Raw genomic sequence first — 56,952 nt, 5'->3', positions numbered from 1 at the left:
TCGGCATCCAGGCCGCGTTCCAGGAATCGCACCTGGTCGAGAACCTGAGCGTCGGTGAGAACGTGATGCTGGGCCACGAGGTGCACGGTCGCGTCGGCATCTCCTGGCGTGCGACGCATGAACGCGCCGCCACGATGCTGGCCGAGCTCGGACTGGCCGAGCTGGACCCGCGAGCCCTGCTGGCGGACCTCACTCCCGCCAGCCGCCAGCTCGTCTCCATCGCCCGCGCCATGGTCGACCGACCACGGGTGCTCGTGCTGGACGAGCCCACGTCGAGCCTCGATGCCGTCGACGTCGCGCAGCTCTTCGAGGTGATCCGCCGCCTCCGCGACCAGGGTGTGGCCATCCTCTTCGTCTCGCACTTCCTCGAGCAGGTGCTGGCACTCAGCGACCGGATGACGATCCTTCGAGGCGGTGTGAAGAAGGGCGACTACCTGCCGCACGAGATCGGCCGCGCCGAACTGGTCGCGCGGATGATCGGCAAGGACATCGCGCACCTGCAACGCATCGGGTCAGAGCGCCGCGCCCATCGTGTGGATCCGGTCGGCCCGCCGCTGTACCGCGCCACCGGTGTAGGACGCCGCGGGATGTTGCGGCCGGTCGACTTCGAGCTGCACGCGGGAGAGGTGGTCGGCATCGCGGGGCTTCGCGGCTCCGGGCGAACCGAGCTCGCGCGCCTGCTGGCCGGCGCCGACCGAGCTGACGGCGGCGTGGTCACGCTCGGTGGTCGGACCGTCGTGATCGACCGCCCTGCGGACGCACTGCGGAACCGGGTGGCGTTGTCTGCCGAGGATCGAGGGGCGGAGGGCCTCATCAACGACCTCAGCGTGCGGGAGAACATCGTCCTCGCGTTGCAGGCTCTGCGTGGGTGGGCGCACCCGCTCTCCAAGGCCGAGCGCGAGGACCTCGTCGAGCGGCACATCGAGCACTTCGACATCACGCCGGTCGATCCGGCGACACCCGCCGGCGAGCTCTCGGGCGGCAACCAGCAGAAGGTGCTCCTCGCTCGCTGGCTGGCGATCCGGCCCCGCGTGCTGATCCTCGACGAGCCGACGCGCGGCGTCGACATCGGCGCCAAGGTCGACATCCAGGCGCACATCGCGCAGCTCGCGCTCGAGGGTGTCGCCGTCGTGTTCATCTCGAGCGCGTTCGACGAGCTCGTGCGGGTGAGCGACCGGATCGTCGTCCTCAAGGACCGGGAGAAGATCGGCGAGCTCAGCAACGGGCCGGGCGTCACGGTCGACACCCTCGTCGAGCTCATCGCCGCACCGGACGACGAGAGCGACGAGGGCGACGACTTCCCGCCGGTGTGGCAGGGCGGGCCCCTCCTGCCGCCTGCAGCGCCGTCACGCCGCTGAGGCTCGCAGTCGATCCCTTCCCGACGGGCGGATGTTCTCGAGCACTCTTGCACTCGCGAAACTGTTACCGGTAACATTCCCAGCACGCGGAAGCACCCGAGCCCACGCAGCACGACCGGCCTCATGGCCACGACCGGACGAAGACGTCCGGTCATCTCAAGGAGGAGATCCATGTCCACGAAGAGGCGCATCGCCACCATCGCCGCCGCAGGGGCCATTGCCCTCGGTCTCGCGGCCTGCAGTTCCGGCACCGGTTCGACGGACGGCGGTGACGACCTGGCAACGGTCGGCTTCGTCGCGGTCGGCCCCGAGGGCGCCTGGCGTCAGGCCAACGAGACGAACATCCAGGACACCTTCACGAGAGACGCCGGGTTCGATCTCAAGTACGCCCCGGCGACCAACAACGACCAGAAGTCGCAGATCGACGCGTTCACGTCGTTCGTGGACGAGGGTGTCGACGTGATCCTTCTCTCGGCCACCGAGGGCTCCGGCTGGGAGGACTCGCTCGAGCGGGCGAAGGAAGCCGAGATCCCCGTCGTCCTCATCGACCGTGGCATCGAGCCGGACGACACCTCGCTCTACGCGACCCGGATCGCGCCCGACAACATCGCCGTCAGCGAGTCCGTCGCCGAGTGGGCCAAGGGCGCGCTTCCCGAGGGTGGCAAGTACTTCACCCTCGAGGGCCCGGCGGGCGTCTCGGTCGTGAACGAACGCAACGAAGGTTGGGACGAGGTGATCGGCGCAGACAGCGCATTCACGAAGATCGGCGCGCAGACGGCCAACTGGTCGACCGAAGAGGCCAAGAGCGTCTTCGAGACGGTGCTGAAGTCGAACGGCAACGACGTCCAGATGGTCTTCGCCCAGAACGACGAGATGGGACTCGGCGCCGTGCAGGCGGTCGAGGAGGCGGGCCTCACGCCCGGCAAGGACGTGAAGATCGCCACCATCGACGGCACGAAGAGCGCCCTCGAGGCGTTGTCCGAGTCCAAGCTCAGCTTCGTCGCCGAGTACAACCCGCTGTTCGGCGACACGGCCCTCGAGGCAGTGCAGAAGCTGCTCGACGGCGACACCGTCGAGTCGTCGATCGTCGTCGAGTCGGCCACGTTCGACTCGCCCGAGGCAGCCGCCACGGCACTGCCCGACCGGAAGTTCTGACCAGCCCGCACGGCCACACCCGGCGGCGAGGCGGACGAGTCCGCCTCGCCGCCCCCGCCACCCACCCGCTGCCACGGCAGCGGGCGGGTGGGCATCGGCAGACAAGGAGTTACACGCATGCAGGCACCCGGCCCCATCGTCGAGATGCAAGCCATCACCATCGCTTTTCCCGGGGTCAAAGCCCTCGACGGGGTCGACCTCCGTCTCTACCCCGGCGAGGTCCACACGCTCATGGGCGAGAACGGCGCCGGTAAATCGACGCTCATCAAGGCGCTCACGGGCGTCTACGCCATCGACTCCGGACGCGTCGTCGTCGACGGCGTCGAACGTCGCCTCTCGGGCACCGCGGACGCGCAGGCTGCGGGAATCTCGACGGTCTACCAAGAGGTCAACCTGTGCAGCAACCTCACCATCGGTGAGAACGTCATGCTCGGCCACGAGAAGCGCGGCCGGTTCGGCATCGACTGGAAGGGGACGCACGCCGCCGCCTCCGAGGTCCTGGCGCGTGTGGGACTCGGTCACCTGGACGCGCGCACCCCCCTCTCGTCGCTCAGCCTCGCCCTCCAGCAGCTCGTCGCGATCAGCCGCGCCACGGTCGTCGAGGCGAAGGTGCTGATCCTCGACGAGCCGACCTCGAGCCTCGACGCGGACGAGGTCGAAGGTCTCTTCCGGGTCATGCGACGCCTTCGTGACGAAGGCGTCGCCATCCTCTTCGTCTCTCACTTCCTCGACCAGGTCTTCGCGATCAGCGACCGACTCACCGTGCTGCGCAACGGCAAGTTCGTGGCTGAGCACCTCACACGAGACATCGATCGTGCCGGCCTCATCTCGGAGATGATCGGCAAGGACCTGCAGAGCCTCCGCTCCCTCGACCGGGACCGGGCGAGCCGACAGGTCGCCGAGGGCGAGCCCGTCTACCGGGCCACCGGGATCGGCCGCAAGGGCTCGCTCGACGCGACGGACGTCGACCTGCGTCGCGGCGAGGTCGTGGGCCTCGCCGGCCTCCTCGGCTCCGGCCGCACGGAACTCGCCCGTCTCCTCTACGGAGTCGATCGCCCCGACTCGGGATCCGTGACCATGGACGGCGTCCCCGTGGCGATCTCGTCCCCTGCGAAGGCCCTGAAGCACCGCATCGCGTTCTCGAGCGAGAACCGTCGAGACGAGGGGATCATCCGCGACCTGAGCGTCCGCGAGAACCTCGTGCTCGCCGTGCAGGCGAAACGGGGCTGGGCCCGCCCGCTCTCGGCCAAGGAGAAGGACCGCATGGTGACGAAATATCTCACCGAGCTCAACGTGCGACCCGCAGATCCCGATCGACCCATCAGCAACCTCTCCGGCGGCAACCAGCAGAAGGTCCTGCTCGGCCGGTGGCTGGCGACCGAGCCGGAGCTGCTGATCCTCGACGAGCCCACACGCGGCATCGACGTCGGTGCCAAGGCCGAGATCCAGGAACAGGTCGCCGCCCTCGCCGACACGGGAGTCGCCGTCGTGTTCATCTCCTCGGAGCTCGAGGAGGTCGTCCGGCTCAGCGATCGGATCGTCGTGCTGAAGGACCACCGCAAGATCGCCGAGCTCGCGGCGGGACCGGACGTCACCGCCGAGTCCATCGTCGCCGCCATCGCCGAGGAGGGCGTCTCCGAGATCCCCCTCGAGACCATCCCCCGCACCACGCCCGAGGAGGCAACCCGATGAGTGACCCGACGACCACCATGACCAGGCGCCTGGGCGCCCACGGGCTCGGTGACCTGTTGCACCGGCCCTGGGTCTGGGGCACGGTCGCGATCGTGCTGCTGCTGGCGATCAACGTGGCGAAGGACCCCGGTTACCTCGCACTGTCCGTCAACCCGGACACGGGCAACCTCGTGGGCAACCTCGTCGACATCCTCCGGGCCGCTGCCCCCGTGCTCATGATCGCGGTGGGCATGTGCCTCGTGGTCGCCACCGGCGGCATCGACCTGAGCGTCGGCTCGATCATGGTCGTCGCCGGTGCCGTCTCGATGGAGTTCCTGAAGGCGGCCGGCTCCGACTCCCTCGGCGTCGCGCTCGCCGCGATGGGCCTGGCGCTCCTCATCGCCGGGGTCCTCGGCGCGGTCAACGGCATGCTCGTGTCGGTCGTCGGGCTGCAGCCGTTCATCAGCACACTCGTGATCATGCTCGCCGGCCGTGGCCTGGCCAAGGTCATCACGGGAGGCCAGAACACGGCCGCGGCCAACGAGCCCTTCCGCTGGGTCGCCAACGGTTACCTCGTCGGACTACCCGTCGTGTTCCTGCTGGCCGTGCTGATCACGCTCGGCGTCGCCGCCCTCGTGCGGCGCAGCGCCCTGGGGCTCATGATCGAAGCGATCGGAATGGACCCGAAGGCCGCGCGCCTCGCGGGGCTGGACCGCCGAGCCCTTCTGTTCACCGCCTACATCGGGAGCGGCCTGCTCGCCGGCGTGGCCGGGATCTTCGCCACGTCCAGCGTCATGACGGTCGACGTCTCGCGCACCGGTTACCAACTCGAGCTCGACGCCATCCTCGCGGTCGTCATCGGCGGGACGTCGCTGGCCGGCGGCAAGTTCCACCTGCTCGGAGCCGCGGTCGGGGCGCTCCTCATCGCGACGCTCGACAAGACCGTCGTGTTCCTCGGCGTCTCCTCCTCGGCGACGCCCGCCTTCAAGGCGATCGTGATCGTGGCGATCGTGCTGCTGCAGTCCCGGCGCGTCCGCGCCCTGTTCACGAGGCGCCGCCGCCCGGCGCCGACCTCCGTGCCGACCGAGAAGGAGGCCGTGTCCGCATGAGCGCCACGACGATCCGCCCGCCCCTCACCCCCACGCCGACCCCCGGCCCGGGCCCCGGCAACGGGCCCCTCGAACCGCGTCGCCGCATGCGGCTCCGACTCGATTCCCTGCCGACGGTCGCCGCCCTGGTGATCCTGATCGCAATGCTGGCCTACGGAGAGATCGCCTACGGCCGCATCGTGCAGGCCGCGACCCTGTCGAACCTGCTCATCAACAACGCCCATGTGATCGTCCTGGCCGTGGGGCTCACGTTCGTGATCCTCACGGGGGGCATCGACCTCTCCGTCGGTGCGATCGTCGCGGTCAGCAGCGTCGCGGGCGTGCTGCTCGCGAACGCCGGCTGGAACCCCTGGGTCGTGATGGTGCTGATGATCCTCATCGGCACGGCATCCGGCGTCGTCTCGGGCGTGCTGATCCAGTTCTTCGACGTGCAGCCGTTCATCGCGACGCTCGCGATGATGTTCCTCGGACGGGGCCTCGCCTCCATCCTCAGCACGGTGCCCGAGCGACTCGCCGACGAGTCGCCCATCCGCTCGCTCGCGACGAACATAAAGGTCGTCGACGGTCCGAAGGTGAACGACGTCGTGACGACTCCTGGCGTGCTCATCGCGCTCGTGGTGGTCGCCGTCGCGTTCTTCGTGCTGCACCGCACGCGTCTGGGTCGCACCGTGTACGCGATCGGAGGGTCGGAGCAGTCGGCCGCCCTCATGGGCCTCCCGGTGCGCCGCACGAAGCTCGCCGTCTACGTGATCAGCGGATCGCTGGCGGGGCTCGCCTCGGTCATCTACACGGCCCGGCTCGGGAGCGCGCAGAACATCACCGGCATCGGGTGGGAGCTCGATTCGATCGCCGCCACGGTGATCGGTGGCACCCTCCTCACCGGCGGCGTCGGCTTCGTGCTCGGGTCCGTCGTGGGAGCGCTCGTGCTCGGCCTCATGAACGTGCTCATCACGCGAGATGGAGGCATCCCGCCCGAGGCCACCACCATCATCACCGGCGGCATCCTCCTGGTCTTCGTGCTCCTGCAGCGCGCCGTGATGGCGAGGCGGCGGACCTAGCGACGACGTGACGCGCGCCACGGCCAAAGCCACTGTCACCGCATGATCGCTGGCGAGAGGTGATCCTCTCTGACTCCACCAGCCGCGTCGCTCGCCACGGGCACCACGGGGGTCGGCTCCGCACCCCGGGCGCCGAGTGGGCAGAAGGTGTCCTTCCCGTCGAGATGAAGGACGTTTTCTGCCCACTCGATCGGCGCAGGGGCCGAGTGGGCAGAGTGCGGCCTCCGGGTCAGGGGGACGAGGCGAGGGCGGCGAGCTCGGTGCGGCTGCGGGCCCCGAGCTTGCGCAACAGGTTCGACACGTGGAACTTCACCGTGTTGTCGCTGATGCCGAGCACCGTCGCGATGTCGCGGTTCCGGTCGCCGGCCGCGACCCGGTGCAGCACCTCGCGTTCCCGCTCGCTCAGGGCCGCGACCAGCTCCCACGGCTCGTTCGACGGCGGCGGGTCGAGCGGCAGGCGCACCGTCAACTCCGAGCCCCACCCCACGGTCGACGCCACCGTCAGCTCGCCCCCGACCCCCGAGACCTGCTCGGTGATCGGCCGCAGCGCGTCGTCGTGTGCCGTCAACTCGCCCGCGCCGTCGTCCCGGATCGCGATCAGCAGGTTCAGGCCGTCGCAGTCCCACTGGATGCGCACCCGACGTGCGTCCCCCGCGTCGACGAAGGTGAGCACGGCGTTCCGGACGACGGCCCGGGCCACGTGCGCGACGTCCCCCGGCAGGGCCCGACCCGTCGCCGGAGGCTCGACGAACTGGACGTCCAGGTCGCCGAAGCGCACGAGCGGCCGGAGGTCGGACCGGAGGCGCGCGAAGGCCCCGACGACCGGCTCGAGGGTGGTCCCGCGGTCACGGTCGGAACCCGTCCGGAGGGCGACCAGGGCCCCCGCCGCGACGTCGATGGCCTCGGCCCGTGCCGCCCGGTCGTCGAGGCGTCGTGAGCGCAGGGCGGCCAGCACGGACTCGAGCGTCATCGCATGCCGGTCGACCAGGTCGGCGGTCGCCCGCGCGTGCTCGGACGCCAGGGTGCGGGCCAGGGTGTCGGAACCGGCCCGACCGGGGACGTCGTGCACGGTGTGGCTCATGCGCCCACCCTAGGCGTCCGCCTACCCGACGCCACCCTCCCTACCCGAACGGGTGGGTGGGACGCCCCCGTCGAGGGGCTGCTCTCACAGCATCGTCGGACCAGGATCGAAGGCAACGGGATCGACGACGTACCAGAGGCCCGATCGGGCCCCGTCGCCCCCACGAGGAGCACCACATGAAGCTGCAGTTCGCCATGGACACCCTGACCACCGACGCCGCCCTCGAGCTGGCCGCCGCCGCCTCGCCGAGCGTCGACATCATCGAGCTCGGCACTCCGCTGATCAAGGCCGAGGGCTTCCGCGCCATCACCGCGATCAAAGAGGCGCACCCCGACAAGATCGTCTTCGCCGACCTCAAGACGATGGACGCGGGCGAGCTCGAGGCGGGCGAGGCGTTCAAGGCCGGCGCCGACCTGGTGACCGTGCTCGGCGTCGCCGGTGACAGCACCATCGCCGGTGCGGTCAAGGCTGCCAAGGCCCACGGCAAGGGCATCGTCGTCGATCTCATCGGCGTCGGCGACAAGGCCGCCCGTGCCAAGGAGGTCGTCGCACTCGGCGCCGAGTTCGTCGAGATGCACGCCGGGCTCGACGAGCAGGCCGAAGAAGGCTTCACGTTCGAGAAGCTGCTCGAGGCCGGCAAGGCCTCGGGCGTGCCGTTCTCGGTCGCCGGTGGCGTCAAGGCCGCCACGGTCGGCTCGGTCCAGGACGCCGGAGCAGACGTCGCCGTCGCCGGTGCCGCGATCTACTCGGCCGACGACGTCGCCGGTGCCGCCGCCGAGATCCGCGCCGCCATCAAGTAGCAGCACCAGCACCACCCGCAGCGGCTCACGAGAGAGCGCTGACGCGCAGGAGGCGCGGTGTCGGTCGGACCGGCACCGCGCCTCCTCGTCGTCCCGCGGTCAGCGGGATGCGTCGACCAGACGGGCCGAGACCGACACCACGACGTCGCCCGTCACGCCGGAGGCGGCCAGGCGTCCCCGCAGCGCGTCGGCCGCCCGGGCCAGCGTCTCGGGCGTCGGGACGTCGAGTCCGGTCGCCACGTGGGCGGTGACGGACACCGAACCGGCCGCCCGCGAGATCTCGACGAGGCCGGTCGAGCCCGCGAGGTCGAGGCCGGCCGCGACGGCCCGCACCGCCCCCTCGACGACGGGGTGCGCGTCGAACACGTCGACCACGCCCTCGACGCCGCGCAGCACCTCGGTCAGGTCACGGGAGAGCAGGTCGTCGCTCATCGGTCGTCCTCTCCCGCCACGAAGACGTCGTCGACGAGCACGTCGACCCGGACGACGGTCAGCCCGGTGTGCCGCGTCAGCGTCTCGGTGATGCGGGTGCGCAGCTCGTCCGCGACGGCGCCGAGGTCGAGTCCGTACCGGGCCGCGGCGGTCACCCGCACGACCACGTCGGCCCCCGCCGTCGTCAGGTCGCCGTCGAAGGTCGTCGACCCGAGCACGACGCCGGACTGCTCGTCGCCCGCCCGTCGCACGAGCCCGCGCGCCGCGGCCTCGGTGACGCTCAACCGGACCGCGGGGTCGGGGTGGCCGATCGGGATCACCCGGCCGCCGACGACCTCTCGACGGATCGAGTCGAGGAGGCCGTCGATCCAGGCGCCGTCCCGGTCGGGTTCGCGGCGGGCCTCGTGCTCGAGGGAGGCGCGGGACAGGTCGTGCACCCGGGCCAACGACTGCAGGTACAGGCGGCAGGCCGCCGAGCCCTCGATGGCCGGGTCGCGGGGCATGCGTCCGGCGTCGAGGTAGTCCGCGAGGCGGTCGGCGGGGATGCCGTCCACCGTGTCGTCGTCCTCGGGCACGTCGAGGGGGGAGCGGTCGTCGGTCGTCATCGCCACGCCTCCATCTCGGTCATGAGGAACACCCGGGCCCGCGCGATCTTGCCCCGGACCGTCGAGACGGGCAGGTCGAGGGCCTCGGCGATGTCCGCGTACGAGTAGTCGGCGGTCTCACGCAACAGCCAACACCGTCGCTGGTCGAGGGGGAGCTTGTCGAGGGCCGACCACATGGCGTCGAGCTGCAACCGGGCCTCGACCACGCGTTCGGGCGTCTCGTGGCGCGGAGCCGACACCTCGAGCCGGTCGACGTCGTCGTGGTCGCGTCGCACGCGCAGACGGTCGACCGCCTTGTTGCTGACGATGCGCATCAGCCAGTTGCGCACCCGCGACGGGTCGTCGAGGTCGGCCAGGCGTCGCCAGGCCGTCATGAAGGCGTCCTGCACGACGTCGTCCGACTCGAGGTCGGAGCCCAGGAGGCGCGCGGCGTACACGCGCATCAGCGGTCCGTGTCGGCGCGCGATGACCTCGTAGGCGTGGACGTCGCCGTCGCGGGCCCGCACGGCCAACGTCGCGTCCGCGGCGTCGAGGAGGGGGTCGTCGGTGGTGATGACGACCTCCTGCGATCGGACGGGCGGGACTGGGCCCGGCGGGACGGGACGCGGGGGGGACCCCGGGACGAGGCCCGGACGGCCCGCGTCATGCCTCTTGACTACCACCCCGTGCCCGGATCGGGGGACGTGATGGCCGAAATGTGAGTGGTGGTGAATCGTTCCCTGAAAGCTGGCTGACCCACCATGACACCTGCCGTGCCCCGTGCGTCTGAATGATGTGACCCGCTTCACGGGCACCCCGACACCGACCGGTCCCACCGGTCCAGAGCAAGGAGCAACCATGAGCAACGTGACCCCCTCCACCAGCACCGCCGCTGCCAAGACCACGCAGTCCCACGCCGCCGGCAAGAACACCATCGCCGAGGGCGTCGTCTCGAAGGTCGCCGGCATCGCGGCCCGCGAGGTGCGCGGCGTCCACGACCTGGGCAACGGTGCCGCCCGTGCCATCGGCGCGATCCGCAACGTGATCAACCAGCAGGACCGCGGCCAGGGCGTCTCGGTCGAGGTCGGCGAGAAGCAGGTCGCCGCCGACATCGTCATCGTCGCCGAGTACCCCGTCGAACTGCAGAAGGTCGCCGACGACGTGCGCAAGTCCGTCACCGACGCCATCTCGCAGGTCGTCGGCATGGAGGTCACCGAGGTGAACGTCACCGTCTCCGACGTGTACATCCCCTCCGAGGACAACGACGACGACGCCGACGACAGCCGCGTCAAGTGACCGCCACGACCACCGGCATGCTGGTCGGCGCCGTCCTGGCGCTGACCGCCCTGGCCTTCGGCTTCTGGGCGTTCGTGTTCGTCGCGATCGCCATGGCGATCGGGTTCGGCGTCGGCCGTGTCGTCGAGGGCAAGCTCGACGTCCGCGGCCTCGCCGACGCACTCCGCGGGCGGCGGTCGTCGTGACCGCGGCGGTGACGGCCGACCGGGCCCTCCACGGCCGGAACAAGATCACGTCACGTGCCGTGCGTCGGGTCGTCTCGGCCGTCACCGCGGAGGCCCTCGAGGTCTCCGCGTCGAAGGTGTCGGTCGAGCTGGCCGACCACGACGGCGCTCTCAGCGTGATCGCCAAGACCCCCATCCGGGTCTCGCCCCTGGGCGTCTCCGAGCGTCGTTCGGGCACCCTGCTGGACCGCCTCACGGCGGCCCAGTCCACCATCCGTGACCGCGTGCTGCAGCTGACCGGGTCGAGCATCGACAAGGTCGACCTGCAGATCACCGGTGCCGACATCCGAGAGAGGAAGCGCGTCGCATGAGCACCGCATCGCTCTACAAGCGCATCGTGCGCCGTGAGACGCACTCGTCGCGGGCCGGCATCGCCATCACCCTCGCCGTCCTGCTGATCGTCGCCCTGGCGTGGATCGGCACCGAGGCGGTCCTCGCCGCCGTCGGGACGGCTCCGCTGCTCCTGGCTCCGACCGACCTCGTCGGTTCGACCCTGGACGCCGCGAGTGCTCCGGTCGGCGTGCTGACCGCCGTCGCGGTCGTCGTCGCGCTGATCGGGCTCGTCCTGATCGTCGTGTCGCTCGCGCCGGGCCGTCGTGGCCGTCGTGGCGCGAAGGCCGAGCGCACCGTGGCCGTGGTCGACGACCGGGTCATCGCCCGCTCGCTGGCCCGCACCGCGAGCTACGCCGGCGACGTCGACCCCTCGCAGGTCAGCGTCAGCGTGGGCAAGCGCAGCGCCCTGATCGAGGTCACCCGCACCTCCGGCCGTCAGACCGACGTCCGCAGCATCGACGAGGCCGTCCGCGACGAACTGGGCGCCTACGACTTCAGCCCGGCACTGCGTCACAAGGTCAAGCTGTCCGAGAAAGGAACGGTCGGGTCATGAACAGCACCAATCGCGCTCTGAACCGCATCGTCGTCTTCGTCATCGGCCTCGTGCTGCTGCTCGCCGGCGGAGCCGTCGCCGTCGGGGCCCTCGTGCCCGACGTCCAGAAGACCGTCTCGCAGGGCGCCTCCGATGCGAGGGGCCCCGCGACCGACGCCCTCGGCGACCAGCCGTGGATCCTCTGGGTCGTCGCGGTGGCCAGCCTCGTGCTGATCGTCCTGCTCGCCTGGTTCGCCCTGCGACAGGGACACGGCCAGACCGGCACGCTGCTCACCGTCGACGAGGGGTCGCGTCGCGACCAGACCACCGGCGGTCGCCTGGTCGTCGACGCGAAGGTCGCCGAACAGGTCCTCGAGGAGGCGCTGGCCGACACCCCGGGCATCGTCTCGGTGGACGTGACCGCCTTCCGCGTCAAGCGCGAGTCGGTCCTGCGCGTCACCGCCAACGCGCGTCGCGGCGTCTCGCCGACCGACATCCGCCGGAGCATCGACCAGGCCGTCGCCCACTGGGACGGCGTCCTCGGGACCGAGACGCCCGTCGTGATCCAGATCAACGGCGGTCTGCGCAGCCAGATGTCGTCCGCGACGCGGCTCGACTGACCTCCCTCGCCCCACCGCACGGACGGCCCTCGCCCTCGACCCGAGGACGGGGGCCGTCCGTCGCCCCACCCACGTTCCACGATGAAAGGCCGGTCTCATGAGCGAGTCCACCCACCACGTCACCCCCATCGACATCGACGCCGCGGCGTCCACCCGGGCCACCTCGCCCGAAGAGGTCCTCGAGCACACGATCGGCGTCACCGTCCTCGGCGTCTCGGGCGTCCACGCCCTCGGCACCGCGTCCCAGCGGCTCGCCGGCGCCTTGCGCACGGCGATCGGCACGGGCTCCGTCCCCGGCGTCCGCGCCGGCACCACCGACGAGGGACTCGTGGTCGACATCGCCGTCGTCGCCGAGTACCCGACGAACGTCACCACGCTCGCCGACACCGTCCGGACGCAGGTCAAGCATGCCGTCGGGCAGCTCGACGGCGAGGAGGTCACGGTCAACGTGACCGTCACGGACGTGCACGGCCCGTTCGACTCGGACGAGGACGCCGCCGACAAGGTGAACGCCGCCGCGGACAAGGCGAAGCAGACCGTGTCCGACGCCGGTGACCGGGCGAAGGAGGCCGGCGAGAAGACCAAGGCCGCCGCCGGCGAGGCACGCGACCGCGCCGCGACCGCCGCGGGCGACCTGTCCGACAAGGCTCGGACGGCCGCGGGCGACCTGTCCGACAAGGCCCGCGAGCTGGGCGACAAGGCCGGCGAGGTCGCCGAGCAGGCGAAGGCCACCGCGGGCGAGGTCGGCGAGGAGGCGGCTGCCAAGGCGGACGACGTCGCCGACGATGCCCGCGACGTGGCCGACCAGGCGCGGGACGCTGCTGCCGACGCCCTCGACTCCGTGGCGGACCGTCGCGAGGACGCCCGCTCGACGACCGCCGACGCCACCGACGCCGCACTGGACACGACGTCCGAGGTCGTCGTCGGCGCCCGTGAGAAGGCCGCCGACGCCGTGGACGGCGTGGCCGACGCGGTGGAGGAGAACCGGGCCTCGGACGGCGACGCCACCCGCGCCTCCTCGGAGGACGCCCGCGACGCACGCGACGCCGACGGTGCCGACGTCACCGTGACGGTCGACGGCGGAACGGTCACGGTCGAGGTCGACTCCGACAGCGACGCGCAGGTCGTCGTCGACGGCGACGACGTCGCCACGACGGAGAAGTGATGTTCGGGCGGCGCACGACGATGACGACCCGACGCCCCCGGCCGCGGGCCGTCTGGGCGGCCCTGGTGACCTCGGCGGTCCTCTGCGTGCTGATCGTCGTCGGCGTGCTGCTGCCCGTGCTCACCCTGATCGGTGCGGCGGACGGCGGCACGGCCGGCGCCCTCGACGTGCCCGTCGGCTCGATCGTCGCGGCGATCGCCATCGGTTACGTCCTGGCCCTGGTCGTGCTGCTGCTCATCGTGAAGGTGCGCAACGGTGCCCTGGCCTGGGTGCTCGGGGTGGCGGCCGTGATCTCGACGCTCGTGGTGTCGCTGTGGCCCCTCGTGGCCGTCGCGATCGCCGGCGTCGACCAGGTGCAGGACCTGATCCCGTTCATCCAGGACCTGTTCACCCGCTTCTGGCCCGGCACCTGACCCGCCCCCGAGGTGGACCGACCCGTCTAGGCTGAGGCGGTCGTCGGAAGGGGTCCGGCGCACCACCGGGGGACCACCATGCGCACCACCACCACGCCCGCACTCTCGGCCATCGTCGGAGCCGTCGCCGTGACCCTCCTGCTCGCGGGCTGCACCGGAGGCGGCGCCGACTCCGGTGACGCCGGTCGGTCGTCGTCCCCGGGGCAGGCGACCGCCACGGCGGACGCCGCCGACCAGCCGACCGGCGAGTTCACCCTGCCCGCCGACTGCGAGGCGGCGGGGGCCGTCCTCGGCGATCTCGTCACGGGGCGGACCCTCGTGGCGGAGACCTCGACCATCGGGTCCGACGAGGCGAACTGCACGTGGACCAGCGAGGCCGACGGGTCCCGGGTCGGCTTCATCGCCACGGTCCAGGAACTCGACCAGGCGGGCATGGACGCCGAGGTCCCCGCAGGGGGCGGCGTCGACGGGCTGTCGCTCGAGCAGGTCGAGGACGAACGGGCCGACGCCTTCGACGGGCGCGCCTTCGTCGCGACGGCCCAGGACGGGTCACCGGTCGTCGGGGGCGGGTCGATCCTGCTGACGCCCCACGGGCTCCTGAGCGTCATCGTCGCGGCTCCGGCCGGGTCGACCGCTCCGATCGATCCCGCCCGATCGCTCGATCTCGTCTTCGACTTCCTCGACTGACGCGAGGCCCCGAGGAGGCGCGGTGCCGGTCGACCGGCACCGCGCCTCCTCGGTCGTCAGGCTCCGGAGAACTCGACCGGGAGGTCTCGGCTGGTGTGCAGCACCCGGTGGACCCGCATGGCGTCCGTGTCGTCGGTGTAGAGCACCACGAACGGGAAGCGGCGGAGCGCCAGGCTCCGCAGGCCGTCGATCCCGGTCTCGACGGCGAACCGGGCCGACCCCAGGGTGGGATGCGCCGAGATGAGCGACCGCGCGTCGTCGATGGCGTCGACGAAGTCGAGCGCGGCTGCGTGCGCCCCCTCGTCGAGGTAGTGGTCGACGGCCGACTCGATGTCGTGGTCGGCGCGTCGCGAGGTCACGACGCGGCGGCTCACGCGCGGTCGGCCCCGGCGCGGTGCACGCGGTCCCGGAGGCGGTCGAGGTACTGCTCGTCGAGGTCCGAGCCCGCCCCGGACGCCATGCCGTCCACCACGAGTTCGCGGAGGCGGGCGCGCGCCTGCTCGCGACGGATCAGCTCGCGGATGAACTCGCTGCTCGTCCCGTAACCGCGCTCGTCGACCTGGGCCTCGACGAAGTGCTTCAGACCGTCGGGCAGCGAGACGTTCATGGTGGCCATGGACCGATCCTAGGCGCGATGGCAAGGTTTGTCATGCGCTGACCGGCACCGCGCCTCCTCGGTGTCCCCCTAATGGTGGGCATGACGTGGCGAGGGCTCTGTGGCATCGTTGCAGGGTTCGGAGACGGCACGCTCCCACCAGGCGCGCCCAGCGAGAGGGAGCCGTGTGATCAGGGACGAAGTCCGCGAAGAACGTCGGCAGCGAGCGGTCGAGACGCTCGGCATCGTCGAGTCGGGCCACGAGGCCCGCCTCGACCGCGTGACCCGCGTCGCCCGGGCCGTGTTCGGGGTGCCGCTGTCGTCGGTCACCGTCATGGACCACGAGCGCGCGCTCTTCGTCGGCCGGGCGGGCTTCGACGACCCCGAGTCCGGGCGCACCGACACCCCGTGCAGCCTCGTGACCGACACGGGCGAGATCGTCACCACCGACGACGCCCGCCTCGACCCGCGGTTCGCCCACCTGGGCGCCTTCAACGACAACGGGCTGCGGTTCTACGTCGGTCACCCGCTGCGCGACGGATCGGGCAACGTCGTGGGCTCGTTCTGCCTGATGGACGCCGAGCCCCGGCAGCTCTCGGCAGACGAGATGGCCGAGTTCCGCGACCTGGCCGCCTGGGCCCAGGTCGAGCTCCTCGCCGACGCCGACGCCTCGGCCGCCCGCTCGACGCAGCAGGCGCTGTTGCCGGCCCAGCCCCTCGAGGTCGAGGGCGTCCGGGTCGAGGGCATCTGCCTGCCCTCGCTGAGCGTCGGGGGCGACTACTACGACTACGGACTCGTCGGCCGGTTCGTGCACGTGGCCGTCGGCGACGTGATGGGCAAGGGCGTCGGGGCGGCCATCATCGGGTCCTCCGTCCGGGCGGCCTGTCGTGCGGCCTCACCGCAGGTCGCCGCGGGACGCGAACTCGGCCTCGCGGTCGACCGCATCGAACGAGCCGTGCGGACCGACCTGCAGCGCACCGGGACGTTCGTCACGTACTTCCACGCCGTCCTCGACCTCGACACGGACGAACTCTCGTTCGTCGACGCCGGGGCGGGGCTGTCGATCATCGTCCGGGCCGACGGCAGCGTGCAGCACCTCGCGGGCACGGGGCTGCCGCTCGGGCTCGACGAGCAGCAACAGCACGTCACCGAGACGACCCGCCTCGGCGTCGGCGACCAGCTGATCGTCATGAGCGACGGCGTCCTCGACGTCCTCGACGACGAGTTCGACTGGGCCCTCGAGGTCGGGCGGCTCGCGACGCGGCCCGCCACCGGCGGTGCCGACGGCCTCGGCCTGCTCGGGTCGATGGCGGCCCTGACCGAGCGACGCCTCTCGCGCGACGACGTCACCGTCGTCGTCATGGACCGTCGCGCGTGACCGACACCCTGAGTCGCCGCGACCAGCGGCTGCTCGACCGGACCACCCCGGGTCGCCGCATCGTCGCGATCCGGGTGGCGGTCCTGCTGGCGTCGCTCGCCGGCCTGAACTACATCGTCTGGCGCTGGGCCGCCTCGGTGAACTGGTCGTCGTGGTGGATCGCGGTGCCGCTGATCCTCGCCGAGACGTACAGCGTGATCGACTCGCTGCTGTTCGGCCTCGGGGCCTGGCGGCTGCGTGAACGTGGCGAGCCACCGACCGCTCCCGACCCCGAGGGCCTCGAGACGCGGGTCACGGTCGACGTCTTCGTCACCACGTACAACGAGGAGGTCGAACTCGTCATGCGTACCGCCCTCGCGGCACAGCGCATCGACTACCCGCACACGACGTGGATCCTCGACGACGGGGGTCGCCCCGAGATCCGTGCCGCCGCCGAGGCCGCGGGCATCGGCGTCATCACCCGGTCCGACGACTGGGCCGACCGGCCGCGCCACGCGAAGGCCGGCAACCTCAACAACGCCCTCCTGTCGACCGAGGGCGAGTTCCTGCTGATCCTCGACGCCGACCAGGTGCCGAAGCCCGAGATCCTCGACCGCACCCTCGGCTACTTCAAGGACGAGCGGATCGCTCTCGTGCAGACGCCGCAGTGGTTCGAGAACGTGCCGGAGTCCGACCCCCTGGGCAGTCAGGCGCCGCTGTTCTACGGCCCCATCCAGCAGTCGAAGGACGGCTGGAACAGTGCGTTCTTCTGCGGGTCGAACGCGGTCCTCCGTCGGGAGGCGCTGATGCAGCTGGGCGTCGCGCGGTACGTCACCGAGGTCGAGGCGGCCGTGCGTCGAGCCGTCCGCACGTCGCGCAAGCTGCTGGTGCGGGCACGCGAGGAGGCCGTCGGCCAGCCCCGCGTGCTCGAGGCGTTGGACGACGCCGAGACCGTGGTCGAGCGGGCCCGGGCCGAGTTCGCCGCGGGGGAGTCCATCGGCGACGTCACCTACCGGTTCCAGCGCAGCATCGACACGATCGCCTTCCGTTTCGCCGACGCCGACCTCGCGGCCATGAAGGGCGACCTCGCCGAGCTCGCCGCCATGTCGCTCGGCCCCGACACGTTCGACGCCCTCGACGAGGCGGCCCTCGACCTGCTCGCGCAGCGATCGTCCTCCCCGCTCGCCGCCATCGAGTCGATCTCGCTGCTCGTCGGGGCGCTCGACGTCGACCGCGGCTCCGAGGCGCAGGCGATCATGCCCCTGGCCACGATCTCGGTCACCGAGGACATGGCCACGGCGATGCGCCTCCACGGGCTGGGCTGGAGGTCGGTCTACCACGACGAGATCCTCGCGATCGGGCTCGCGCCCGAGGACCTCGCGACCATGATGACGCAGCGTCTGCGCTGGGCCCAGGGCACCATGCAGGTGTTCTTCCGCGAGAACCCGCTCGTGCAGAAGGGCCTGTCGTGGGGTCAGCGCCTCATGTACTTCTCCACCATGTGGAGCTACCTCTCGGGCTTCGCCGCCGTGGTCTACATCGCGGCGCCCGTGCTCTGCCTGTCGTTCGGCGTCGTGCCGGTGCAGGCCTACAGCGTCGACTTCTTCGCCCGCCTGATCCCCTTCCTGGTGTTCAACCAGCTGCTCTTCTGGGTGGTCGCGGCGGGCAGGCCGACCTGGCGGGGGCAGCAGTACTCGCTGGCGCTCTTCCCGGTCTGGATCGCCTCGGTCACCACGGCGTTCCAGAACGTCTACCGCGGCCGCGCGCTCGGCTTCTCGGTGACGCCCAAGACGAAGCAGGCGGCCACCGGCCCCCGGTGGGACCTCGTCCGACCGCAGATCTGGGCCGTCGCCTGCCTCGTCGCCGCACTCGTCCTGGTTGGCGTCCGCTACGCCACCGGGCAGGCCGAGGGCCTCGCGCCGCTCGTCAACATCGCCTGGGTGCTCTTCGACCTGGTGATCTTCAGCATCATCGTCCGGGCCGTTCTCTACCCGGGGCCCTCGGCACCCCACGACAAGGAACAATCATGATGACCGTCACCGTCGAGGCCGTCGAAGGCGGCTGCGTGCTCTCCCCACAGGGGCGCCTCACCGTGGTCTCGACACCACAACTCCGCGACGAGGTGGCCGCACGTCTCGCGGCCGGCGACCGCCTCATCATCGTCGACCTCTCGGGCACGACCTTCGTGGACTCGTCGGGCCTCGGGGCCCTCGTGTCGTGCCTCAAGTCGGCACGCCAGGCCGGGGGAGACCTGCGGCTGGTGGCCCCCACCGAGCAGGTCTCGATGGTGCTGCGCCTCACGAACCTCGACCGCATCCTCAAGCCCCGCGCCTCGGTCTCGGCCGCCCTCGATGACTGAGCGTCCCGGCCCGGTCGTCATCGACGTGGCCGTCGAACCCGAGAGCATCGACCTGGTGCAGAACGCCTTCGAGGCGTGGTGGACCTCGCTCGGCGACGACTCGCTCGAGACGCGCTTCTCGTTCGAGACCGCGATCGTCGAGATCGCGGCGAACGTCGTCGAGCACTCGCGCCGGTCCGAGGCCGACCGCGGTCGCCGCTTCACCCTCGAGCTCTCCGCCACCGACGACCGGCTGACCGCCGTCTTCCACGACAACGGCATGCCCAGCGAGATCGACCTCAGCGCCGTCTCGATGGCCGACCTCGAGGACGAGGACGGTCGCGGCCTGGCCCTGGCGCTCCTCAGCCTCGAGAGCCTCGACTACCGCCACGAGGACGGCCGCAACGTGTGGACGCTCGTGTGCCGACGCTGAGGCACCCGTCGGCGACGGTGCCACGTCGGCGGGCGGCCCGCCGGATCGGCGCGGCCCTGCTCGCCGTCGCGGCGTTCGTGCCGCTGGTGCTGGGGCCGGCGGTGCTCGGGGACGCGACGTCCGCGTCGGCCGCAGCCGCGCCTCCTGAACCCTCGGACACGTGGTTCGGCCCGGACCTCGACTGGGGCTCGGACGGACCCGACGGCTACGCCGGCCGACTCGGCGCGACGCCGTCGCTGTACGGCGTCAACATCGACTACCCGCTCGACCAGGGCGCGGTCGAGGAGTGGCGCCGGTCGGCCCGTGCCGCGGCCGCCCAGGGCGCCGTGCTCGTGGTCAGCCTGGAGCCCACCGGGCGGCTCGCCGACCTGGACGCCGCGGACGCGCGCCGGGCCGACGACCTGCTGACCGAGATCGACCGGCAGTACGGCACGCTCCAGCTGGTGCGCTTCGCGCCCGAGATGAACGGCAACTGGCAGCGCTGGGGGCAGCAGCCCACGGCGTTCGTCGGGGCGTTCCGGGCCCTCGCCGACGTCGTGCACGCCGGGGACTCGCAGGCCCGCATGGTGTGGGCTCCGTCCTACGGTGCGGGCTATCCGTTCTCGGACGCCGTCGGCCGCCTCACCGAGACCCCCTCGGGCGACGTCGACCTGCTCGACACGAACGACGACGGGCGGGTCACCGAGGCCGACGACCCGTACGGGCCGTACTACCCCGGCGACGACGCGGTCGACTGGGTCGGCCAGTCCATGTTCTTCTTCGCCAAGGGCAGCGCCTCGACGGCCGCCGGCACGTCGGTGCCGTTGGTCGAGAACCAGGCCCCGGCGGCGGGCGAGGTCGAGGCACGCTTCGACGAGACCTGGGGCTACGCCGAGGCTCAGCCGTCGACGTTCTACGAGCGCTTCGCCGAGGGGCGCGACCGACCCATGCTGCTCGACACGGGCGCCCTCTACGCCGCCGGGTTCGACGGTGCCCCCGAGCTCGACGTCAAGCAGGGCTGGTGGCGTCAGGTGCTGGACGCCCTGCCGACCCACGACCGGATCTCCGGCGTCACCTGGCTCGAGGTCGAGCGGGACGAGGCCGAGGCGGGCGACCGACCCGTCGACTGGCGGGCCACGGCCGAGTCGGGCATCGCCGGGGCGCTGCGCACCGATCTCGAGGCGTCCGACCGGATCGACCTCGGGCCGGTCACCGACCGCGTGACCTCGACCGACGGCGACGCCGCGACCGTGCAGGTCCGCGACGGCGGCGGCGACGAGATGGGCTGGATCGTGGCCTGTGCCGTGGTGCTCGCCCTGGTCTTCCTGGTGAGCGGCGTCGTCGGGCGCCTGCTGCCCCGCTGGCGCTACCCCGACGACGGATCACCCGGTCGCGACCTGCGCATCGACCTCTTCCGCGGGTTCATCATCCTGGCCGTCGTCATCACGCACATCGAGGTCGCGGGGCCGTTCTCGTTCGTCACGCTGAAGGCCGTCGGGGCGATCACGGGCGCAGAGATGTTCGTGTTCCTCAGCGGCATCGTGCTCGGCATGGTCTACCCGCTCGGCATCAAGAAGTACGGCGAGAAGGCCGCCGCGATCGGCGCGTTCGTCCGGGCGCGCAAGCAGTACGTCGTGACCCTCGCGGTCATCCTGGTCGTCTTCGCGCTGAGCTTCGTGCCGCTGCTGAACACGGACGCGGTCACGACCTTCACCGACCGCGGCACGGGCATGACCGGCACCTCGGCGGAGGGGCGGGTCTACGACCTGTACCCGAACGTCGACCGCCTGCTCGACTACCCGCCGCCGTGGTACGCCGTGCGTCAGCTGTTGCTGCTCGAGATGGGGCCGTGGCCGTTCAACATCATGGGCCTGTTCGTCGTGCTGAGCCTGACGATCCCCGCCCTGATGTGGGCGATCAAGCGGCGTGCCTGGTGGGCCGTGTTGCTGGTCAGCTGGGCGGTCTACGCCGTCGGCGTGGTCTTCCCCGACGTCCACCTCCTGCCGTCGCAGTTCGAGCCGGTGTTCCCGCTCTTCGCCTGGCAGGTGCTCTTCACCCACGGTCTCGTCATCGGCTGGTACCGGCGTCGGATCGTGACGGCGCTGACCACCCGCCTCGGCAAGGTGCTGGTCGGCGTGGGGGTCGTCGGCTACGCCGGGTTCCTCGCGCTGATCTGGGCCGGGCACGCCTACGGGTTCGCCCCGGGGCCGATCCCGACGGGCCTCTACGACACGCTGTACGCGACCGGCTACCAGCGGGTCGACATGCAGTGGGGCCGGCTGGTCGACGTGGCCCTCGTGGTCGTCTGCGTCTACGCGATCCTCACGGTGTTCTGGAAGCCGATCTCGGCGGCCCTCGGCTGGTTCTACGTCCCCCTCGGGCAGGCCAGCCTCTACGTGTTCATCTGGCAGGTCTTCTTCGTGCTCGCCGTCGCGTCGATCCCCGGGCTGGACCGCTCGGATGTGGTCGTCGGCACGATCGTCCACGTGGTCTCGGTGCTGCTGCTCTGGGTGATGGTGAAGAAGAAGTTCCTGTTCTCGGTCATCCCCCGCTGAGCGGCGGGCCGCCGGGGACGCAGGAGGCGCGGGTCGCGTGACCCGCGCCTCCTGCGTCCCCGGGAACTCGCGTCAGGCGGGCTCGCCCGGGGCGGCGACCACGAGGTCGAGACCGGCGTCGACCAGGGCCGCCGTGGCCTCGTCGCCCAGGCGGTCGTCGGTCACGATCGTGTCGAGTTCGGCCAGGCGGAGGGCACGGTACTTGCCGAAGCGCCCGTACTTCGAACTGTCCGCGACGAGCACCGAGCGTTCGGCCACCTCGAGCGCGGCCCGCTTGACCTCGACCTTGGCCTCGACCGGCGTGGTGACGCCGTGCGTGAGGTCCCACGAACTCGACGAGATGAAGGCGAGGTCGAGCGACAGCTCGGTGAGCGTCAACCGGGTCAGCCGCCCCAGCGTCGACTGGTTCGCACTGTCGACCCGGCCCCCGACGACGATGAGGTCGACGTCGGGGTGGTCGAAGAACGACCGGACGGTCGCGAGGTCGTTCGTGACGACCGTCAGGCCGGTGAGGTCGTCGAGGTGCTCGCGCATCGCCTGCACGGTCGTGCCGGCGTCGAGGTAGACGGTCATGTGGTCGCGCACGAGCGCCGCGGCCTCGCGGGCGATGGACCGTTTCTGGGCGACGTCGACGTCCTGCTTGACGTCCCGGCTCGCCTCGACCAGCAGTCGCGGGGTGAGCTTGGCCCCGCCGGGCGTGGCCGTGACGCGACCCTCGTCCTCTAGGGTCGCGACGTCGCGTCGGACCGTCATCTGGCTGACGCCGAGGAGGTCGGTCAGCTGCCGGTAGCTCAGGACGCGCTCGCGCTGCAGGTGCTCGACGATGCTCTCGCGCCGCTGCTCGGGGATGAGGGGGGCTGTGGGGGACACGTCGGCCTTTCTCGCGTCGGTCAGCCTAGTGCGGTGGGACCCGTCCACGGCATGCCCGACGCCGCGGTGATGGCGGCCACCTGGTCGGCAGGGATGAGGCGGCGGTCGGCGCCCTGGGTCAGCAGGGCGATCCGGCAGGCCTCCTCGACCTCGACGGCACCGAGGACGGCCCGGTCGACGTCCTCGCCGCTCACGACGCTGCCGTGGTTCGACAGCAGTGCGGCGCGGAACGGCAGCGGACTGTCGGTGACCAACGACCCCATGGCCGGGTCGCCGGGGGCGACGAAGGGCAGCAGCGGGACCTGGCCGACCCGCATGAGCGAGTACGGCGTCAGCGGGGGCACGGCGCAGTGCTCGGACCAGGGCTCGAGGCAGGACAGGGCGACCGCGGACGGGGAGTGGACGTGCACGACGGCCCGGTGCCCGGGGTTCTTGAGGTAGAGCGCCAGGTGCAGGGCGACCTCCTTCGACGGCTTGGGGCCGGCGAGCACCGTGCCGTCGAGGGCGAGCACCGAGAGGTCGTCGACCGTGAGCGACCCGAGCATGGTGCCCGTGCCGGTCATCAGCAGCTGCTCACCGTCGCGGACGCTGACGTTGCCCGAGCTGCCGGGGCTCAGACCGGCGGCGACGAGGGCGCGGCCGGCGTCGACGAGTCGTTCGGCCGCGGTCTTCGCGGACTTCGTGGTCGTGGCGGTCACGAGAGGGCCTCCCAGGCGGTCGAGAACAGGTCGGCGGCACCGAAGTTGCCGCTCTTCAGGACGAGGGCGACCGGTCGGCCGCCGCTCGTCGTCGCGGCGCTCCAGCAGACGCCGGGGCCGAGCGGTGGTCCGATGACCAGGGCGGGTGCCCCGAGCGCCGTGACGACGGCGCCGCTGGTCTCGCCACCGGCGACGACGACCCGCCCCACGGTGCCGTCGGCGACGAGGTCGTGCACCAGGGTCGACAGGACCGCCTCGACCAGGGCCGCCGCGTCGGGGGTGGCGTCGGACGTGGCGCGGTCGGTGGCCGCCACGACGTCGGACGGGTCGCCGACCGAGTAGACGACGGGGACCGCGTCGGCGTCGAGGCCGCGCACCCACGCGGTCAACTCGGCGATCTCGGCAGCGGGGTCGGTCGTGGCGGCCTCGAGGTCGACCTTGCGCGTGGGGTGCGTGGCCGCCGCGTGGGCGATCTGGCCACGGGTGGCGGTGGACGCCGAACCGCAGACCACGAGGCGACGCCCCGTCACGTGCGAGAACTCGGCGGGCAGGGCGGGGGCGGGTGCGTGGTCGGCACCGACGCCGAGGGCGAGGCCCGCACCGCCGCTGAGGAGGCGGTGGTGTGCCGTCGCGCGGCCGATGGTCACGAGGTCGTCGTCGTCCACCGCGTCGACGACGAGGTAGCCGGCCGGCGCGTCGTCGAGGGTCGAACGGAGGGCGTCGGCCCCGGCGCGGACGTCCCGCAGGGGGACCTCGGTGACGGTGGCCCGGGTCTGCGGCGCGAGCAGGTCGCGCAGCCTCGAGCGCGTCATGGGCGTCAACGGGTGGTGACGCATCGGCGAGTCCTCGAGCAGGTCGTCGCCGACGAACAGGCGACCCTCTCGGACGGTCCGGCCGTTGGCGGGGAACGCGGGGACGACGATCACGCGCTCGACCCCGAGCCGGTCGCGGAAGGCGTCGAGGACGGGCCCGATGTTGCCCTCGTCGGTCGAGTCGAAGGTCGAGCAGTACTTCAGGGCGAACCGCTCGGCACCCGCCTCGACCAGCCAGGACAGGGCGGCGGTGGACCGCGCGACGGCCTCGTCGACCCGGGCCGTGCGGGTCTTCAGGGCCACCACCACCGCGTCGACGCCGGCGTACGTCGCCGGCTCGACGACGGCGGGGTCGACGACGACGACCGTCTCGAGGCCGCGGCGGCGGAAGCCCGAGGCGAGATCGGTGGCTCCGGTGAAGTCGTCGGCGACGGCACCTATCAACATGCGGGACCTCTCGGTGGCGGGCGGGCTCACGACGCCTCGGTCTGGGCGGGTGGGCGAGGACAGTCTATGTGACTATTTGGTGCGATGTTTGACAATTTGATAAGTCTCGCTACAGTTGCCATGCTCGCCCGGGCCGCTCCTGGCCTCTTGAACGAACGGGAACAACGGTGATCCTCCACTCGACGACGTCTCGCGCGACTCCGGTCCGCGTCCTCCTCACCGGCGCGAACGGTGGCTACGGCCGCACGCTGCTCGACCAGCTGCGCCGCCTGCCCGACCTGACGGCCACGCAGCTCGTCGACCCCGACGTCGACGGGGTGACGGCCATGCTCCACGAGCTCGGGGTACCCACCTCGTCCGTCGCGACGCCGTCGACGGCGGCGGCGACCGCCGAGGCGGTCTCGGCCGGCTCGATCGCCGTGATCGCCGATGCCTCGGCCGTCGACTGGGACGGTGTCGACGTCCTCGTCGAGGCCACCGGTCGCATCGAGGCCGGGCACGGCTACGCGGACACCGCGCTCGACCGCGGGGTGCACGTCGTCATGGTCAGCAAGGAGGTCGAGTCCGTCGCCGGCGTGGCGCTGAGCGCCAAGGCCCGTGCGGCCGGTCTGCGGTACCTGCCCGGCGACGGCGACCAGCCCGCGAACCTGTTGCGTCTCGTGGCGTGGGTGCTCGAGTGCGGCTTCGACGTCGTGGCCCTCGGCAAGTCGGGCGAGTACGACCTCGCGTTCGACCCGGCCACGGGCGTCGTCGACCAGGCCGGCACGACCGTGCACGCCCCCTCCCTGGCATCGCTGCTCGACCTGGGCGACGACCCCCTGGCGACGGTCGAGGCGCGTGCCGCGGCGGTCGCCGGCCTCAAGCGGGCGGCGGCCGCCGACTCCTGCGAGATGAACGTCGTCTCGCTCTACACCGGCGCCCGCGCCGACGTGGAGGCCCTGCACTACCCCGTCGCCCGCCCGGACGAGCTCGCCGACCTCTACACGGCACGCGAGGACGGCGGTCTGCTCGGCCGCACCGGCGTCGTCGACGTCTTCTCGATGCTCCGCCTGCCGGGTGAGGCCAGCTTCGCCGGCGGCGTGTTCGTGATCGTGCGCACCGGCGACCCCGTCACCTGGGAGACGCTGCGCGGCAAGGGGCACGTCGTCAGCCGCGACGGCCGTCACGCCTGCATCTACTGGCCGTACCACTTCATGGGCGTCGAGACCCCGCTGAGCATCGTCGCCGCCGTCGACGGGACGTCACGCCTGCCCGAGCCCCGGCAGCACACGGTCCTCGCGGCCCGTGCCGGCGAGGCCCTGTCGGCCGGCACCGCCTTCCGCGTCGAGGGCCACCACCACGAGATCGCCGGTGTCGCCCCCGTCATCGTCGACCCCGACGACGACGGCATCGCGCCCTACTACCTGCTCGGCGGCGCGCGGCTCGTGGCCGACGTGGCCCCCGGCGACCTCGTGCGACTGGACGACCTCGCCGACGTGCCCGAGGCGGCGCTGGCGGCCTACCGGGCCGGGCTCGCGCTGGGTCGCTGACCCGCGCCTCCTCGACCTTTCCCCTTCCCCCTCCCGACCCGCGACACCCCGAACCAGGAGATCGACGACGATGCCCTACACCCCCGACCCGACCGAACCCACCCCGGCGGCGACCTCGTGAGCGTCGAGCTCGTCGCGCTGATCGTCCTGGTGGCGGTCTTCGCCCTCTCGGCGATCCGCAACGTGCACATGGGAGCCCTGGCGCTCGTCGCGGCCCTCCTCGTCGGCGTGCTCGTCGTGGGCGAGAGCCTGGACGGCGTCCTCGGCGGATTCCCGGTCGACGCCCTGTTGATCCTGCTCGGCATCACCTACCTGTTCGGCATCGCCCGCGAGACCGGGGTGGTCGACTGGCTGGTCGACCGCTCGGTCGGGTTGATCGGCGACCGCGTGGCGCTGATCCCGTGGGCGATGTTCGTCATCGGCACGCTGGTCGCCTGCCTCGGCACGTCGCACGCGGCGTTCACGATCGTGCCGATCGCGATGAGCCTGGCGCACAAGCACAAGATCCACTCGACGATGATGGGCATCGTCATGAGCTCGGCCATCGTCGGTGGCGCCCTCGCCCCGACCAGCATCAACGGCATCACGGTCATGACGGTGGCGCGGGCCTCGGGCATCCCCTACAACCCGGGTCTCATGTTCGGCCTCTCGGTGGGCGTCAACACGCTCGTCGTGCTGGTCGCGTTCTTCCTGTTCGGCGGTCGCGAGCTGATCGCCCGGACCCGGGCGGCGGGCGCGGCCCGGGCCACGACGGCAGGCGGCGGGACCGGCGGCACGCGCGGTGCCGGGCGCGGTGCCGGTGCAGGTACGGGGCGCGGTGCGGGCGGCACGGCCGTGCTGACGGAGCCGGCCACGGCCACCCGGCTGGGCGCCTACCAGGTCGTCGTGCTCGTGAGCATCCCCGTGCTGATCGTCGGCTTCTTCACGATCACGCTGCTCGACGTCGACCTGAACCTCGGTGCCGTCGCGCTGACGCTCGCCGTCTTCCTCGCCTTCGTGAAGCCCGACGTGGGCCGGGCGTCGCTGGCGCGCGTCGACTGGAACACCATCCTGCTGCTCGGCGGGATCATCACGTACGTCGGCGTGCTGGCGCGGCTCGGTGCCATCGACCAGCTCGGCGAGGTCGCCCGGTCGGTCTCGTCGCCGCTGCTCGCCGCGTTCGTCATCTGCGTGATCGCCGGACTGGTGTCGGCCTTCGCGTCGACCATCGGCATCCTGGGTGCGCTCATCCCGCTCGCCGTCCCCTTGCTCGTGCCGGGCGGCGGACTCGAGATGACCGGCTTCATCTACGCCCTGGCGATCTCCGCGTCGCTCGTCGACTGCGCCCCGTTCGGCACGACCGGCGCGACCATCGTCGCCTCGGGCGTGGAAGAGGACCGTCCGCGCCTCTACCGGCACCTGACCCGATGGGGCCTCTCGATGGTGGTCATCGGGCCGGTCGTCACGTTGCTGGTGTTCGTGGTGCCGTTCCTCTGGGCCTGACCGGTCGGGCCTGATCGGCCGGGCCTGACGGCCCCGGGGACGCAGGAGGCGCGGGTCGCGTGACCCGCGCCTCCTGCGTTCCCGTTTTCTCGCGACGTCGCCCAAACGGGGGAGGCGGGCCGCTCCGAAGACATGCCCGGGTGCCTCCCGGGGTGCCCCGTGTCCGACCGACCCTGTCGCGGCACGCCGTCGGCGGCCCGAACCGTCGGCACGGTCGGGAGCCCGAACTCTCGGCACGGACTCTGGTGTCAAGGGCGACACCGGGGTCTGCGGGGTCGTCAGGTCCGGTCCAGGGCGAGTCGGAGTCGGCGGGTCACCCCGGGGCCGCGGTCGATCCCGGCCGTCAGAGCCGGGCGGCGATCGAGCCGTTCCAGGGCGGAGAGCAGGCGACGCTTCTCGACGGTGGTCGCGCCTTCGGCGAGACGCACGGTCCTGCCCACCGCCGTGCCGAGCAAGGCGATGTCGAGAAGATGGCGGTCGGGATTCGGATCGTCGTTGACGAGAGCAGCCGCCTTCGCGAACAAGGCTCCTTGCAACGTCGGCCGGAGAACCGTCCCGACGACACCGGCGACCTCGATCCGCACGGGCCCTGCTCGGTTCAGCGCCCCTTGTGCGCCCGCGGAAGCGATCGTCGTCCCACCTGATGCGCCACGTCGGGAATCGGCACGCTCGCCGAGGAAGCGAGGGATCAGGACGTCGATCTGTGCCGACCCGTTGACCCACCGGTGGTGGTGCCCGTTCCACGATTCACCGTCCGGCCCGTAACCGAGGTCCGCCAGGCTGCGGGTGAAGTCGTAGAGCATCCGGGGGTGTGCCCGGACGTCGAGTGCGGCGTCGGCGTCCTCGGTGGGGCGGGATGCGGTGATTCCGTGCTCCCAGCACAACGAATGGACCATCTGGCCTCCGACGAGGCACCAGCCGGTCGGCAGTCGTCGGTGGACGGCGAAGAGGGAATGCCATGCGGCTGCCTGAGCCGGGGTCATGACGGGGGCGACGATCGTCATGACAGGCGCTCGGCCACGAGACGGCCCACCTGGGCACGCTCGCGCGGCCCGGGACTCTGTGCGAGATCCACGAGAAGGACCGCTAGTGGCACCGGATGGACGGGGCGGGCGTCGTCGACGTGCAACAGGACGGTCGGCCGGTCGGAGGGTTCGAGGATGAAGTCGTCGAGTACGGCGTCGAGGTCGTCGGTGCCGACGTGGGCCTCGAGCATTCCGGCGGCCGCGATCCCGGCGCGCGGGTCGCTGAACCCGGACGGGACGATTCGGGCGTCGCCGGGGAGGTCGGCGACGTCGCTCGCGAGTCCGTCGAGTCGCAGGGGCTGCCGAGGTCGGAACCACGCCCAGATCAGGTCGGCGGGGTCGTCGGCTGACCGCAAGTCGTCGAGGTGCCTCACGAGGCGCACCTTCTCCGTAGGCGTCAACCCGTCGTCGAGATCCTCGAGTCGTGCGGACAGGGCCTTCTGCATGCGCGCACCGAGAGGGCGCCGTGCGACGGCACGGTGTTCGAGCGACTCATCGATCAGCCAACGCCCCGCGACCCGTCGTGCGGGCAGTGCGCCGCTCGCAGCCTGGGCCTGGACACGTCGAACCGACAGGCCGTTCTTGGCGGCGTAGTCGGCCACGCTCTGCTCAGGCATGCACACAAGGGTACGCCGGGGCGTAGGGAAGTGTAAACAGGCAACCGGTTCCGCCGGGCTCACCCGCGCGGCGGCCCCGTCGTCCCGCGCACCACGAGCCGCGTCGGCAGCTGCACCTCGGGCGCGGCCGGTTCGCCGCCCTCGAGCATCGTGAAGAGCATGCCCGCCGCCGCGCTGCCGAGCCGCTGCATCGGCTGCTGCACGGTGGTCAGCGGAGGCGACTCGCGGGAGGCCTCGGGGATGTCGTCGAACCCGACGATGCTGAGGTCGTCGGGCACCCGCAGGCCGAGGTCGAGCGCGGTGCGCAGCAGGGCGATGGCCGAGAGGTCGTTGGCGGCGAAGACGGCCGTCGGCCGGTCGGGGCTCGTCAGCAGCGAGCGGGCCGCCTGGCGCGAGGCCGTCAACTCGAAGTCGCCGTTGCGGGTCAGCGCCGGGTCGCGGGTGATGCCGGCCGCCCGGAGCGCCTGCACGTAGCCCACCTCGCGCAACGACGCCGAGCGCAGGTCGGGACGCCCGGCCAGGAAGCCGATGCGCCGGTGCCCCAGGCCGAGAAGGTGCTCGACGGCGAGCAGCGCCCCGCCCCGGCTGTCGCCCTCGACCGACGGCAGGTCGGTGCGCCCGGTGTGCGGGTCGACGGCCACCACGGGGATGCTCGCGGCGGTGGTCAGCACCGAGGGCGTGACGAGGATCGCGCCGTCGATCAGCGTGCCGCTCAACCGGCTGAGCGAGCGACGCTCCCACCCGGTGTTCTCGCCGCGGTGCGCCCCGCTGTAGGCCAGCAGGTCGTACTCGGCGCCCCTCGACCGGACGGCCGCCCCGACCCCCTTGAGCACCTCCGAGCTGAACGGCTCGAAGTCGGCCACGAGCACGCCGATCACCCCGGTGCGGCGGGCCCGCATGCTGCTGGCCACCAGGCTCGACTCGTAACCGAGCTCGTCCACCGCCGCCATCACGCGCTCGATCGCCTGGGCCGAGACGCCGTAGCGGCCGTTGACCGCCTTGGACACCGTCGCGACCGACACCCCGGCAGCTCGTGCCACGTCGTGGATCGTCACCCGTGCCGTCATCACGTCGGCAGCCTAGCCCGACGGAAATGGTTTTCGAAAACGTTTGACACCGGTCCGGACGTTTTCGACACTGAGGCCATGCCGCGCATCGGAGCACGGCACGCTCGGTCGACCACGGCCGCTCAACGAAGAGGAAAAGGTGGAACCATGACCACATCTCGACGGCTCCTGGCCGGGTCTGCGGCCCTGCTGATCGGAGCGGGACTGCTGACCGGCTGCAGCACCGGGGGCGGAAGCGGGTCGGACGACGGCACGCTCACCCTCTGGCAGAACTCGACGACCGGCCCCGGCCAGGACTTCTGGACGGCCACCGCGGCCGACTTCGAGAAGGCCAACCCGGACGTGAAGATCGACGTCCAGACCGTGCAGAACGAGGACTTCGACAGCAAGCTGCAGACCGCCCTCAACTCGGGCGACGCCCCCGACGTGTTCCTGCAGCGCGGCGGCGGCAAGCTCCAGGCCATGGTCTCGGCCGGACAGGTCAAGGACCTCACCGACGTCATCTCGGACGACGCCAAGAAGGACATCAGCGAGGGGACCTTCGGGTCGGGCTCGGTCGACGGCAAGGTGTACTCGATGCCCGTCGCCGTGCTCCCCGGTGGCTTCTGGTACAGCCAGGACCTCTTCGACGCCGCCGGCATCACCGAGGCCCCGAAGACGATGGACGAGCTCGACCAGGCCGTCACCGCCCTGGAGGGCTCGGGCGTCTCGCCCGTCGCCCTCGGTGGCAAGGACGCCTGGCCCGCCGCCCACTGGTACTTCTTCTTCGCGCTGCGCTCGTGCAGCTCGGACGTGCTCGAGAAGGCCGCGACCGACCGTGACTTCAGCGACGACTGCTGGGTCAAGGCGGCCGAGGACCTCGCCGACTTCCGCGACACCGAGCCGTTCAACGACGGGTTCCTCACCACGGCGGCCCAGCAGGGCGCCGGCAGCTCGGCCGGCCTGATCGCCAACCACCAGGCGGGCATGGAGCTCATGGGTGCCTGGAACCCCGGCGTCATCGCCTCGCTCACGCCCGACCAGCAGCCGCTGTCCGACCTGGGCTGGTTCCCCTTCCCCGCCGTCGACGGCGGTGACGGCGAGACCGGCGCCATCATGGGCGGGGTCGACGGGTACTCGTGCTCGGCCGGTGCGCCCGACTCGTGCGTCGACTTCCTGAACTACCTGGCGACCCCCGACGTGCAGACGGCCTACTACAAGGCCTTCAACGCGCCTCCCGTCAACACGGTCGCCCAGGAGGCCGTCACCGAGCCCTACCTGCAGGACGTGCTCAGCGCCTACAACGACGCCCCCTTCGTCTCGCAGTGGCTCGACACCGTCTACGGCCTGAACGTCGGCAACGCGATGAACGTCGCCGTGGTCGACCTGCTCTCGGGTGACGGCACGCCGCAGCAGTTCGTCGACGCCGTCGACGCCGCCGCCAAGAAGGCGTAGAGGTCGGATCGTGAGTCTCCGCGAACCCTCCGTGCGGCCCGCCGCACCCTCGCGGCCTCACGCCACCGCCGGGGGCGAGGCACTCGCCTCGCCCCCGGCGGCCTCCCGGGCCGTGTCCCGGAAGGGGCGTGGCGCCCGCGGCCTCGAGATCGCCCTGCTCGTCGGTCCCGCCCTCGTGGTGTTCCTGGCGTTCGTGGTCTTCCCGATCGTGATGGCCGCCTACTACGGCTTCTTCAGCTGGTCGGGCTTCGGTCCGCCGACCGACTTCGTCGGGTTCCGCAACTACGTCACGATCTTCCAGGACCCGACCTTCCTCGACGCGTTGCGGCACAACGCCACGATCGTCGTGCTCTCGCTCGTGCTGCAGGGCCCGGTGGCCATCGGGCTCGCGTTGCTGCTCAACCGCAAGCTGCGCGGTCAGTCGCTCATCCGCGTGCTGATCTTCGTGCCCTACGTCATCAGCGAGGTCGTCGTCGGTACGGGCTGGAGCCTCATGCTCCAGGGCAGCGGCGCCGTCAACGACCTGCTCACCAAGGTCGGCCTCGGCTCGTTCGCGACCGACTGGCTCGCCGACCCGAGCATCGCGATCTGGACCCTGCTCGTCATCATCACCTGGAAGTACGTCGGCTTCGCCGTCATCCTCTTCCTGGCCGGGCTGCAGGGCGTGCCCGAGGAGCTCAGCGAGGCCGCGGCCATCGACGGCGCGAGCTGGTGGCAGATCCAGCGCCGCATCACGCTGCCGCTGCTCGGACCGACGCTGCGCATCTGGGCGTTCCTGTCGATCATCGGCTCACTGCAGCTGTTCGACCTCGTCTACATCATCTGGGGTCAGTACATCGCGGCCACCGCCGGCACGTCGACCATGGCGACCTACATGGTGGCCAACGGCCGCACCTCGGGCAGTTACGGCTACGGCAACGCCGTCGCGGTCGTGCTGTTCCTCATCTCGCTCGTCGTCGCCCTCGTCTACCAGCGCTTCGTGCTGCGACGCGACACGGCCGGGGCCGTCACGACCTCCGCCACCACCGCAGGAGAAGAACGATGACCGCCAGCACCCTGCCCGCCCGCCCCCGCGGCGGCACCCCCGCGCCCGCGGCGCCCCGGCCGTCGACCCGCAGGAGGCGCGGCATCGCCGACCCCGGCCGCGGCGTCGCGTACGTGGTCGCGGTGGTCGTCATCGTGGCGATGCTCGCGCCCGTCGCGTTCATCGTGATCGGCGGGTTCCGCACCAACGCGCAGATCACGACGGACCCGTCCGGGTTCCCGAGCCCGTGGCAGGTCGGCAACTACCTCGACGTCCTGACCGGCGGCACGTTCTGGCGACAGGTCGGCAACTCGCTGATCTCGGCCGGGGCGACCACGATCGGCACGGTGGCGCTCGGCCTGGCCGCCAGCTACGTCCTGGCGCGGTACCGGTTCGCCGGTCGCGGGGTGCTCTACGCGCTCTTCGCGGCGGGCCTGATGTTCCCGATGACCGTCGCGATCACGCCGCTGTACCTCGTGATCCGCGACCTGGGCCTGACGAACTCGCTGGCCGGCGTCATCCTGCCGCAGATCGCCTTCGCCCTGCCGACGACGATCATCATCCTCGTGCCGTTCCTCCGCGCGATCCCCGACGAGATCGAGGAGGCCGCGTTCATCGACGGCTGCAGCCGCCTCGGCTTCTTCTTCCGGATGGTCGTCCGGCTGTCGTTGCCCGGCGTGATCACGGTCGGCATCCTCGCCTTCATCGGTGCCTGGAACTCGTACCTGCTGCCGCTGTTCATCCTCAACGACCCGTCGACGTTCACCCTGCCGCTCGGCGTGCAGGCGTTCTCGTCGCAGTACTCGGTCGACACGGCACGGGTGCTCGCCTTCACGGCGCTCTCGATGCTGCCCGCGTTGATCTTCTTCAGCCTCTTCGAACGCCGCATCGTCGGCGGGCTCACCGGGGCGGTCAAGGGATGACCGCCACCGACACCGTCACAGACCAGGAGGCGCGAGCCGACATGACCGACACCGCTCACCGACCGCAGGCCCTCACGGTCGGCGAACCCCGCGCCTCCGACCGGGTGGCGTCGCTGCTGGCCGAGATGACCCTCGACGAGAAGCTCGCCCAGCTGGTCGGCTGGTGGGTCGACCAGGGGGCCGAGAACGTCGCCCCGATGCAGGGCGAGATGGCGACGTCGGGCGACTACGTCGAGGCGACCCGACACGGGCTCGGGCACCTGACGCGGGTCTACGGGACGCGGCCGGTGGACCCCGTCGAGCGCGCCTCCTGGTTGTGGCGCGAACAGCGCCGCCTGCGGGACGAGACCCGACTGGGCATCCCCGCGCTGGTGCACGAGGAGTGCCTGACCGGCCTCGCCGCCTGGCAGGCCGCGACGTTCCCGACGCCGCTCGCCTGGGGCGCGTCGTTCGACCCCGAGCTGGTCGAGGAGATGGCCCGGCTGATCGGCGGGTCCATGCGCGACCTCGGCGTGCACCAGGGGCTCGCACCCGTGCTCGACGTCATCCGTGACACCCGCTGGGGTCGGGTCGACGAGTGCATCGCCGAGGACCCCTACGTCGTCGGCACGATCGGCACCGCCTACGTGAAGGGGCTGCAGGCGGCCGGCGTGCACGCGACGCTCAAGCACTTCGTCGGCTACTCGACCTCGGCGGCGGGGCGCAACCACGCACCGGCGCAGGTCGGACCGCGGTTCGTCGAGGACGTGCTGTTGCCGCCGTTCGAGATGGCCGTGCTCGACGGCGGGGTGCGGTCGGTGATGAACTCGTACGCCGAGATCGACGGGGTGCCGGTCGCCGGGACGCCGTCGTACCTGACCGAGGTGCTGCGCCGCAGATGGGGGTTCGACGGCGTGGTCGTGTCGGACTACTTCTCGGTGGCGTTCCTGCAGGTGATGCACGCCGTCGCGGCCGACCGGGGCGAGGCCGCCGCGCTGGCCCTCGAGGCCGGCATCGACGTCGAGTTGCCCACCGGTGACGCCTACCTCGCGCCCCTCGCCGAGCGGGTGCGCGCCGGAGACGTGGACGAGGCGCTGGTCGACCGGGCGGTGATCCGCGTGCTCGCCGAGAAGGAGGAGCTCGGGCTGCTCGACGAGACGTTCGAGACGCCGCCGCCGACCGCGATCGACCTCGACTCGGCCGAGCACCGGGCGGTCGCGCGGCGGCTGGCCGACGAGTCGGTCGTCGTGCTGACGAACGACGGCGTGCTCCCGCTCGTGCGGGGGGCGACGGGGGCCACCGGAGGCGCCGGGGCCGCCGGTACCGGCCCTGCGTCGGTCGCGGTGGTCGGCCCGAACGGTGACAGCGCCGAGGCCCTGATGGGCTGCTACTCGTTCGTCAACCACGTGCTGGCGCACCACCCCGGCGTGCCGCTCGGCATCGACCTGCCGACCGTCGCCGCCTCCCTCCGCATCGAGCTGCCCACCGCCGAGGTGGTCGTCGAGGCCGGCTGCGACGTCGAGGGCGACGACCGGTCACGCATCGACGCGGCCGTCGAGGCCGCCCGCGCCGCCTCCGTCGTGGTCGTCGTGGTCGGCGACCGGGCCGGCCTCTTCGGCCGGGGCACCGTCGGCGAGGGCAACGACGTCGAGAGCCTCGAGCTGCCCGGGGTGCAGCGCGAGCTCGTCGAGGCCGTCGTCGCCACCGGCACGCCGACCGTCATGGTCGTGCTCTCGGGCCGGCCGTACGCCATCGGGTGGGCGGTGTCGGGTGCGGGGGCGCCCGCCGCCGTCGTCCAGGCGTTCTTCCCGGGGGAGGAGGGCGGGGCCGCCGTCGCCGGCGTCCTGACCGGCAGCGTCGAGCCGTCCGGGCACCTGCCCGTGTCGTTGCCGCGGTCGGCCGGCGCGCAGCCGTTCTCGTACCTGCACCCGGTGCTCGGCGGGCCGTCCGAGGTGACGAGCGCCGACAGCACGCCCGTGCTGCCGTTCGGGCACGGGCTGTCGTACACCTCGTGGCGACGCTCCGACCTGGTCGTCGACTCGGCCGAGGTGCCGGCGGGTGGCTCGTTCGTCGCCTCGGTGACGGTCGCCAACACGGGCGACCGCCCCGGCACCGACCTCGTGCAGCTCTACGCCCACGACGTCGTCGGCTCGGTCACCCGGCCCGTCGCGCAGCTGCTCGGCTACGCGCGCGTCGCGCTCGGACCCGGTGAGGAGGCGCGGGTCGTCTTCCGCGTCCCCACCACCCGTCTGGCGCTGACCGACCGGCAGCACCGACGGGTCGTCGAGCCCGGGGACGTCGAGCTCTGGGTCGGCGGCTCGTGCGCCGAGCGGGAGGCCGAGGCGACGGTGCGGCTGACGGGCGACGTGTACCCCGTGACGATCGCCGACGAGCGGATCGTGGGCGTCGAGATCGGGACGCGCGCCGGGCGCTGACCCGCGCCTCCTCGGGTGGTCGACCCGCGCCTCCTCGGGTCGCCGGCCCGCGCCTCCTGCGCCCCGAACCCCGTTCACGAAGATGAACCCCGTTTTCTCGTGGTTCGTCTTCGTGAACGGGGTTCGTCGCGTCGCGGGGCGGCGGGAGGCGCGGCGCGGCGACCGCGGTCAGGGCGCAGTAAGGCGACATGTGTAGCCTTACGGCGAGTCGCGCACGGTCGCGCGACCACTGGCCCGGCGCCGTGTCGGGCCTCACCGAACGAGAGAACCGGAGCCCGTCCCATGGAGCGTTTCACCGACAAGGTCGTCCTCATCACCGGCGGAGGGTCGGGCCTCGGCCGGGCCGCCGCCGTCCGCGTCGCGAGCGAGGGCGCGAAGCTCGCCCTCGTCGACGTCTCGGAGAAGGGCCTCGCCGACTCGCAGGCCGCCGTGCTCGAGGCCGTCCCCGGGGCCGAGGTGCTGACCGTCGTCGCCGACGTGTCGAGCGAGGACGACGTCGCGCGCTACGTGTCGGCGACGGTCGAGCGCTTCGGGCGCATCGACGCGTTCTTCAACAACGCCGGCATCGAGGGCAAGCAGAACCTCACCGAGCGGTTCGGCGCCGACGAGTTCGACAAGGTCGTCTCGATCAACCTGCGCGGGGTGTTCCTCGGCCTCGAGAAGGTGCTCGGCGTCATGCGTTCGCAGGGCGACGGCGGTGCCGTGGTCAACACCGCGAGCGTCGGCGGCATCCGCGGCGTCGGCAACCAGTCGGGCTACGCCGCGGCCAAGCACGGCGTCGTCGGCCTGACCCGCAACTCGGCCGTCGAGTACGGCGAGTTCGGCATCCGCGTCAACGCGATCGCCCCCGGCGCCATCTGGACGCCCATGGTCGAGGCCTCGATGCGTCAGATCGACGCCGAGAACCCCGAGAAGGCCGCCGAGCAGTTCATCCAGATCAACCCGACCAAGCGCTACGGCAAGGCCGACGAGATCGCCTCGGTCGTCGCCTTCCTGCTGTCGGACGACGCCACCTACGTCAACGCGGCCGTCGTGCCCATCGACGGCGGGCAGTCCGCCAAGTACTGAGGCACCCCGCCGGCCCGCGCCTCCGCCGTCGCCGACCCGCGCCTCCGCCGGCCGACCCGCGCCTCCTGCCGCCTCGCACCCGGTTCCGAACCATGCACCCCGTTGCTTCTGGGTGCATCGTTCGGAACCGGGTTCTTCGTCGCGCTGCAGGCCGGCAGGGGGCGGCACCGGGCCGGCAAGAAGGCCACCGGGCCGGCGCGGAGGGCCAGAGCAGGAGGCGCGCCGCGCGTCAGCCGGTCGACTCGCGTTCGTGCACGCGCACGGCTCCGTAGGTCACGCCCGCCGAGGTCGAGCCCCCGATCGCGTCGACCAGGTGTTGGGCGGCCGCCCGGCCGAGCTGTTCGAGGTTCATGTCCACGCTGGTCAGCGTCGGGCGTGACTCGCGGACGAGGACGTCCCAGTTGTCGAAGCCGATGACGGCGACGTCGCCCGGCACCGACCGGCCCTCGTCGCGCAGCGCGTCGAGCACGCCGCGGGCGATGTGGTCGCTGCCCGCGACGATCGCGTCGACGGTCTCGTCGCCCCGGACGAGGAGGCGCGCGCAGTCCCGCCCCCAGGCCTCGCCCCACTGCCCGTACAACGAGGCGCCGCCGACGAGCTCGAGCCCGGCGGCCTGCGTGGCGGCCAGCACCCCCGCCGCCCGGTCGCGTGAGGCGGCGTAAGACGACTCGCCGTTCACGAGCGCGATGCGCCGCCGACCCTTGGCGATGAGGTGCTCGGCGGCGAGACGGCCGGCCTGCACGTTGTCGGGGGTGAAGGACGCGTCGGTCGGGTCGGTCGACGGCGCGTAGACGTAGACCACCGGCACGTCGGCGAGGACGGGAGCCGGGGGGCGGGGGTTGGTGGTGCGGCCCACGATCAGGAGCCCGTCGACGCGTCGGGTGAGCAGGTTCTGCAGGTGCAACTGCTCGCGCAGGGCGTCGTCGCGGGCGTCGGCCAGCAGCACCGAGAGCGACCCCGAGCCGAAGGCGTCCTCGGCGCCGAGCAGCACGGGCAGGACGAAACGGTTGTCGAGGTCGCTCGTGACCATGCCGATCGTGCCGGTGCGCTGGGAGTTGAGGGCCTGGGCGAAGAAGTTCGGGGTGAACGACAGGGCGGCGGCGGCCTCTCGCACCTTGACGCGCGTGCTCTCGCGCACCTGGGCCCGCCCGTTGAGGGCCTTCGACGCGGTCGCCACCGAGACGCCAGCGGCCCGGGCCACATCCGCGAGCGTGACGGGCGCCCCCGTCCCTCGACCACCGCTGCTCGTACCCATGTAGCGAAAATAGTTCACGAACGTGTTGACAAGCAACTGTGCCAAATGTAGTTTTCAACCCGAAACCGGTTTCGGTTACAACTTCTCGACGACGAGACGGTCGCGCACCGGCATCCCCCTGCACCGCGCGGCGCTCTCCGAACGAGGAACCCGCAGCATTCAGAGAGGAATTCCTGTGATCTCGTTCATCCGCAGCAAGAAGACGGCCGTCGCCGTCGTGGGTCTGGCCGCCGTGTCGCTCGCCCTGACCGGGTGTGCCGGTGGCTCGTCGGGCGGCAGCAGCTCGGCCGCGTCGGGGACGTACACCTTCTGGGACCCGTACCCGCAGTTCGACGACTCGTCCGACTGGGCGAAGCTGGTGCAGGCCTGTGGCACCGAGGCCGGCGTCACCGTCGAACGCACCGGCTACGACACCTCCGACCTGACGAGCAAGGCCCTCCTCGCCGGCCAGCAGGGCAACTCGCCCGACCTGCTGCTCGTCGACAACCCCGTCGTCTCGACGCTGGCCGAGGCGGGCCTGCTGACCGACACCGACGAGACCGGTGCCGACACCTCGGACATCGAGCAGAACATCCTCGCGGCCGGACAGATCGACGGTGCGACGTACGGGGTGCCCATCGGCGCCAACACCCTGGCGCTGTACTACAACAAGACCGTCCTGGACGCGGCGGGCGTCGACCCCGCGTCGATCACCGACTGGGACACCCTGACCTCGGCCCTCGAGAAGGTCTCGGCTTCCGGCGGGAAGGGCATCACCTTCTCGGCCATCGGCACCGAAGAAGGAAGCTTCCAGTTCTTGCCCTGGTACTGGGGGTCCGGTGCCGAGCTGACCGACCTCTCGTCCGACGACGCCGTGTCGGCGCTCGACCTCTGGACCGGGTGGGTCGAGGACGGCTACGCCCCGAACTCGGTCATCGGCAACACGCAGACCACGAGCTGGCAGGAGTTCCTCACGGGGGAGTACGCCTTCGGCGAGAACGGCACCTGGCAACTGGCCGGCGTCAAGGACTCGGGCATCGACTACGGCATCATCTCGATCCCCGCGAAGGACGGAGGCGCGGCACCGGCCCCCACGGGCGGTGAGTTCCTGACGGTCCCCGTCCAGAGCGACGACGCCCGGTACGACGTCAGCGAGAAGATCCGGGCGTGCCTGACGAGCACCGACAACCTCGTGGCCACCGACACGACCCTGTCGTACGTCGCGCCGACGAAGGACGCGCAGGAGCAGCAGGTGCAGGCCGACCCCGACCTCGAACCGTGGGTCACCGCCGTCGGCGATGCCAAGGGGCGCACGAGCGACGACCTCGGCACCGAGTACCCGAAGATCTCGGAGCAGCTCTGGAAGGCCGTCCAGAACAGCCTCAGCGGGTCGTCGTCGGCCCAGGACGCCCTCGACGAGGCCCAGCAGGCCGCCGAGTCGGCCACGAAGTGACCGCCCGGGACGAGCGACCATGAGCACCGACATCCTCGAACGTCGCGAGGCCGTGCCCGACGGACGGTCGGGCGGGACGCACGTCCCGCCCGCCGGCCCCGGCCGCCCGAGGCGTCGCCGTCGCCCCGACGCGGGCCAGCTGACCGCCTGGGCCTTCATCGCCCCGGTCGTCCTCTACCTCGCGGTCTTCTACGCCTACCCGTTGATCCGCAACGTCGACCTGTCGGTCCGCGACTACACCGTGCGGTCGTTCATCGACGGCACGGCACCGTTCATCGGGTTCGAGAACTTCACCGACGTCTTCGCCAGCCCGACGTTCGGCCCGGCCCTCGTCAACACGCTGCTGTTCACGGGCGTCTCGATCGCGTTCCAGTTCTCGATCGGCATGGCACTCGCGGTCTTCTTCTTCCAGAGGTTCCCGCTGTCGTCGACGTTGCGCGCGTTGTTCCTCGTGCCGTGGCTGCTGCCGTTGATCGTCAGCGCGTCGACCTGGTCCTGGATGCTCAACAGCGAGAGCGGCGTCGTCAACTCGGTGATCGAGACCTTCGGCGGCAGCCAGGTCAACTGGCTCACCTCTCCGCAGTGGGCGTTGACGAGCGTGATCGTCGCCAACATCTGGATCGGCATCCCGTTCAACCTGGTCATCCTCTACAGCGGCCTGCAGAACATCTCGGGTGACCTCTACGAAGCGGCGGCGCTCGACGGCGCGAACGCCTGGCAGAAGTTCTGGCGCATCACGTTCCCGCTGCTGCGCCCGGTGTCGGCCATCACCATCCTGCTCGGCCTCGTCTACACGCTGAAGGTCTTCGACATCATCTGGATCATGACCCGGGGCGGCCCGGGCGACGCCTCGACCACCTTCGCCATCTGGTCGTACCAGCTGGGCTTCGGCTCGACCCTCCCGACCTTCGGCCCCGCGGCCGCCGTCGGCAACCTGCTGATCGTGATGGCCCTGATCTGCGGATTCGTCTACCTGCGCGTGCAGAGGAAGCAGAGTCGGTCATGAGCGTCATCACCCGGACCCCCGCCCCGCGATCGGACGTGCGCCGCGCCTCCTCGCGGCGGGCCGGCCGGCGCAGCCTGGCCACGACCGTCCTCGGCGTCGTCTTCACGGCGATCATGTTGTTCCCCATCTACTGGATGATCAACGTCTCGCTGACGCCGACGGCGCAGATGCGGCAGAGCCCGCCGTCGTGGTTCCCGACGAATCCCACGCTCGACGGCTACGCGGCCGTCGTGTCCGAGCAGCTGCCCTACCTCGGCACGAGCCTGCTGGTCGGGCTCGGCACCGTCGTCGTGACGGTCGCCCTGTCGGCACCGGCCGCGTACTCGCTCGCCAAGCTGCGGCCCAAGGGGGGAGGCGCGCTCAGCTTCGTCCTGCTGGTCGCGCAGATGATCCCCCAGGTCATCATGGCGATGGGCTTCTACGCGATCTACCTCAACCTCGGCATCCTCAACGAGTGGTGGGGTCTCGTGATCGCCGACTCGACGCTCGCGGTGCCGTTCGGCGTGCTGATCTTCACCGCGTTCATGAGCGGCATCCCCGACGAGTTGCTGAGCGCCGCGAAGCTCGACGGGGCCGGCTCGTGGCGGACGTTCGTCTCGGTGGTGCTTCCGGTCAGCCGCAACTCGGCCGTCACCGTCGGGCTGTTCGCGTTCTTGTGGGCCTGGTCGGACTTCGTCTTCTCGTCGACGCTCAACAGCGGAGGCTCGGCCCAGACCATCACCCTCGGCATCTACCGCTACATCGGCAACAACAACCAGGAGTGGAACTCGATCATGGCGACCGCCGTGGTCGCGTCGATCCCCGCCACCGTCCTGCTCGTCGTCGCCCAGCGGTACGTCGCCGCCGGCGTCACCGCCGGTGCCGTCAAGGACTGAGCCGGCCTCCCCGAGACGACAGCGCCTGGCCGACAGGACCGAACCGACATGACCACCACACATCCCGCGAGGAGCACGCCCGTGACCACCATCCACACCTCGACCGCACCGTTCTCGGGCCCGGTCCGGCCCGGCCGGTCGACCCTGACCCCGCTCGACTCGTCCGAGATCCGCCTGACCGGCGGGTACTGGGCCGAGAAGCAACGCCTGAACGCCGACGTCGTGCTGCGCCACTGCGAGGACTGGATGGAGCGCATCGGCTGGACGGGCAACTTCGACCGGGCCGCGTCCCATCAGGCCGGCTGGGTGCACGCCGGCATCGAGTTCGTCGACAGCGAGGTCTACAAGCTGCTCGAGGGCATGGCGTGGGAGCTCGGCCGATCGCACGACGCCGACCTCTCGTCGCGCTACGACCAGCTGGTGTACCGGGTCGCCTCGGCGCAGGACGACGACGGCTACCTGCACACCAGCTTCGGTCGTCCCTGGCAGCCCGCCCGCTACTCGAACCTCGAATGGGGCCACGAGCTCTACAGCTTCGGCCACCTCGTCCAGGCGGCCGTCGCGGCCGAGAGGACCGGCATCGAGAGCGCCCTGGTCGACGTCGCCCGCCGCCTGGCCGACCACCTCTGGGTCGAGTTCGGGCCCGACGGGCGGGTGGCGGTCTGCGGGCACCCCGAGATCGAGGTCGCGCTCGTCGAGTTCGGCCGCGCCCTCGACGAGCCCCGCTACGTCGAGCTCGCGCGCCTCTTCGTCGAGCGCCGCGGCCGCGGCCTGCTGGCGCCGATCGAGTACGGCCAGGAGTACTTCCAGGACGACGTGCCGGTGCGGGAGGCCGAGGTGCTGCGTGGGCACGCGGTGCGGGCGTTGTACCTGGCGGCCGGGGCCCTCGACGTGGCCGTCGAGACCGGCGACGACGAACTCGCCGACGCCGTCCGGCGGCAGTGGGAGGCGACCGTCGCGCGCCGCACGTACGTCACCGGCGGGATGGGCTCGCACCACCAGGACGAGGCGTACGGTGCCGACTTCGAGCTTCCGCCGGATCGCGCCTACTCGGAGACCTGCGCCGGCATCGCCTCGAACATGCTGTCGTGGCGCCTGCTGCTGCAGGAAGGCGACCCGCGCTACGCGGACCTGATCGAACGCACGCTGTTCAACAACGTGATGGCCTCGCCCCGCGAGGACGGGCGTGCCTTCTTCTACACGAACACGTTGCACCAGCGCACCGACGGCGTCGCCCCCGACGAGGACGAGCTGAACGCCCGCGCCCTGTCGAGCCTCCGGGCGCCCTGGTTCGAGGTCTCGTGCTGCCCGACGAACGTCGCCCGCACGCTCGCGAGCGTCGAGTCGACCTTCGCGACCAAGACGCCGGCCGGGCTGCAGGTGCACCAGTACGGCGAGTACGACGTCGACACCACCCTTTCCGACGGCACGCCGATCGCCCTGTCGGTGCGCAGCGGCTACCCCTACGACGGCGCGGTCCGCATCACCTGGCGCGACGACACGCGACGCGAGGTCGACCTCGACCTGCGCATTCCCTCGTGGGCGGGCTCGGCACGCATCGAGGCGCCCGGCCAGACACCGTCCGTGCGGGACGGACGCTCGACGACCGTCCGGGGCCGGTTCGCGGCGGGCGACGTCGTCACGGTCGACCTGCCGATGCAGGCCCGGTGGAGCCTGCCCGACCCCCGGATCGACGCGGTGCGCGGCCAGGTCGCCGTTCAGCGCGGCCCGCTCGTGCTGGCGCTCGAGTCGACCGACCTGCCCGACGGCGACGTCAACGACGTGGTCGTCGACACCTCGGTCGAACCGGTGACCACCGAGCGGGGTGCCACGGTCGAGGTGTCACGTCTGGCCGCGGCCACCGCCGACTGGCCGTACGGCGAGCCCGGCGACGCGACCGGCCCGCTCGGCGCGGTCGCCCTCGTGCCCTACGCCACCTGGGCGAACCGCGGGCCGTCGACCATGAGGGTCTGGCTGCCCGTCGCCCGGGTCGAGGGCTGACCCGCGCCTCCTGACGTCCCGCCCGTGAGGGCGGTGCGACCCGGTTCCATCCCTCGAAGAAAGCAAAGGAGCTTCTCTGTGAACCGAACGAAGATCACGACGGGACTGCTGGCGGCGACGGCGGTCCTCGCGGCGCTCGTCGCACCGGCGGCACCCGCAGAAGCGGCGGGCAACACGCTCGTCGTCGACGCCTCGACGAGCATCAGGCCCGTCACCCACGTCGGAGCCGGGGGGCTGTACGCCGTGGCGTCCGACACGACGCCGGCCCCTGGTCTGCTGACGCCGTTGCGGCTGAAGCAGCACACGCAGCCCGCTCCCGGCGTGCAGCAGCTCGGCAACGGTGCCACCGTGCCGACCGGCGACGTGCTGAAGACGGCGAACGCGTTCACCCGCGACGGTGCACAGTCGTACGCCCGCATGCCCGACGTCTACCCGGACTTCCCGTACCGCTGGATCAGCTGGCAGGACTGGACGCAGAAGATCGACACGATGGTCGGGGCCCGGGTCGCCGCGGCGGGCACGACGAACATCAACGGCTGGGAGCTGTGGAACGAGCCCGACGGCACCTGGGACACCGCGAAGGCGGGCCCGTTCCTGGACGGGTGGACCCGGACCTACCGCCAGGTGAAGCTGCAGGACACGGTGACGCCGATCGTGGGTCCGAGCTACAGCCGCTACTACCCCGACCGCATGCGCGAGTTCATGGCCAGGGCGAAGGCCGACGGCACCCTGCCGGACGTCGTCGTCTGGCACGAACTGGACGACGGCGGGTGGGCCGACGTCGACGAGCACGTGGCCGACTACCGATCGATCGAGCGTGACCTCGGCATCAGCCCGCGTCCGATCTCGATCAACGAATACGGTTCGCCGAACCAGGTCGACACCCCCAGCGTCGCGGCCCACTTCATCGCGCAGTTCGAGCGCACCGGCATCAAGGACGCCGAACGCGCGTACTGGTACGAATCCGGGACGGTCGGGGGACTCGTCTGGAACAACGCTCCGACCGGGTCGTACTGGCTCTACAAGTGGTACGGCGAGATGGCGGGCTCCATGGTCGACGTGACGCCCTCGGGCGATCTCGACGGGTTCGCCTCGTACGACTCGACACGCGGGATCGTCAACGTCGCGTTCGGCGGGACGTTCGGTGACAACGCCGTACAGGTCAAGGGACTGGCCGCTCTCGGGTCGCAGGTCAGGGTGACGGTGAACTACACGCCGCGCTCGGGACGCATGGCGAACGTCGCTGCCCCGACCCAGCTGTCGAGTACCACCGTCGCCGTCGTGAACGGGGCCGTCACCGTCCCCATCCCGAACCAGGACTACCTCGGCGCCTACCAGGTGGTCGTCACGCCCGCCTCGGGCCCGGCCACGAGCTACCAGCAGACCTACGAGGCCGAGAACGCGACGGTGGTCAACGCGTCGATCCTGTCGTCGTCCTCGGCGTCCAACTCCGGCTACGTGGGTCGCATCGACGGTCTGGGTGACGGCCGGTCGAACTCGTTCGTCGATTTCGTGGTCGAGGTGCCGACGGCCGGCAGCTACTCGTTGACGACCCGCTACGCGAACGGAGGCGCAACGACGTCGACGCAGGGCCTCGCCTTCAACGGTGGTGCGTTCTCGACGGTGTCGTACGCACCGACGGGTGGCTGGGGGCGGTTCGCCACCTCGGCGGCCACACCCGTCACGCTCAAGGCCGGGGTCAACGTGATCCGTCTGGCGAAGGGTTCTCCGAACTTCGCCGGGGGCACCGGATTCGCCGAGCTCGACTCGATCACGGTGACTCCGCGGTAGCCGCCGGCAGGCCGCCGGGCTCCTGAGAAGGCCCGGCCGCCCGACAGCTCTTCCTGTCGGGCCGGGCGGTGCGTCACGGTCCCGGGCCATGACGCACCGCCCCTCTGTGGTCGCGACCCGCGCCTCCTGACGCTCCGGCGCCCGGGTCGCGGACCCGGCGCCGAGGACTCGGCGCCGCGCTCGTCAGCGCAGGACGACGATCATCCGCTTCGAGACGCTGGCCGACACGTTGCCCGACCCGGCGTACGACGCGGACAAGACGTACGTGCCCCCGCGGGTGAAGGTCCCCACCGGCACGGTGACGCGTCCTGCTCCGTCGGCCGAGACGGTGGCGGTGCCGACGGTCCTGCCGCCCGAGGTCACGGTCACGGTGCCGGTGGGGCGGGGGACGCCGGGGGCCGACACCGTGACCGTGACCGTCGCCGCCTTGTTCTTGGTGATCGCCGTCGTCCCGCGGGTCAGCGCGCTGGACGAGGAGGCCTTGTCGACGGTCACTCCGACGACCGCCGAGTCCGAGCCGGACTGCGTCGTCGTGGCAGGGACGAAGGAGGCGCGCAGCTGGTGGGTGCCCGCCGCGGTCGTCCCCGGCAGGGTCACCGTGGCGCGCCCGTCGGACCCGACCTTCGTGCTGCCGACGACGGCCGTGCCGTCCCGGAGCGTCACCGTCCCGCTCGGGGCCGAGCCGTCCGACGCGACGACCTGGGTGGTCGTCGTGATCGGGGTGCTCGAGCCGTGGGTCTGGCGGGTGCGGTCGACGCTCAGGCGACTGGTCGTCGTCGCGGGTGCGGTCGCGGGCGCCGGGGCCGACAGGGTCGGGGCCGGAGCGGAGGCGGGCACCTTGGCGGACCCCCCGGCGAGGCTCACGTCGAGGACCGCTCCGCCCGACGGGGTCATCGAGCGGACCGACACCGTGAACCCGCCGTTCGCGCTGGTGAACGACTCGCCCGCGTCGAGGTGCGTGTCGCGACGGCTGGGGTCGCGCCCGGCGTCGAGGCCGACCGCCAGGGCGACGGTCGACACCGTGCTGCCCGCGAGGGTGAGGGGTCGGAGCACCCGAACGCTGCCGGTCGTCTTGTCGCTGGTGAGCGCGCAGCGCGTGAAGCCCGATCCGACGAGGGCGCAGGACGGAGAACGTCCGCCGAACTCCGGGCTGGTGGCGTCCGTCCCGGTCGCGGTGCGGTACTCGACGTAGTAGTCCTGACCGCTGACCGGGTCGACCACCTTGACGGCGCGGCCCTTCGCGGCACCGTCGAGCGACGCGACGGTGACCTGGCGGGTCGTGCCCGCCCCGCTGAGCGTGGTGACGTCGGTCAGGTAACCGGCGCGGACCCGCTGGACGGACGACAGGTGGGGGCGGGACGACGAGACCGAGTAGCCCATGATGTCGAGGAAGTCCCCGTACTCGAGCACGGGGCAGGTGGCGGGGGAGTCGGTCGACGTGGCGTACCGGTAGTCGCTCGCGGCCCCGTCGAACGACGTCGTGCTGCGGCACATGCCGGCACCGGCGTGGCCGAAGCCGAGGTTGTGGCCGAACTCGTGCAGCAGCACGGGGACGCCCAGCGTGCTGCCCGCTCCGTACGAGCTGAAGACCTCGCCGCCGTCGCCGCCGACCGTGCCGAACGCGGTCGCCGTCGTCCCGCAGGTCTCGCGGCTCAGGACGATCAGGTGCTCGTTCGTGCCGGCCCACGCGTACCGGGCGAACCGTCCGCCGAAGGCCGAGGTGTGGACCGTGTTGAGCACCGTGGCCGGGACGCACGACGCCTGGTCGAGCGACCGGGTCTCGATGCCGGCGAGCGTCACGTTCACGGTGTGACCCGACTCCGCCCACCAGTAGTCGTGCAGCTGCGTCACGGCGGCCCGGATCGAGGCGTCGTCGGGAGGCGTGGGGGAGTCGTCCGAGGTCGCGGCCGTCGCCGCCGCGACGCTGACGTACACCGGGTGGTCCGTCACCCCGGTCGTCGGCGACACGTCGTCGTCGGTCTGGGCCCTCAGCAGGGGCGCCGCGGGCACCGTCATCATGTCGCCGGACAGGTCGGCCGAGACGCCCGACGTGGCCGTCGAGGCGGCGGCCGTCGTGGTGGGGACGGTGGCGGCCGGGGCGGGCGACGGGGTCGCGGCCTGGGCGGGGGCGGTCACCAGGACGGTGAACAGCAGGGCCGCGGCGGCGGCGGTCGCCGCGAGGCGGCGGGTCGGGAACGAGGGCATGGCGGACTCCAGGGATCTCGGAGGCGCGGACCGTCACCGAGGGACGTACGACTCCGTCGGACGTCGGGGAACGACGGAGGTCCTGCCGCCTCGGCGGACGTCGGGGAACGCCGAGGCAGCAGGGCTCGCCGGCGGACGTCGGGGAACGCCGGAGAGGTGACGGCAACGCGCCGTCGGTGGGGGTTCATACCCACGAATGGAACTCAACCACCCTCGCCCGGTCGCCCGAACCCCCCGAACGAGTGCGTGGGGACCCCCAGAACAGGACCGTTCGGGATCTCGGCGGCCGCGCCTCCTGCCTGGGCGTCAGCCCTGACGGGCCACCCGTGGGGGTATATCGTCCGGGTATCGTTCGACCCCGTTCCACCCTCGAGAAGGAGAACACCATGAGCAGCACGTCAGCACCCGGCACCTTCGGCTTCGGCACCGGCCTCGACGGCATGTGGCAGGCCATGGAGCAGCTCCGCTCGACCTTCGACCGCCGCGAGGGCACCCGTGCCCCGCGGGGCGAGGTGCGGGCCGCGATCCTCGCGCTGCTGGCCGAACGCCCCATGCACGGCTACCAGATCATCCGCGAGATCGACGAGCGCAGCGGCGGCGACTGGAAGCCCAGCGCCGGGTCCGTGTACCCGACCCTGCAGTTGCTCTCCGACGAGGGGCTCGTCGCCGCGGAGGAGACCGACGGCCGCAAGGTCTACTCGCTCACCGAGGCCGGTCGCGCCGCCGCCGGGGTCGACCCGTCGGCTCCGTGGGAGCCCGAGCGCTCCGCCACCGGCGACCGGTTCCGCGCCCTGCCCAAGGCCGGCGTCGAGCTGGCCCGCGCCACGGCGCAGGTCGGCCGGACGGGCTCGCCCGAGCAGGTCGACGAGGCGGTGGCGGTGCTCGACGAGGCCCGTCGTCGCATCTACTCGATCCTCGCCCGAGACTGACGAGGGTGGCGTCGACCGACCCCTCCGCGTCCAGTCCTCCGGTGCGTGACCGGGCCGGTCGCGCGCGCTACCGTCGCATCCTGCGGTTCGCGTCGCGGCACCTCGCCGTCACCTGGTGGTTCGAACTCGTCCTGCCCCGCTTCGGCCTGCGGCGGCTCGCGGAGCGCACGCGTGCCCGGCGCATGCGGCGCTTCGCTCGGGGCTTCCACGCCCTGGCCCTCGACCTCGGCGGTCTGATGATCAAGGTCGGCCAGTACCTGTCGTCCCGCCTCGACGTGCTGCCGCCCGAGATCACCAAAGAGCTCGAGGGGCTGCAGGACGAGGTCACGCCCGTGCCCTTCTCGGGCATCCGCGCCCTGGCCGAGGCCGAGCTGGGCCGACCCCTCGGGCAGGTCTTCGCCACCGTCGCCGAGTCGCCCATCGCCGCCGCCTCGCTCGGCCAGGCGCATCGGGCGACGCTCGGGCCCGTCGACGCCGCCGACACGGGCCTCACGGACGTCGTGCTCAAGGTGCAGCGGCCCGGCATCGACGCCGTGGTCGACGTCGACCTCGCCGCACTCCGCCGCGTCGGCGGCTGGCTCAGCCACGTCCGGCTGGTGTCGGACCGGGTCGACGCCCCCGCCCTCGTCGAGGAGTTCGCGCGCACCAGCCTCGAAGAGATCGACTACCTCAACGAGGCCGCCAACTCGGCCCGCTTCGCCGCCGACTTCGCCGACGACGACCGGGTGAGCGTGCCCGACGTCGTGTGGGAGCGCACCACGCGTCGCGTCCTCGTGCTGGACGACGTCTCGGCCATCAAGATCTCCGACGTCGACGCGCTCGCCGCCGCCGGCATCGACCCCGCCGAGGTCGCCCCCGTCTTCGCCGCGGTGATGTTCGACCAGCTCTTCACCCACGGGTTCTTCCACGCCGACCCGCATCCCGGCAACATCTTCGTCACGCCCGTGCCCGACGCGGTCGACGGGCAGCGACCGTGGAAGCTCACCTTCATCGACTTCGGCATGATGGGCGAGGTGCCGACGGGCACCCGGACGGGCTTGCGCAAGCTGCTGATCGCGGCGGCCTCGCGTGACGGTTCGGGCATGGTGAACGCCATGCGCGACCTCGGCGTCCTTCTGCCGAGCGCCGACACTCTCGGGCTCGAGCGGGCCGTGACCGCCACCTTCGCCCGGTTCGGCGGCATGGGGTTCGCCGAACTCCGGCAGGTCGACCCGCGGGAGTACCGCGAGTTCGCCGGGCAGTTCGGCGACCTCATCCGGTCGTTGCCGTTCCAGCTGCCCGAGGACTTCCTGCTCGTGCTGCGGGCGATGACGCTGACCTCGGGGGTCGCCAGCGCGCTCGACCCGGCGTTCAACCTGTGGGACTCGGTCGAGCCCTACGCGGCCCAGCTGATCCGCGACGAACGCGGCAACGCGGTGCAGGACGTCACGCGCCGCACCCTCGACGCCGCCACGGTGGCCGTGCGTCTGCCCGGCCGACTCGACCACCTCGTCACGCGCCTCGAGGACGGCACGCTCGAGGTGGGCAGCCCCCGGATCGAGCGCCAGTTGACCCGCATCGAGCGGACCGCCCGGCGGGTGGTCTCGGCCGTGCTCTTCGCCGCCCTGCTGATCGCGGGGGCCGTCCTGCGAAGCGGGGACGACGTGGTCGGCACGGTGCTCATGGCCACCTCGGCGGTGCCCCTGCTGCACGCGCTGCTGGCCGGCCGCGGACGCTGACCTCCGGCCGGTACGCCCCGGCGGGGTACAGGGGGTTCCCCCTGACTGGGGACACGACGCCCCTTACCGAGTCGACGATCCCTCGGTACCGTCGCCCCATCGGCACCGTGCCGAGACGTCACAGCCCCCTCCCGACAGGCACCACGGGGGCCTCGGCGCCCCCCACCCGAAGGACTCCCCGACATGTCCCGATCGCTCCGCCGCGCCCGCTGGACCCGCCGTGCCCGCTGGGCCGCCGTGCCCGTCGCCGTCATCGCCTCCGGCGCCATCATCTCGACGGCGTCGTACTCGGCCTTCTCGGCCACCACCTCGAACCCGACGAGCAACTGGTCGACCGGCACCGTGCAGCTCACGGACGACGATTCCGACGTCGCCCTGTTCTCGGCCTCGGGCCTGATGCCCGGTGACACCGGCACGAGGTGCATCACGGTCACCTCGACGGGCAGCCTGCCCTCGTCGGTCCGGCTCTACGGCACCGCGGCGACCACGACCAACTCGCTCTCGTCCTTCCTCGACCTGACGATCCAACAGGGATCGGGCGCCTCCAGCGCCTCGTGTGACGGCTTCACCCCGGCGAGCCAGGGTGCGCAGGTCTTCTCGGGCACCCTCGCCGACTTCGCCAGCCAGCGGACCGGCTACGCGACCGGCGCCCCGACCTGGTCACCGGACGGGACGGCCGCCGAGTCGCGCTCGTTCAAGTTCACGTACGCGCTCAGCCAGTCGACGCCGAACACCGGTCAGGACTCGCGCGCGGCGATCGCCTTCACCTGGGAGGCCCAGACCCGCTGACGCGGGAGACGACGCCCGAGCCGGAACACGCCGACATGACGACCCTCGCGGCCCCCGCCGCCACCACCCCGCAGGTCCGCTCCGACCTGTCGTTCTGGGGTGCGCTGTGCCTGGCGACGATCGCGCGGGTCGTCCTGACGACGGCCGTGTGCCTCCTGCTCTGGGCGGCCGTCCCGGCCCTCTGGGGCTGGTCGCCCACGACCGTGGTCACGGGGTCGATGTCGCCCGCGATCGCCGCCGGGGACGTGGTCGTGGCGATGCCCGTCGACACGACCGACCTCGACGCGGGGCAGGTGCTGCTCGTCGACGATCCGGACCGGGCCGGGGAGCTGCGGCTGCACCGTCTGGTCGACACGACCGACGACGGGTCGTTGCGACTCAAGGGCGACGCGAACGCCGAGGTCGACTCGAGCCCCGTCGCCGCCGAGGCCGTGCACGGCGTCGGGGTCCTGCTCGTGCCGTCCATCGGGTCGCCGATGCTCTGGCACGGCGGCGACCGCGTCGTGGGCGTGCTCGTCGTGTCCCTCGTCGTGCTGCTCCTGCTCGCGGCGATGCGGCTCGAGCCGACCAGCGAGGACGTCGTCGACCCCCTCGCCCCGTCCCGTCACCGTGCGCCCACGCAGCCGTCGGGGCGGTCGCGCGCGGCCCGGGTCTCGGGCGTCGCCCTCACCGTGGTGGCCGGGGTGGCCGTGCTGTTCCTCGTCGTCGGCTCGAGCCACGCGGCGTTCTCGGCCACGACCTCGACCTCGACCGTGCTCGCCACCTCGCGGTTCGCCTGCCTCGACCGCCCGGTCGCGGCGCAGGCGCGATTCGCCTACCAGTTCAACGACGGGGTCGGCACGACCGCGCGCGACAGCAGCGGCAACGGACGACCGGGCACCCTCACCCCCGGGGCCACGATCACGGGCGGCACGTGCGCCCCCGGTGACGGCCCGTTCCTGAGGCTCGACGGCGTGGACGGTCAGGTCACGACGGGGCTGAACGTCGACGGCCCCCAGGTCTTCACCGTCGAGACCTGGTTCCGCACGACCACGACGACGGGCGGCAAGCTGATCGGCTTCGGGAACAGCCAGGCGGGCGCGTCGGGACAGTACGACCGTCACCTCTACCTGACCGACCGGGGCACGCTGATCTTCGGCGTCTACAGCGGCGGGTACTTCACCCTGCAGAGCCCGTCGACGTACACCGACGGTGCGTGGCACCTCGCGACGGCGACCCTGGACTCCTCGGGCATGACGCTCTACGTGGACGGCGCACCGGTCGGGTCGTCGTCCCAGGCGGCGGCCGAGAACGCCCGAGGCTACTGGCGGATCGGCTACGACGCGGTGAACGCGCCCTGGCCCTCGCCGCCGACCAGCAAGCACTTCCGGGGCGACCTCGACGACACGACGGTCCTCGACGTCGCCTCGACGGCGGCCGAGGTGAGCGCGCGGTACGCGGCCGGCCGGTGAACGTCGACCGGCGGCCGTCGACCGGCGTCCGGCGTCCGGGGACCCGGGCCCGGGGATCCGGGCCCGGGGCCTCGGTCAGGAGGCGCGGGTCGGTCGAGCGAGGCGCCTCCGGTGGACCCGCCGGTCAGGACCGGGCGAGGCGGCGGCGTCGGATGGCGGTGACGGTGACGAGGGCGGCACCGAGGAGCAGGACCAGGCCGGCGCCGATCACCGGCAGCGTGGTGTCCGCACCCGTGTAGGCGAGGTCGCCGCGGGGGCCGGTGCCGTTCCGGTCGGAGACGGGGACGGCCGGGGTCGACGGCGTGGTCGTCCCGGGCGGCGTGGTCGTCCCGGGAGGCGTGGTCGCGCCGGGGGGAGTCACGGTGCCGGGAGGGGTGCCGCCGTCGCCCGGGGGCGGCGTGACGACGTCGGCCGGGGTGACCGTGATCGTGTAGTCCGCGGTGTCGGGCGGCGTCGTGCCGTTGTCGGCCGTGATGGTGACGGTGGTGTCGCCGGGGGTGGTCGGGGTGCCCGAGATCTCGCCGGTGGTGTCGTTCAGCGTGAGGCCGGCCGGCAGGGTGCCGGTGGTGACGGTGAAGGTCGGGGCCGGGGCACCGGTCGCCGTGACGGTGAACGAGTACGGGGTGCCCTCGGTCGCGGCCGTCGGACTGCCCGACGTGATGGTCGGTGCGACGGTCTCGGACGGCGTGCCGACCGTGGGGCAGGCCGCGGGCACGGTGAGGGTGTTGGTGTCGAGCGTCACGGCGCCGGTGCGGGCGAGGAGCCGTCCGACGACGGTCGCACCCGTCGTCGCGGTGATGGACTCCTGCGCGAGGATGGTCCCGCGGAAGTCCGCGTCGGCGAGGAGGGTGGCCGAGCTGCCGACCTGCCAGAAGACGTTGCACGCGCTGGCGCCCTGGGAGAAGGTCATGGTCGTGTTCGCGCCGATGGTCAGGGTGCTGGCGGCCTGGATGACCCAGACCGACCGATCGGAGCCGGCGAACGCGAGGCTGCCGTTCTCGGTGAGCTGCACCGCGTCCCCCGAGTAGACGCCGGGCGACAGCGACCGACCGGCCAGGTCGACGACGTTGCTCTCCTGCGGGGTGAGGGCCGCGGCCACGTCGTAGGCCGAGGTGAGGTCCTGCTGCGCGAGCCGCGCGGGTTCGTCGGCCACGTGCTGCACGCCCCCGACGATCACGCCGGGGCCACCGGCGTCGAACCCGGTGACCGAGGAGCCGGGGCTGAGGCCGACGTCGCCGTTCACCACGCTGGGGCCGGTGTTGGTGACCGTCGAGGAGGCGAGCACGGCGTAGCTGCGGGCCGACCCGAGGTCGACGGGGCCGTCGATGACGTTCGCGGCGCTCGCGGGGAGGGCCGAGGCCACCGTGAGGGCGGCGGCGACGCCGAGGACGAGCCCCGAGCGGGCGAGGAGGGAAGGGGACGTCGAACGGGGCATGGCGCCACCTGACTGGGAAGAGGAGGCACCTGGACACACGTGATCGGTTCGTGCGGGCGTTCCCCGTTACCTGAGGTATACGCGGGTCTCCCTGAGAACTCAATCCTTGACGTGTCATCCGGCGACGCGACCGACGCAGCGGCACCCGTGTACCCCGGACTGGGCGTCGACTCGTGCGCCGCGCGGTCCGTAACGTCGATGCGTGATCCACGAGACCCACCCCGAGTCGTCGGACGCCCCGACAGCCACGACGACCACCCCCGCCACCCCGTTCGGAGCCCCGTCCGCCGCCGTCGAGCGACGCATCGCCATCGTCGAGGCGGCCATGCGCGTCTTCACCGAGCACGCCTTCCACGAGGCGTCGTTCGAGTTGGTCGCCCGAGCCGCCGATCTGCCCGTCAAGACCGTGAGCGACGAGTTCACCCACTGGAACGGCCTGGTCCTGGCGACCGTCGACCTCTGGGTCGGCCGCCGCACCCGGCCGCTGCTCCCCCTCGCCCGGACGCACGGCACGATCGCCCTGCTGCGCGCGATCGTCGCCGCGAACGCCGCCGAACCCGCGTTGATGCGCTTGCTGAGTGCCACCGTCAACGTCGCGGCGACCCCCGGCCACCCGCTGGCGCCGCTGTTGCACGACCAGTGGCAGCAGTTCTACCGGTTGATCCACAGCTCGCTCGCGCAGGACGTCGAGCTCGGGCGCGAGCCCGACACGATGCAGCCGGCCAGGGGTGCCGAGCAGTTGATCGCCCTCTACGAGGGACTGCAGCTGCAGTCCATGGTCCGACGTGACATGGACGTCGTGGAGTCGTTCGACCGGGCGATCACGCGCCTGCGCGCCGGGTGGGGCTCCGTCTACGTGCCGCCCTCCTGGGACCTCGAGCTGGTCTGAGCCGTCCCTCGCCGACGCGTCGTCGAGGCGATCGGGGTACATCTGAGACAGGCTCATGGACAATCCGGCGTCGTCGGCGTAGAAAAGACGGCACATCGCGTCTCACCAGCGCGATGAGGGGCACGACCCCGACGCCGGGACCCACCACCCCGGTGAGATGCGACCGAAGAAGGTACGCCGTGGATCAGACGGCCGAGACGACGACGAGGCGACCCGCCCCGCTCCGTCTCGTGCGCCTCCTCGGCTTCTCGGGTCTCGCCGCGATCGGCATGGTCGGTCTCGGACTCGCCTTCTCGTCCCCGTCGGCCTCGGCCGACGAGGCCCCGTCGTCCCTCCTCGGCGGCGTCACCTCGGCCGTCGGCCAGGTCGCCGGATCGCTCGACGCCCCCGTGGCCGCCGTCGGTCAGACCGCAGGAGGCGCGGTGTCACAGGTCACGGGCGTCGCCGTCCAGGCCACGGCCGTCGCACCCCCGGTGCAGCAGGTCGTGCAGGCCGCCGCCCCCGTGGTGCCCCAGGTCGTGCAGCAGGTCGCAGCCGCCGCACCGGTCTCGTCGGTCGTCGCGCCCGTCGCGCAGACCGTGGACCAGGTCGTCGCGTCCGTCCCCGTGGTGCCTGCCGTCACCGGCCCGGCGCCCGTCTCGACCGTGACCGATCCGCTGACCGGCGTCGTCGACGAGGGTCTGACCGCCGTCGGCGACTCGGCTGCGGCCCCCGCCGCCCCCGTGCTCCCGCCGGTCGTGCCCGGGGGCGTCACGCCCCGACCGGGCGTCACGGTCCCCGCGGGCGACGTGCCCGCCGGGGCGGACGCGGACGTCGGCGGAGCCGACGGCCTCGGAGTCGTCGCCGCCGACGAGCTCGCCGTCGCCGCGGTGGCCGACGCGTCCGACGTGTCCGGCACGACCGCATCGACCGACGCGGTCGGCATCCTGCGGGCGCAGATCGCCTCGGGTCCGTCCTCGTCGGCCGACGCGGCCAGCGCACCCCTGGCGCCCACCCCCGGCCCCGCACCGCTTCCTGCCGGTGACGACCACGGCACGCCCGCCCTGCCCTCGGGCACCGGCGGAAGCGCGAACGGTCAGGCCTCGGGCGGCGGAGCGGCCGGCGGTGCCGTCGCGCTCGACGCGACCCGCGCCTCCCTGCTTCCCGGACTCGCCGTCTCGGCGGGGTCCGCGGACGGCGACGACGACCTCCCGTCGACGCCTGCGTACGACACCGACTCTTCCCCCGACTGAGGCCGGTCGCGTCGCCCCTGCAGCCTCCCGGCTGCCGGCGACATCAGCGACCCCGCCGCGACTCCGCGGCGCCACACACCTCATCTCTTGGAGAAGACCATGAACACGTACGTCTCGAGAGGGCTCATGGGAGCGCTCTTCATCGGGGGCATCTGGGCCCTCGGAACCACCGCCGCGAACGCGGCGACCACCACCGGCGACGACGGGCTGCTCTCGGGCACCCAGGTCGGCGCCGTCGTCGAGGCTCCGGTCTCGGCGCTCGGCAACGCGGTCAGCGTCCTCGGCGACTCGAGCAGCACCGCGCCGGCCCCTGGGGCGCCTGTCGCCCCTGCCGCTCCGGCTGCGGCACCCGCCGCTCCGGCTGCGGCACCCGCTGCACCCGCCGCGCCCGCCGCGCCCGTCACGACGACGAGCGGCGACTCGGGCGTGCTCTCGGGCAGCCAGGGCATCGTCTCGATCGACGTGCCGGTCAGCGTCGGTGGCAACGCGGTCTCGGTGCTGGGCGACTCGGCCGGCACGGCCGCTCCCGTCCAGGCCGCGGCCCCCGCGGCACCGGCACCGGCGGCACCTGCCGCCACGTCGGGCGACGACGCGATCGGCTCGGGCACCCAGGCCCTCGTCGACGTGACCCTGCCGGTCACGGTCGGCGGCAACGCGATCTCGGTGCTGGGCGACTCGTCGAGCACCGGCACCACGACCGGCACCCCCGCAGGAGGCGCGACCGACGCCGGCTCCACCGGCTCGGCCACCGGCACCACC

53 protein-coding genes (1 of these 53 only partly in view) are annotated in these 56,952 nt (G+C 71.9%); 38 read left to right on the top strand and 15 right to left on the bottom strand.

The features are described 5' to 3' along the window. From ASL10_RS11240 to ASL10_RS11220, 5 genes are all read left to right on the top strand, one after another. Positions 1-1,358, top strand: the 3' portion of a protein-coding gene (locus ASL10_RS11240) for a sugar ABC transporter ATP-binding protein (RefSeq protein ID WP_056047996.1). It extends 217 nt beyond the left edge of the window; 1,358 of the gene's 1,575 nt are visible here — the last part of the coding sequence; the start codon falls outside the window, past its left edge; its stop codon occupies positions 1,356-1,358. 171 nt (positions 1,359-1,529) lie between these two features. Beyond that, positions 1,530-2,513, top strand: coding sequence for an ABC transporter substrate-binding protein (locus ASL10_RS11235; RefSeq protein WP_056047211.1), 984 nt, complete (start codon positions 1,530-1,532; stop codon positions 2,511-2,513). Positions 2,514-2,630: 117 nt separating this feature from the next. Continuing rightward, positions 2,631-4,205: a sugar ABC transporter ATP-binding protein gene (locus ASL10_RS11230; RefSeq protein WP_056047208.1), complete on the top strand. Its 1,575-nt coding sequence runs from the start codon at positions 2,631-2,633 to the stop codon at positions 4,203-4,205. Then, positions 4,202-5,293, top strand: a complete 1,092-nt coding sequence (locus ASL10_RS11225) for an ABC transporter permease (protein WP_200922590.1) — start codon at positions 4,202-4,204, stop codon at positions 5,291-5,293. Before ASL10_RS11230 ends, ASL10_RS11225 begins: the two co-directional genes overlap by 4 nt. Then, the gene (locus tag ASL10_RS11220; protein ID WP_082460375.1) at positions 5,290-6,351 is read left to right on the top strand and encodes an ABC transporter permease; all 1,062 of its coding nucleotides are present in this window, start codon (positions 5,290-5,292) and stop codon (positions 6,349-6,351) included. The genes ASL10_RS11225 and ASL10_RS11220 overlap by 4 nt, the downstream gene beginning before the upstream one ends. Positions 6,352-6,580: 229 nt before the next feature. Here ASL10_RS11220 and ASL10_RS11215 read toward each other — a convergent pair whose 3' ends face one another. Beyond that, positions 6,581-7,432, bottom strand: a complete 852-nt coding sequence (locus tag ASL10_RS11215; protein ID WP_056047205.1) for a LuxR C-terminal-related transcriptional regulator — start codon at positions 7,430-7,432, stop codon at positions 6,581-6,583. 176 nt (positions 7,433-7,608) lie between these two features. On the opposite strand from ASL10_RS11215, the gene hxlA reads away from it, so the two are divergent. After that, positions 7,609-8,232 carry a 3-hexulose-6-phosphate synthase gene (hxlA, locus tag ASL10_RS11210; protein ID WP_056047201.1) on the top strand — a complete coding sequence of 208 codons (624 nt, stop codon included), beginning with the start codon at positions 7,609-7,611 and terminating at the stop codon, positions 8,230-8,232. A 99-nt stretch (positions 8,233-8,331) separates the two neighbouring features. On the opposite strand, the gene ASL10_RS11205 is transcribed toward hxlA, so the two are convergent. Genes ASL10_RS11205 through ASL10_RS16595 form a run of 3 tightly spaced genes read right to left on the bottom strand, consistent with a single transcriptional unit; the run spans position 8,332 to position 9,775 of the window. Next, positions 8,332-8,664 (bottom strand): hypothetical protein, encoded by a 333-nt coding sequence (locus ASL10_RS11205; protein ID WP_056047198.1) that lies wholly within the window; start codon positions 8,662-8,664, stop codon positions 8,332-8,334. Continuing rightward, positions 8,661-9,269: an Asp23/Gls24 family envelope stress response protein gene (locus tag ASL10_RS11200; protein ID WP_157485407.1), complete on the bottom strand. Its 609-nt coding sequence runs from the start codon at positions 9,267-9,269 to the stop codon at positions 8,661-8,663. The genes ASL10_RS11205 and ASL10_RS11200 overlap by 4 nt, the downstream gene beginning before the upstream one ends. Next, positions 9,266-9,775: a sigma-70 family RNA polymerase sigma factor gene (locus ASL10_RS16595; RefSeq protein WP_324289782.1), complete on the bottom strand. Its 510-nt coding sequence runs from the start codon at positions 9,773-9,775 to the stop codon at positions 9,266-9,268. Before ASL10_RS16595 ends, ASL10_RS11200 begins: the two co-directional genes overlap by 4 nt. A 331-nt stretch (positions 9,776-10,106) precedes the next feature. On the opposite strand from ASL10_RS16595, the gene ASL10_RS11190 reads away from it, so the two are divergent. The 8 genes from ASL10_RS11190 to ASL10_RS11155 all read left to right on the top strand — a co-directional run bounded on the left by ASL10_RS11190 (position 10,107) and on the right by ASL10_RS11155 (position 14,518). Continuing rightward, positions 10,107-10,544: an Asp23/Gls24 family envelope stress response protein gene (locus ASL10_RS11190; protein WP_056047193.1), complete on the top strand. Its 438-nt coding sequence runs from the start codon at positions 10,107-10,109 to the stop codon at positions 10,542-10,544. Next, a complete protein-coding gene (locus tag ASL10_RS11185) occupies positions 10,541-10,729 on the top strand; it encodes a DUF2273 domain-containing protein (RefSeq protein WP_043597628.1) in 189 nt (62 codons plus the stop codon). Before ASL10_RS11190 ends, ASL10_RS11185 begins: the two co-directional genes overlap by 4 nt. Continuing rightward, a complete protein-coding gene (locus ASL10_RS11180) occupies positions 10,726-11,079 on the top strand; it encodes a hypothetical protein (RefSeq protein ID WP_043597627.1) in 354 nt (117 codons plus the stop codon). Before ASL10_RS11185 ends, ASL10_RS11180 begins: the two co-directional genes overlap by 4 nt. Continuing rightward, positions 11,076-11,654 carry a DUF6286 domain-containing protein gene (locus tag ASL10_RS11175; protein WP_056047190.1) on the top strand — a complete coding sequence of 193 codons (579 nt, stop codon included), beginning with the start codon at positions 11,076-11,078 and terminating at the stop codon, positions 11,652-11,654. The genes ASL10_RS11180 and ASL10_RS11175 overlap by 4 nt, the downstream gene beginning before the upstream one ends. Continuing rightward, a complete protein-coding gene (locus ASL10_RS11170; protein ID WP_056047187.1) occupies positions 11,651-12,253 on the top strand; it encodes a hypothetical protein in 603 nt (200 codons plus the stop codon). The genes ASL10_RS11175 and ASL10_RS11170 overlap by 4 nt, the downstream gene beginning before the upstream one ends. Before the next feature lie 97 nt (positions 12,254-12,350). Next, positions 12,351-13,418 (top strand): Asp23/Gls24 family envelope stress response protein, encoded by a 1,068-nt coding sequence (locus tag ASL10_RS11165; RefSeq protein ID WP_056047184.1) that lies wholly within the window; start codon positions 12,351-12,353, stop codon positions 13,416-13,418. Positions 13,419-13,438: 20 nt separating this feature from the next. Beyond that, a complete protein-coding gene (locus ASL10_RS11160) occupies positions 13,439-13,831 on the top strand; it encodes a hypothetical protein (protein ID WP_082460475.1) in 393 nt (130 codons plus the stop codon). Between the two features lie 78 nt (positions 13,832-13,909). Next, positions 13,910-14,518: a hypothetical protein gene (locus ASL10_RS11155; protein WP_056047177.1), complete on the top strand. Its 609-nt coding sequence runs from the start codon at positions 13,910-13,912 to the stop codon at positions 14,516-14,518. Positions 14,519-14,574: 56 nt separating this feature from the next. Here the strand turns inward: ASL10_RS11155 and ASL10_RS11150 are convergent, their stop codons facing one another. Both ASL10_RS11150 and ASL10_RS11145 read right to left on the bottom strand, forming a co-directional pair. Further along, positions 14,575-14,877 (bottom strand): type II toxin-antitoxin system RelE/ParE family toxin, encoded by a 303-nt coding sequence (locus tag ASL10_RS11150; RefSeq protein ID WP_235452697.1) that lies wholly within the window; start codon positions 14,875-14,877, stop codon positions 14,575-14,577. Positions 14,878-14,888: 11 nt separating this feature from the next. Continuing rightward, entirely contained in the window at positions 14,889-15,134 is a 246-nt protein-coding gene (locus ASL10_RS11145) for a type II toxin-antitoxin system ParD family antitoxin (RefSeq protein WP_056047170.1), read from the bottom strand. A gap of 166 nt (positions 15,135-15,300) precedes the next feature. Between ASL10_RS11145 and ASL10_RS11140 the strand changes: the two genes are divergently transcribed. The 5 genes from ASL10_RS11140 to opgC are packed head-to-tail and all read left to right on the top strand — an operon-like array spanning position 15,301 to position 21,775. Then, positions 15,301-16,491, top strand: a complete 1,191-nt coding sequence (locus ASL10_RS11140) for a GAF domain-containing SpoIIE family protein phosphatase (protein ID WP_056047168.1) — start codon at positions 15,301-15,303, stop codon at positions 16,489-16,491. A 59-nt stretch (positions 16,492-16,550) separates the two neighbouring features. After that, positions 16,551-18,500: a glycosyltransferase gene (locus ASL10_RS11135; RefSeq protein ID WP_235452761.1), complete on the top strand. Its 1,950-nt coding sequence runs from the start codon at positions 16,551-16,553 to the stop codon at positions 18,498-18,500. Then, on the top strand, positions 18,497-18,829 hold the full coding sequence (locus tag ASL10_RS11130) for an STAS domain-containing protein (RefSeq protein WP_056047165.1): 333 nt from the start codon (positions 18,497-18,499) through the stop codon (positions 18,827-18,829). Before ASL10_RS11135 ends, ASL10_RS11130 begins: the two co-directional genes overlap by 4 nt. Then, positions 18,822-19,241, top strand: a complete 420-nt coding sequence (locus ASL10_RS11125) for an ATP-binding protein (protein WP_082460371.1) — start codon at positions 18,822-18,824, stop codon at positions 19,239-19,241. Before ASL10_RS11130 ends, ASL10_RS11125 begins: the two co-directional genes overlap by 8 nt. Further along, entirely contained in the window at positions 19,229-21,775 is a 2,547-nt protein-coding gene (opgC, locus tag ASL10_RS11120; protein ID WP_157485403.1) for an OpgC domain-containing protein, read from the top strand. The genes ASL10_RS11125 and opgC overlap by 13 nt, the downstream gene beginning before the upstream one ends. Before the next feature lie 72 nt (positions 21,776-21,847). On the opposite strand, the gene ASL10_RS11115 is transcribed toward opgC, so the two are convergent. The 3 genes from ASL10_RS11115 to otnK are packed head-to-tail and all read right to left on the bottom strand — an operon-like array spanning position 21,848 to position 24,602. Then, complete coding sequence (locus ASL10_RS11115) at positions 21,848-22,645, bottom strand: DeoR/GlpR family DNA-binding transcription regulator (protein WP_056047159.1); 798 nt, start codon at positions 22,643-22,645, stop codon at positions 21,848-21,850. A gap of 20 nt (positions 22,646-22,665) precedes the next feature. Further along, positions 22,666-23,343, bottom strand: a complete 678-nt coding sequence (locus ASL10_RS11110) for a class II aldolase/adducin family protein (RefSeq protein WP_056047156.1) — start codon at positions 23,341-23,343, stop codon at positions 22,666-22,668. Next, positions 23,340-24,602 carry a 3-oxo-tetronate kinase gene (gene otnK, locus ASL10_RS11105; protein WP_056047152.1) on the bottom strand — a complete coding sequence of 421 codons (1,263 nt, stop codon included), beginning with the start codon at positions 24,600-24,602 and terminating at the stop codon, positions 23,340-23,342. The genes ASL10_RS11110 and otnK overlap by 4 nt, the downstream gene beginning before the upstream one ends. A gap of 167 nt (positions 24,603-24,769) precedes the next feature. Between otnK and ASL10_RS11100 the strand changes: the two genes are divergently transcribed. Both ASL10_RS11100 and ASL10_RS11095 read left to right on the top strand, forming a co-directional pair. Further along, complete coding sequence (locus ASL10_RS11100; RefSeq protein WP_056047149.1) at positions 24,770-26,131, top strand: homoserine dehydrogenase; 1,362 nt, start codon at positions 24,770-24,772, stop codon at positions 26,129-26,131. Positions 26,132-26,248: 117 nt separating this feature from the next. Next, positions 26,249-27,613, top strand: a complete 1,365-nt coding sequence (locus ASL10_RS11095; RefSeq protein ID WP_056047147.1) for an SLC13 family permease — start codon at positions 26,249-26,251, stop codon at positions 27,611-27,613. A gap of 278 nt (positions 27,614-27,891) precedes the next feature. Here ASL10_RS11095 and ASL10_RS11090 read toward each other — a convergent pair whose 3' ends face one another. Genes ASL10_RS11090 through ASL10_RS11080 form a run of 3 tightly spaced genes read right to left on the bottom strand, consistent with a single transcriptional unit; the run spans position 27,892 to position 30,322 of the window. Further along, positions 27,892-28,617, bottom strand: a complete 726-nt coding sequence (locus tag ASL10_RS11090; protein ID WP_056047144.1) for a hypothetical protein — start codon at positions 28,615-28,617, stop codon at positions 27,892-27,894. Further along, positions 28,614-29,255: a hypothetical protein gene (locus ASL10_RS11085; protein WP_123571913.1), complete on the bottom strand. Its 642-nt coding sequence runs from the start codon at positions 29,253-29,255 to the stop codon at positions 28,614-28,616. Before ASL10_RS11085 ends, ASL10_RS11090 begins: the two co-directional genes overlap by 4 nt. A gap of 59 nt (positions 29,256-29,314) precedes the next feature. Next, positions 29,315-30,322 (bottom strand): LacI family DNA-binding transcriptional regulator, encoded by a 1,008-nt coding sequence (locus ASL10_RS11080; RefSeq protein WP_056047138.1) that lies wholly within the window; start codon positions 30,320-30,322, stop codon positions 29,315-29,317. A gap of 147 nt (positions 30,323-30,469) precedes the next feature. Here ASL10_RS11080 and ASL10_RS11075 point away from each other — a divergent pair, with 147 nt between their 5' ends. The 5 genes from ASL10_RS11075 to ASL10_RS11055 all read left to right on the top strand — a co-directional run bounded on the left by ASL10_RS11075 (position 30,470) and on the right by ASL10_RS11055 (position 37,185). Continuing rightward, entirely contained in the window at positions 30,470-31,756 is a 1,287-nt protein-coding gene (locus ASL10_RS11075) for an ABC transporter substrate-binding protein (RefSeq protein ID WP_056047136.1), read from the top strand. Between the two features lie 10 nt (positions 31,757-31,766). Continuing rightward, positions 31,767-32,801, top strand: coding sequence for a carbohydrate ABC transporter permease (locus tag ASL10_RS11070; RefSeq protein WP_056047131.1), 1,035 nt, complete (start codon positions 31,767-31,769; stop codon positions 32,799-32,801). Further along, positions 32,798-33,703: a carbohydrate ABC transporter permease gene (locus ASL10_RS11065; protein ID WP_056047129.1), complete on the top strand. Its 906-nt coding sequence runs from the start codon at positions 32,798-32,800 to the stop codon at positions 33,701-33,703. The genes ASL10_RS11070 and ASL10_RS11065 overlap by 4 nt, the downstream gene beginning before the upstream one ends. 41 nt (positions 33,704-33,744) lie before the next feature. Further along, the gene (locus tag ASL10_RS11060) at positions 33,745-36,117 is read left to right on the top strand and encodes a beta-glucosidase (RefSeq protein WP_056047967.1); all 2,373 of its coding nucleotides are present in this window, start codon (positions 33,745-33,747) and stop codon (positions 36,115-36,117) included. 282 nt (positions 36,118-36,399) lie between these two features. Continuing rightward, the gene (locus ASL10_RS11055; RefSeq protein WP_043597604.1) at positions 36,400-37,185 is read left to right on the top strand and encodes an SDR family oxidoreductase; all 786 of its coding nucleotides are present in this window, start codon (positions 36,400-36,402) and stop codon (positions 37,183-37,185) included. A gap of 229 nt (positions 37,186-37,414) precedes the next feature. Here ASL10_RS11055 and ASL10_RS11050 read toward each other — a convergent pair whose 3' ends face one another. After that, a complete protein-coding gene (locus ASL10_RS11050; protein WP_342211828.1) occupies positions 37,415-38,485 on the bottom strand; it encodes a LacI family DNA-binding transcriptional regulator in 1,071 nt (356 codons plus the stop codon). A 130-nt stretch (positions 38,486-38,615) separates the two neighbouring features. Here ASL10_RS11050 and ASL10_RS11045 point away from each other — a divergent pair, with 130 nt between their 5' ends. From ASL10_RS11045 to ASL10_RS11025, 5 genes are all read left to right on the top strand, one after another. Beyond that, positions 38,616-39,872, top strand: coding sequence for an extracellular solute-binding protein (locus ASL10_RS11045; RefSeq protein WP_235452694.1), 1,257 nt, complete (start codon positions 38,616-38,618; stop codon positions 39,870-39,872). 19 nt (positions 39,873-39,891) lie between these two features. Then, complete coding sequence (locus ASL10_RS11040) at positions 39,892-40,878, top strand: carbohydrate ABC transporter permease (RefSeq protein WP_082452496.1); 987 nt, start codon at positions 39,892-39,894, stop codon at positions 40,876-40,878. A 113-nt stretch (positions 40,879-40,991) separates the two neighbouring features. Further along, positions 40,992-41,753 carry a carbohydrate ABC transporter permease gene (locus ASL10_RS11035; protein WP_055978139.1) on the top strand — a complete coding sequence of 254 codons (762 nt, stop codon included), beginning with the start codon at positions 40,992-40,994 and terminating at the stop codon, positions 41,751-41,753. 48 nt (positions 41,754-41,801) lie between these two features. After that, positions 41,802-43,754 carry a glycoside hydrolase family 127 protein gene (locus tag ASL10_RS11030; protein WP_056047121.1) on the top strand — a complete coding sequence of 651 codons (1,953 nt, stop codon included), beginning with the start codon at positions 41,802-41,804 and terminating at the stop codon, positions 43,752-43,754. Between the two features lie 78 nt (positions 43,755-43,832). Next, positions 43,833-45,545 carry a CBM35 domain-containing protein gene (locus tag ASL10_RS11025; RefSeq protein ID WP_235452688.1) on the top strand — a complete coding sequence of 571 codons (1,713 nt, stop codon included), beginning with the start codon at positions 43,833-43,835 and terminating at the stop codon, positions 45,543-45,545. Positions 45,546-45,728: 183 nt separating this feature from the next. Here the strand turns inward: ASL10_RS11025 and ASL10_RS11020 are convergent, their stop codons facing one another. Continuing rightward, the gene (locus ASL10_RS11020) at positions 45,729-47,750 is read right to left on the bottom strand and encodes an Ig-like domain repeat protein (protein WP_056047120.1); all 2,022 of its coding nucleotides are present in this window, start codon (positions 47,748-47,750) and stop codon (positions 45,729-45,731) included. Between the two features lie 386 nt (positions 47,751-48,136). On the opposite strand from ASL10_RS11020, the gene ASL10_RS11015 reads away from it, so the two are divergent. From ASL10_RS11015 to ASL10_RS11000, 4 genes are all read left to right on the top strand, one after another. Continuing rightward, entirely contained in the window at positions 48,137-48,679 is a 543-nt protein-coding gene (locus ASL10_RS11015) for a PadR family transcriptional regulator (protein ID WP_056047119.1), read from the top strand. 41 nt (positions 48,680-48,720) lie between these two features. Continuing rightward, positions 48,721-50,397, top strand: coding sequence for an AarF/ABC1/UbiB kinase family protein (locus ASL10_RS11010; protein WP_235452687.1), 1,677 nt, complete (start codon positions 48,721-48,723; stop codon positions 50,395-50,397). A 183-nt stretch (positions 50,398-50,580) separates the two neighbouring features. Continuing rightward, positions 50,581-51,186: a hypothetical protein gene (locus ASL10_RS11005; RefSeq protein WP_056047117.1), complete on the top strand. Its 606-nt coding sequence runs from the start codon at positions 50,581-50,583 to the stop codon at positions 51,184-51,186. Between the two features lie 35 nt (positions 51,187-51,221). After that, positions 51,222-52,637 (top strand): LamG-like jellyroll fold domain-containing protein, encoded by a 1,416-nt coding sequence (locus tag ASL10_RS11000; RefSeq protein ID WP_056047116.1) that lies wholly within the window; start codon positions 51,222-51,224, stop codon positions 52,635-52,637. A gap of 124 nt (positions 52,638-52,761) precedes the next feature. Here ASL10_RS11000 and ASL10_RS10995 read toward each other — a convergent pair whose 3' ends face one another. Continuing rightward, positions 52,762-54,072 carry an ice-binding family protein gene (locus ASL10_RS10995; protein ID WP_056047114.1) on the bottom strand — a complete coding sequence of 437 codons (1,311 nt, stop codon included), beginning with the start codon at positions 54,070-54,072 and terminating at the stop codon, positions 52,762-52,764. 202 nt (positions 54,073-54,274) lie between these two features. On the opposite strand from ASL10_RS10995, the gene ASL10_RS10990 reads away from it, so the two are divergent. The 3 genes from ASL10_RS10990 to ASL10_RS10980 form a co-directional block, all read left to right on the top strand. Then, complete coding sequence (locus tag ASL10_RS10990) at positions 54,275-54,961, top strand: TetR/AcrR family transcriptional regulator (RefSeq protein ID WP_056047111.1); 687 nt, start codon at positions 54,275-54,277, stop codon at positions 54,959-54,961. Positions 54,962-55,140: 179 nt separating this feature from the next. Beyond that, on the top strand, positions 55,141-56,193 hold the full coding sequence (locus ASL10_RS10985) for a hypothetical protein (RefSeq protein ID WP_056047106.1): 1,053 nt from the start codon (positions 55,141-55,143) through the stop codon (positions 56,191-56,193). 99 nt (positions 56,194-56,292) lie between these two features. After that, positions 56,293-56,952, top strand: a 660-nt coding sequence (locus tag ASL10_RS10980; protein ID WP_200922589.1) for a chaplin family protein, incomplete at its 3' end; no start/stop codon positions are given.

It is taken from the genome of Frigoribacterium sp. Leaf8, assembly GCF_001421165.1.
In the GTDB taxonomy this organism is placed as follows: Bacteria; Actinomycetota; Actinomycetes; order Actinomycetales; family Microbacteriaceae; genus Frigoribacterium.
This window is presented reverse-complemented; position numbering and strand designations above follow the sequence as displayed.

Coding starts and splice junctions, on each gene's coding strand:
- ASL10_RS11235 (WP_056047211.1), top strand. CDS start 1,530: ATGTCCACGAAGAGGCGCATCGCCACCATCGCCGCCGCAGGGGCCATT.
- ASL10_RS11230 (WP_056047208.1), top strand. CDS start 2,631: ATGCAGGCACCCGGCCCCATCGTCGAGATGCAAGCCATCACCATCGCT.
- ASL10_RS11225 (WP_200922590.1), top strand. CDS start 4,202: ATGAGTGACCCGACGACCACCATGACCAGGCGCCTGGGCGCCCACGGG.
- ASL10_RS11220 (WP_082460375.1), top strand. CDS start 5,290: ATGAGCGCCACGACGATCCGCCCGCCCCTCACCCCCACGCCGACCCCC.
- ASL10_RS11215 (WP_056047205.1), bottom strand. CDS start 7,432: ATGAGCCACACCGTGCACGACGTCCCCGGTCGGGCCGGTTCCGACACC.
- hxlA (WP_056047201.1), top strand. CDS start 7,609: ATGAAGCTGCAGTTCGCCATGGACACCCTGACCACCGACGCCGCCCTC.
- ASL10_RS11205 (WP_056047198.1), bottom strand. CDS start 8,664: ATGAGCGACGACCTGCTCTCCCGTGACCTGACCGAGGTGCTGCGCGGC.
- ASL10_RS11200 (WP_157485407.1), bottom strand. CDS start 9,269: ATGACGACCGACGACCGCTCCCCCCTCGACGTGCCCGAGGACGACGAC.
- ASL10_RS11190 (WP_056047193.1), top strand. CDS start 10,107: ATGAGCAACGTGACCCCCTCCACCAGCACCGCCGCTGCCAAGACCACG.
- ASL10_RS11175 (WP_056047190.1), top strand. CDS start 11,076: ATGAGCACCGCATCGCTCTACAAGCGCATCGTGCGCCGTGAGACGCAC.
- ASL10_RS11170 (WP_056047187.1), top strand. CDS start 11,651: ATGAACAGCACCAATCGCGCTCTGAACCGCATCGTCGTCTTCGTCATC.
- ASL10_RS11165 (WP_056047184.1), top strand. CDS start 12,351: ATGAGCGAGTCCACCCACCACGTCACCCCCATCGACATCGACGCCGCG.
- ASL10_RS11160 (WP_082460475.1), top strand. CDS start 13,439: ATGACGACCCGACGCCCCCGGCCGCGGGCCGTCTGGGCGGCCCTGGTG.
- ASL10_RS11155 (WP_056047177.1), top strand. CDS start 13,910: ATGCGCACCACCACCACGCCCGCACTCTCGGCCATCGTCGGAGCCGTC.
- ASL10_RS11145 (WP_056047170.1), bottom strand. CDS start 15,134: ATGGCCACCATGAACGTCTCGCTGCCCGACGGTCTGAAGCACTTCGTC.
- ASL10_RS11130 (WP_056047165.1), top strand. CDS start 18,497: ATGATGACCGTCACCGTCGAGGCCGTCGAAGGCGGCTGCGTGCTCTCC.
- ASL10_RS11125 (WP_082460371.1), top strand. CDS start 18,822: ATGACTGAGCGTCCCGGCCCGGTCGTCATCGACGTGGCCGTCGAACCC.
- otnK (WP_056047152.1), bottom strand. CDS start 24,602: ATGTTGATAGGTGCCGTCGCCGACGACTTCACCGGAGCCACCGATCTC.
- ASL10_RS11090 (WP_056047144.1), bottom strand. CDS start 28,617: ATGACGATCGTCGCCCCCGTCATGACCCCGGCTCAGGCAGCCGCATGG.
- ASL10_RS11085 (WP_123571913.1), bottom strand. CDS start 29,255: ATGCCTGAGCAGAGCGTGGCCGACTACGCCGCCAAGAACGGCCTGTCG.
- ASL10_RS11080 (WP_056047138.1), bottom strand. CDS start 30,322: ATGACGGCACGGGTGACGATCCACGACGTGGCACGAGCTGCCGGGGTG.
- ASL10_RS11075 (WP_056047136.1), top strand. CDS start 30,470: ATGACCACATCTCGACGGCTCCTGGCCGGGTCTGCGGCCCTGCTGATC.
- ASL10_RS11065 (WP_056047129.1), top strand. CDS start 32,798: ATGACCGCCAGCACCCTGCCCGCCCGCCCCCGCGGCGGCACCCCCGCG.
- ASL10_RS11060 (WP_056047967.1), top strand. CDS start 33,745: ATGACCGACACCGCTCACCGACCGCAGGCCCTCACGGTCGGCGAACCC.
- ASL10_RS11055 (WP_043597604.1), top strand. CDS start 36,400: ATGGAGCGTTTCACCGACAAGGTCGTCCTCATCACCGGCGGAGGGTCG.
- ASL10_RS11040 (WP_082452496.1), top strand. CDS start 39,892: ATGAGCACCGACATCCTCGAACGTCGCGAGGCCGTGCCCGACGGACGG.
- ASL10_RS11035 (WP_055978139.1), top strand. CDS start 40,992: ATGTTGTTCCCCATCTACTGGATGATCAACGTCTCGCTGACGCCGACG.
- ASL10_RS11030 (WP_056047121.1), top strand. CDS start 41,802: ATGACCACCACACATCCCGCGAGGAGCACGCCCGTGACCACCATCCAC.
- ASL10_RS11020 (WP_056047120.1), bottom strand. CDS start 47,750: ATGCCCTCGTTCCCGACCCGCCGCCTCGCGGCGACCGCCGCCGCCGCG.
- ASL10_RS11015 (WP_056047119.1), top strand. CDS start 48,137: ATGAGCAGCACGTCAGCACCCGGCACCTTCGGCTTCGGCACCGGCCTC.
- ASL10_RS11005 (WP_056047117.1), top strand. CDS start 50,581: ATGTCCCGATCGCTCCGCCGCGCCCGCTGGACCCGCCGTGCCCGCTGG.
- ASL10_RS11000 (WP_056047116.1), top strand. CDS start 51,222: ATGACGACCCTCGCGGCCCCCGCCGCCACCACCCCGCAGGTCCGCTCC.
- ASL10_RS10995 (WP_056047114.1), bottom strand. CDS start 54,072: ATGCCCCGTTCGACGTCCCCTTCCCTCCTCGCCCGCTCGGGGCTCGTC.